The sequence below is a fragment of the Sphingobium phenoxybenzoativorans genome (genome assembly GCF_001757355.1).
Classification (GTDB): domain Bacteria; phylum Pseudomonadota; class Alphaproteobacteria; order Sphingomonadales; family Sphingomonadaceae; genus Sphingobium; species Sphingobium phenoxybenzoativorans.
In genome coordinates, this window is the sequence record NZ_MINO01000016.1 from 1 (window position 1) to 57,443 (window position 57,443).

The window sequence follows — 57,443 nt, forward strand, 5'->3', positions numbered from 1 at the left end:
GCAGGGAGGCAGACTGGGGGCTTGGCGGAGGGCCGGGGAAGGAGGCGGGGCGGCGCGGCGCGGCGGCTCCTGCACAGCGCGCCCGCGCATGACGCCAGGGAGCTGCATGCCGCGCAAGGGGCGGGGGCGGACCTGCTGTTCGTCTCGCCGGTCTTTCCGACTCGCTCGCATCCCGGCGCACCGGCATTGGGCCGCGTCCGCTTCGCCCTGCTCGCCCGTCAGGCGCGCATTCCCGTCATTGCGTTAGGCGGCATGAACCGGCCGCGCGCCGCTTCGCTCAGATCGTCCGGAATATGGGGATGGGCGGCGATCGATGCGCTAACCCGGTAGAGAGGCGGATCAGAATTTGAAGATCGTGCCCAGATAGACGGCCTGATTGTCCTGCCGGTCATCCGTCAGCGGGGCAAGCCGCGCAGCCGGGCCGCCGCGATAGCGGATGCCTGCGGTGACGTTCAGGTTGCGGGTCAGCGAATAGGAGCTGCCCAGATCGACCGAATAGGTCTTGTCCCCGGCAAGCGTCGCCGGAGTCGCGCTCATGTCGCGCTTGGTGTCGACCAGGACATTGGTGCTGAACCGGGTCTTTTTCTGCTGCTCAAGCGCGAAGCCCTTGGCGCCGCTGCTCAATGTTTCCACAGCGACCGGATCAAGCTGCTTGCGGCCCATGCTGTCGGGCAGGGCGAACTTGCGCCAGCCGCGCGACACGTCCAGGTTGAACGCGACCGGCGTGATGCCGACGGCGGGCAGGGTGCGGGCGACATTGACGCCGCCCTTTTCGCCCGCGCGGACCAGCACGGTGATCGACCGGCGGCCGCTCATCGACCCGCTGGTCGGCGTGAAGCGGAAGCTCAGATGATTGCCGCTCAGCGCCGCCTTGGCATAGGCGGCGGCAAGGCGCGGGTCCTTGGTGGTCGGCGTGAAGGAGGAAATGCTGCCCAGCGACACCAGCGAAACGGGGTTGTCGGCGCGCATGGAAAGCAGGCTGGAGACCGAGCCGATAGCCGGGGAGAGGGCAAGGCCGAGCGCCGCGAAAGCCGCGCCACCCAATGCCATATATGTCGCCGTCCTGCCCATAGCTCTAAAAACCGAGTCTCGTCCCTGGATTCTCTTTGGGTTGGCCTTATCACCAACGCGCGGCGATTGGCTAGTGCATGGAATCGCTTTCGGGTTGGATTGTTGCATCCATCACACAGAAAATTATCGTTTATGTTGGGCGCGGAACTGGAAAGATCGCGCAGCCGGGGTGGGGATAAGGCTGGGCCGGGCTGGCGACAGGCCGATAACGGAGACGACTCCTCCGCCAAACGCGGGCTTGCCGATTGACGCGGGACCACTATAGATGCCCGTTCTGCCCCAAAAGCATCAAGGATGCGTCATGTCCCGCCGGTTCCTTTCCCGTTTCGCCATCGCCGCACTTGCCGTTGCCGCTGTCCTGCCTCTGGGCGCCTGCGGGTCCAAGCGCGAGCGGCCCAAGGCCGACTTCGCCGCGTCGAAGGTCACGCAGATCGGCGTGAACAGCTATCTGTGGCGCGCGACGCTCGAAACCCTTTCCTTCATGCCGCTGGTGCAGACCGATTCCAACGGCGGCGTCATCGTCACTGACTGGTACGCCAATCCGAACTCGCCCGGTGAGCGGATGAAGCTGACCGTCTCGATTCTCGATCAGGACCTGCGCGCGGATGCGCTCGCCGTCGCGGCCAGCCGTCAGGTGAACCAGAACGGCCAGTGGGTCGACGCCCCGGTTCAGGCCGCCACCGTGCAGAAGCTTGAGGAAATCATCCTGTCCAAGGCGCGCGACCTGCGCCGCTCGGCCATCGGCGCCGGTTGATCTGGAGGCGGCGACCGCGCCGCCCGCCCATATTGGAGTAACGCATGCAAAGCCGCTTCAACCCGCTTGAGGCCGATGCCCGCTGGCAGAAGGTCTGGGACGAGAAGCAGAGTTTCCGGGCATCCGACGACAGCGGCAAGCCCCGGTCCTATGTGCTGGAGATGTTCCCCTATCCGTCGGGGCGCATCCATATCGGCCATGTCCGCAACTATTCGATGGGCGATGTCCTCGCGCGCTTCCGCCGGATGACGGGGCATGAAGTGCTGCACCCGATGGGCTGGGACGCCTTCGGCATGCCCGCCGAAAATGCGGCGATGGAAAAGAAGGTGCATCCGGGCGACTGGACCCGCTCCAACATCGCCTCCATGCGCGCGCAGCTCAAGAAGCTTGGCTTCGCGCTCGACTGGAGCCGCGAACTGGCCACCTGCGAACCCGATTATTACGGGCAGGAACAGGCACTGTTCCTCGACCTCTATGCTGCGGGCCTCGTCTATCGCAAGGAAAGCGCGGTCAACTGGGACCCGGTCGACATGACCGTGCTCGCCAATGAGCAGGTGATCGACGGCAAGGGCTGGCGCTCCGGCGCGCCGGTCGAAAAGCGCAAGCTCAGCCAATGGTTCCTCAAGATCACCGACTTCGCCGACGAACTGCTGGACGGCCTTTCGACCCTGGACCAGTGGCCCGACAAAGTGAAGCTGATGCAGGAAAACTGGATCGGCAAGTCGATGGGCCTGCAGTTCAGCTTTGCCGTGGAGGGTCCCTCGACTGCGCTCGGGACGAACGGGGCAGGGGACACTAACCAACATCCGTTCGTGTCGAGCGAAGTCGAGACACTGATCGCGCAACGGCTGGAAGTATTCTCCACCCGCCCCGACACCATTTTCGGTGCCAGCTTCGCCGCGATCGCCGCCGATCATCCGATCGCGCTGGCGCTGGCGAAGGATAACGCCGCGCTTGCCGCCTTCGCCGACGAATGCCGCCAGACCGGCACCGCCGCCGCAGAGGTGGAAACGCAGGAGAAGAAGGGTTTCGACACCGGCCTGTCAGTCGTCCACCCCTTCGACCCAAACTGGAAGCTGCCGCTGTTCGTCGCCAATTTCGTGCTGATGGATTATGGTACCGGCGCTGTCATGGGCGTGCCCGCGCACGACCAGCGCGACCTTGATTTCGCCCGCAAATATATGCTGCCCGCCGAGCGCGTCGTCGCGGCTGATGGCGATGCGGACAAGCCGATCCATGACGAGGCCTATACCGGCCCCGGCAAACTCGTGAACTCGCGCTTCCTCGACGGCATGACCGTCGAACAGGCCAAGGCCGAGGTGATCAAGCGCGCCGAGGCGGAAGGCTGGGGGCAGGGCACCACCGTCTGGCGGCTGCGCGACTGGGGCGTCTCGCGCCAGCGTTACTGGGGCACGCCGATCCCGATCATCCATTGCGATACATGCGGCCCGGTTGGCGTGCCGAAGGCGCAACTGCCGGTCGTGCTGCCGGAGGACATCAGCTTCGACATTCCCGGCAACCCGCTGGACCGGCATCCCACCTGGAAGCATGTCGACTGCCCATCCTGCGGCAAGCCCGCCCGGCGCGAGACCGACACACTCGACACCTTCGTCGATTCAAGCTGGTACTTCATCCGCTTCGCCAGCCAGCCGTCGGACAAGCCGTTCGACCGCGCAACGGTCGAAAAATGGATGCCGGTCGGCCAGTATATCGGCGGCGTCGAACATGCGATCCTGCATCTCCTCTACGCCCGCTTCTGGACCCGCGCCTTGAAGCATATAGGCATGCTGGACATCGCCGAGCCCTTCACCGGCCTGTTCACGCAGGGCATGGTGACGCATGAGACCTACAAGGCGGGCGATGGAAGCTGGCTCTCGCCGCAGGAAGTGAAGAAGACCGGCGACGACTGGATTCATATCGAAAGCGGCCAGCCGGTCACCGCCGGCCGTGTCGAGAAGATGTCCAAGTCGAAGAAGAATGTCGTCGATCCCGATGACATCATCGACCAGTATGGCGCGGATGCGGTGCGCTGGTTCATGCTGTCCGACTCTCCGCCGGAACGCGACCTGCCCTGGACCGAAAGCGGCATCGAAGGGTCGTGGCGCTTCGTCAACCGCCTGTGGCGTCTGTTCGGTCAGATGGATGCAGCGGCGACTGGCGACGACAAGGCGGTCGACCGCAAGCTGCACCAAACGATCGACGGCGTCGCCCGCGACATCGAGGCACTGGCCTTCAACAAGGCGGTCGCGAAGATTTACGAGCTGACCAACACGGTGGAGAAGGCCGCGCCGTCCGCGTCGCGCTCCGCCGCCATCCGCACGCTTGCCCTGCTGGTCGCGCCGATGACGCCGCATCTGGCCGAGGAAGCGTGGGAATTGATGGGACAGGAAGGCCTGATCGCCGACGCTGCATGGCCCGCCGTTGATCCGGCGCTGCTGGTCGAGGATGAAGTGACCGTCGCCGTGCAGGTGATGGGCAAATTGCGCGACACCATCACCGTGCCAAAGGGGACTGCGAAGGACCAGTTGGAGGCGCTGGCGCTCGCCGCCCCGAATGTGCTTCGCACGTTGGATGGCGCGACACCGAAGAAAGTGATTGTGGTCCCGGATCGATTGGTCAATCTGGTCCTATGACGCGCCGTAACACCCTCGCTTTCACCATCGCCTTTGCGGCGCTGTTGTCGGGCTGCGGCCTGCGCCCCGTCTACAGCAATGGCAGCAACGGCGCGGTGGCGAAGGCGATCGGGCATGTCGAGGTCGCCCCGATAGAGGGCAAGGCCGGATGGCTGGTGCGCAATGCGCTCAATGACAAATTGGCGGCGATCAATGGCGGAACGGGTCCGGCCTATCGCCTGGTCATAAAGCTGGATGACAATATTCAAGGCTTCGGCGTCCGCACCGACGACACGATCACCCGCGAACGCCGCACCCTGCGCGCGCGATACCAGTTGATCGACGGCGCCACCGGAACGCAGGTTCTGGACGACACCGCCGGGTCCGATGTCGGCATCGATGTGGTCAGCAGCGAATATGCGACCATCGCCGCGGAGGATACCGGGCTGGAGCGCTTGTCGCAGACCATCGCTGATCAGATCATCTCGCGCCTCGCCCTGTTCGCGATGCAGGACAGCAAGCGGGCCGCGCCCGCCGCGCCATGAAGGCGAACCGCAGCCAGGCCGAAAAGGCGCTGGATGCACCGGGCGGCGACATCCGCCTTTTCCTCCTCTACGGTCCCGATGAAGCGGGCAGCGCGGCGCTCGCCAAGCGGCTGGAGCGCGCCATGGGGCCGGACGCGGAGCGGATCGACCTCGACGGCGCGACGCTGAAGGCGGACCCCGCCCGGCTGGCGGATGAGGCCGCCTCTTTCTCCATGTTCGGCGACAAGCGCTGGATTCGCGTGATGCCCGTGGGCGACGAGGCGCTGCCCGCGTTCGAGGCGCTGCTGGAGGCGGAGCAGGCGGGTAATCCCGTGGTCGCGCTCGGCGGCCCGCTGAAGGCCACGGCCAAGATCGTCAAGCTGGCGCAGGACAGCAGGGCGGCGATGGCCTGCATCAGCTATGTGCCGGACGGCCGCGACGCGGACCAGATCGCCATCGCCATCGCCCGCGACGGCGGCCTGCGCCTGCCGCCGGAGCTTGCCCGGCGGATCAGCGAGATTTCGGGCGGCGACCGGGCGCTGATGGCGGGCGAGATCGAAAAGCTCATCCTCTATCTGGACGCCGCGCCCGATCGCCCTGTCGAGGCGACGATGGAGGCGTTCAACGCCCTGTCAGCCAGTGCGCAGGAAGAAGATATGGGCGTGCTGGTCAACGCCGTGCTGGGCGGCGACCTGAAGGTCATGCGGCAGCAGCTTGCCGCGCTTGGCGCTGTCGGCACGAATATGGGCGCGGTCCTCCGCCCGCTGCAGAACCGCGCGATCCTGCTCGCTACGATCCGGGGGGAATATGACCGGTCCGGCCGTCTGGACGCTGCCGTGGAGTCGGCCGGAAAGGCGGTATTTTGGAAGGACAAGTCGGCGGTGCAGCGGCAGGTGAAGCTGTGGGACGCGCCCGGCATCGCCCGCGCCATCCGCCGCCTCAGCGCCGCAGAGCGTGCCAGCCGCTCCAGCCGCAATGCGGGCGACGTGCTGGTGACGCACGAACTGCTCGCCATCGCGCGGCAGGCGGCACGGGAAAGATAAAGCGCAAACGTCTAGTCATCAGGCGCTGCGGCATTGCGCGCCGGGAGAGTATCGAGACAGGATTCGTGCGCGGGCGCATCGCAGGGGGATCGACCGCCGCTTCGGACCGTTCATGCAGATTGCACGCCCGACCTTCCCCACCGCACATGGCTGAGAACGCCTGAAAGGTGCCCGCCATCGCCCCGCCATCCGCCTTTATCAACGCCATCGGGACCGCCGTTCCCGGACATGACATCCACGCCGCCTTCATCGACTGGGCGGCTGGCCGTCTGGCGGAGGAGCGCGACCGGAAACTGTTTGCCCGCATGGCGGCGCGCAGCGGCATCGGCCATCGCTGGTCGGTCCTCGCGCCCACGGCCGATGGGGGGTCGCCCATCGAACCGGGCGGCTTCTATGCGGGCGATTGGCCCGGCACGGCAGCGCGCATGCAGATGTATGAGGCGCTTGCGCCCGATCTCGCGGGACTGGCGGCGGAGGCGCTGGCCGCCAAAGCACCGCTCGACGGCATCACCCATCTCGTCGTGGCGAGCTGCACCGGCTTCGTCGCGCCGGGCATCGATCAGATCCTTGCGGAACGTCTGTCCCTCGGTCCGTCGGTGGAAAGGCTGCTCGTCGGCTATATGGGCTGTTACGCCGCCGTCGCCGCGCTGCGCAGCGCGCGCCATATCGTCCGCTCCGAACCGGAGGCGCGCGTGCTCGTCATCTGTGTGGAGCTGTCCTCGCTCCATCTGCAGGCCGTCGATGCCATCGAGCCATTACTCGCCCTGCTTCAGTTCGGCGACGGCGCGGCCGCCGCGCTGGTGACGGGCGAGGCATCCGGTCTTGCGATCGGCCAGCCCTTCGCTACTACCCTGCCGGACAGCGCAGGTCTCATCCGATGGGAAATCGGCGATCATGGCTTCGCCATGCATCTTTCCGGCGAAGTGCCCGGCGCGATCATGGCGGCGCTGGGCGATGCGCACACTCGCGCCACCCTGTTCCCGACGCCGCCCGAAGATGTCGACGCCTGGGCGGTGCATGCAGGCGGCCGGTCCATCCTCGATGCCGTCGAACATGGCCTCGGCCTCTGCCCCGATGCGCTGGCGGATAGCCGCGCAATCCTCGACGCCTTCGGTAACATGTCCTCCGCCACCCTCATGTTCGTGCTGGACCGCATGATGGCCGCGCCCCCGCGCCGGGGCATGGCGCTTGCCTTCGGCCCCGGCGTCGCGGCCGAGGGCTTCGCTTTTTCGGCGGCGTCATGATGCGAGACCTGTCCATCCGCGCGCAAGAGGAGGAGCAGATGGACGCCGCCGACCTGCCGCCCGCCGACTATGCGCAGGTGCTGGCGGGCCTAGCGCGGGTGAATGTCGCCACCCTGGCGATGCGGCCAACCCTGAATTTCCTCGCCCGCGCCGGGGCAGTGCGCGCGCCGTTCCGCCTGCTGGACGTGGGCTATGGCGACGGCGGCATGCTGCGCGCGATCTGGCGCTGGGCGCAGAAACATGGCGTCGCCTGCACCCTCACCGGCATCGATCTCAATCCCAAGAGCGAGGCGGTGGCGAAGGCGCGGCACCCGGCCGGAGCGGCGATTATATATCGCACCGGCGACTATCGGGCGCTCTCGGACGAACCGTGGGATTTCATCGTGTCGAGCCTCGTCACCCATCATATGGATGATGGCGAACGGCGGGATTTCCTGCTCTTTCAGGAGCGTTATGCCCGGCGCGGCTGGTTCGTGAACGACCTGCACCGCCACGCCTTTGCCTATCATGGCTTTCCGCTGCTTGCCCGGATGCTCTGCGTGCACCGGATCGTCCGGCAGGATGGCCAGCTTTCTATCGCGCGCAGCTTCCGTCCGCCGGAGTGGCGGGCGATGCTGGACAACACCGGCCTTGCCGAAGTCGCTCAGGTCCGCCGCATCTTTCCCTTCCGGCTGTGCGTAGAGCGCCGCCGCTGATCGCCGGCGGCGGCCCCGCCGGGGCGGCGGCGGCCATCGCCCTGGCGCGCGCGGGCGTCAGAGCGACTGTGCTGGAAAGGGGCGACGGGACGGGAGACGCCATTTGCGGCGGGTTTCTCAGTTGGGCGACATTAGATCGCCTCGGTCATCTGGGCATCGACGCGCCCGCGCTGGGCGGACATGCCGTCAGCCGTCTTGCGCTGTTCCTGGGCGGTCGCGAACATGTCCTGACCCTGCCCGGAACCGCGCTTGGCCTCTCCCGGCGGCGGCTGGATGCGGCATTGCTCGCCAGAGCGGAGACGCAGGGCGCGGAAGTGCGGCGGGGCGTCGCCATCCGCTCGGCGGAGGGCAGGGCGCTCACGTTGGTCAGCGGAGAGCGATTGTCCTGCGAAACCCTGTTCCTCGCGACCGGCAAGCATGACCTGCGCGGCCTTGCCCGGCCCAAGGATGCAGCGTCACCCGACCCGGAACTCGGATTGCGCTGCCGCCTGCCGCCCTCGTCGCAAAGCGCCCGTCTGATCGCGGACCGGATCGAGCTGCACCTGTTCGATCGGGGCTATCTGGGCCTTGTGCTGCAGGAGGATGGGTCGGCCAATGCCTGCCTCGCTATCCGCAAAAGCCGTCTGGCGGAGGCGGGGGGCGATCCCGCGACGCTGATGACCCAGCTTGCCGATGCCGCGCCCGCGCTGGCGGATCGCCTTGCCGGTTTCGATGCCGGGACGCGCTTCGACGCGATCGGCCATGTGCCCTATGGCTGGCGCGCCCGGTCGAGTGGACCCGGCATATTCCGGCTCGGCGATCAGGCCGCCGTCATTCCTTCCCTTGCGGGTGAGGGGATCGGCATAGCTCTGGCCAGCGCGGATCTGGCCATCCGCCATTGGCTTTCGCAGGGACCGGAGGGGGCGGCGGCATATCAGCGCCAGTTTGCGCGCGCGGCCCGCCGTCCGCTGGCGATGGCCGGGCTGCTGAAGGCGCTGGCCGGGCGTCCCGCCCTCGCCGCACTGCCCGCCGCATTGATCGCGTCAGTGCCCGGAGCCGCAGCGCTGATGGCGCGGCTCACCCGGATCTGACCCTTATTGCTTCTCCAGCGCGGGCATGAACTGGCCATAGCCGCCGCGCAGGAACAGCAGCGGGTGGACGTCCCGTTCCGTCGACATGGCGTTCACTTCGCCCAGCACGATGAAATGGTCGCCCGCCTCATGCACCTGATGCAGCGAGCAATCGATCCAGGCGACAACATCGTCGATGATCGGCTGGCCGTCATCGGACAGGCGGTGGCTGATATCCTCGAACTTGTCCTCGGCCTTGGACGCAAAGCGGCGGCACACCCATTCCTGATCGTCCGCCAGCACATTGACGCAGAATTTGCCGGTCTTTTCGATCTTCGGCCAACTGCTCGATCCCTTGTCCGGGAAAAAGGCCACCAGCGGCGGGTTGAGCGATACCGATGTGAAGGACCCGACCGCCATGCCGATCCGCTTGCCATCTTCCTGTACGGCGGTGACGACGCATACGCCGGTTGGATAATGGCCCAGAATGTGCCGGAACTCTTGCGGGGAAATCGACATGCAGGTCCTCTGATGCGGCTGTTATTATGTATGCGGCTGCATCAAATATGTTCGATACGCAAGTGAGAAGGGCGCAACGCTGCCTTTACAAAAGGGCGCAGATCGCCGTTCCGCCAATGTCCCGGTCCGGTACAGCGTTGATACTATAGTGGTTTTGGAAAGCTTTTTGCGCGATGGCGGCCGGGGGACTTGGTGCGGCGCAGGATGGTCGGGACATGAATATCGCCACGGGTCTCAAGCTTGGATTGCCGTTGCTGATGGCTGCGGGCCTCTGGGGCGTGAACGCGCTTTCCGCTGACGCGCCGGTGGCGACTCCGGCGAAGGCGGTGCAATCCCCGCGCGCCGCGCCCGTCCAGAAAATCGCCGCGCCGGTCAAGCCGGGCGGGGCCGCCGCCACGGCCGCGGATAATGATCCCCTTGTCGTGAAACGCATCCTGCCGATCACCGGTCCGTTCCGTCACGGCGATTATGTCTGGGATGACAAGGGCGTGCCCGCAGGTCCCATCGTCATCACGGTCGATCTGGCGGCGCAGACGCTGTCCGTGTTTCGCGGCGGCTATGAGATTGGCGCGGCGGTCATCCTCTATGGCGCGGACAATATGATGACCCCGCTCGGCACCTTCCCGATCACGCAGAAGGACGCCGATCACTGGTCCAACCTCTATGACGCGCCCATGCCCTATATGCTGCGCCTCACCGATGATGGCGTCGCCATCCACGGCAGCGACGTGGAGCTTGGCTCGGCGACGCATGGCTGCATCGGCGTGCCGACCAAATTCGCCGCGCTCCTGTTTGCGCAGGCGAAGCTTGGCGACCGGGTGATCGTCACCAACGGCAAGATGATGGACACGGGCGGCCTGAAACCAGCGGCCTGAAACCAGCGGCGTAATACGCCTACAGTCCGGACCGTTCAGGCAGACGTGCTACTGCGACCCGAAGGGCGGCGAAGTCAACGCAGGAGCCCAGTTCCGACCTAGCAGCCAGTCTCCTGCTTTCGCCGGAGCACGCCGCGTTTCAAACAGGTCAGGACGAACCTACCGCGCCAGCAACCCGCGCGCCTGCCCGGCCAGTTCCGCCAGCATCGCGACATTCGGGGCCGCCGCCTGCTTCGCCCGCTTGATGAGCGCACGGAACTGCGTGATCCGGGGCGTCTGCCGCTCCAGCCAGCTATCGATATAGGCGCTGACGTCCGTGCCGCGCGTTCCGGCGAGAAAGTCCAGCCGCACCTGCTGCATGTCCCGCGCCACGCCGGAAATCAGCAGGCGCTCCCACGGATCGCTCGGCTCCATGCGCGCGGCGGCGGACTGCACCCAGTCAATGCCCACCGCCTCGCCCAGCCGGGTGAAGGCGCGGGTGATGTCGATCTCGTCGACCTTCAGCTTCAGCGCCAGATTGGCGAGGCCGATCGCCCCGTCCATCTTGAACAGCGTCACTGACCGTTCGACCAGTTCGGCGGGCGCGCCAAGCGCTGTCAAATCATCGATGATGAAGCGGCTGCGGCGCAACGCCTCGTCGGTCAGCAGCGAATCGACCTGCGACGCCAGCTTCCCGACGCCCGGCGCCAGCGCGGCGACGCCCGCCTGCGGCAATGTGCCGGTGGGCAGGCTGCGCAGCATGTCGGCGATCTGCGCGCGCATGCCGGTCGCGATATGGCCGAACAGCGCCAGCCGCGCGCCTTCGGACATCGCCGTCGCATCGATATCGTCCCACAGCTTCCGCACGCCATAGAGCCTTTCGGCGATGACGAATGCGCTGGTCAGGTCGGACAGCGAACAACCTTCTTCCTCGGCCAGTTCGAACGGGTGGATCAGGCCGAGCCGGTTGATGATGCGGTTCGCCAGCTTCGTGGCGATGATCTCGCTCCGCAACTGGTGGTGGGCGATGGCGTCGGCTTCGCTGGCCTGCATGGCTGGCGGGAAGGCCTGGGCCAGTTCACCGCCCATGCTTTCGTCGGCGCCGATCTCGCTCTGCTCGATCGCGTCCTGCAAGGCGAGCTTGGCGGTGGACAGCAGCACCGCGAGTTCCGGCCGGGTCAGCCCCTTGCCGTCCTGCCCGCGCCGCAACAGTTGCTCGTTGGTGCCCAGCCCCTCGACCACACGATCCAGACGGCCATGCTCCTCGAACGTCTCCATCAGGCGGACATAGCTGGCCAGGTCAGTCGCGCCGCCGGACTCGGCGATGGACAGGCCCAGCGCCTGCAACCGGTTATCCTCCAGCACCAGTTCCGCCACCGCATCGGTCATGCTGACCAGCAATGCGTTGCGATCCTCGAAGCTCAGGCGGCCCTCAGTCATCTCCTTGTTCAGCGCGATCTTGATGTTCACTTCATTGTCGGAACAATCGACGCCCGCGCTATTGTCGATGAAGTCGGTGTTGATCCGGCCGCCGTCCAGCGCGAAGGCGATGCGCCCCGCCTGCGTCACGCCCAGGTTGGCGCCTTCGCCCACCACCTTGACCTTCAGATCCTCCGCATTGACGCGCAGCCGGTCATTGGCCGGGTCGCCGACATCGCCGTGGCTCTGCGCCGCCGCCTTCACATAGGTGCCGATGCCGCCGAACCACAGCAGATCGTTGGGCGACTTCAATATGGCGGAAATGACCGCGGCAGGCTCCATCTCCGTCTCGCTCGTGCCCAGTATCGCCTGGATTTCCGGCGTCAGGGTGATGCTTTTCAGGCTGCGAGGGAATACGCCGCCGCCCTTGGAGATCAGCTTCTTGTCATAATCGTCCCAGCTTGAGCGGGGCAGGGCGAACATGCGGCTGCGCTCCTTCCACGCCGCCGCCGTGTCGGGATCGGGGTCGAAGAAGATGTGGCGATGGTCGAACGCCGCCACCAGCTTGATCGCCTTGCTCAGCAGCATGCCGTTGCCGAACACGTCGCCCGACATGTCGCCGCACCCGACGACGCGCACCGGCTCCTTCTGTACGTCGATGCCCATTTCGGCGAAGTGCCGCTGGACGGAAATCCACGCGCCCTTGGCGGTGATGCCCATCGCCTTGTGGTCGTACCCGTTCGATCCGCCGGATGCGAAGGCGTCACCCAGCCAGAATTTCCGATCGAGCGCGATGGCGTTGGCGACGTCGGAGAAGGTCGCCGTGCCCTTGTCGGCGGCCACGACGAAATAGGGGTCGTCGCCGTCGCGAATGACGATATGGGCGGGATGCTTGACCTTGCCCGACACCAGATTGTCCGTGACCGACAGCAGCGCGCGGATGAATATGCGATAGCTTTCCGTGCCCTCGGCCATCCAACCGTCGCGGTCGACCTGCGGGTTGGGCAAATGTTTGGGATAGAAACCGCCTTTCGCGCCGGTCGGCACGATCACCGCGTTCTTCACCCGCTGCGCCTTCATCAGTCCCAAGACTTCGGTACGGAAATCGTCGCGCCGGTCGGACCAGCGCAGGCCGCCGCGCGCCACTGGCCCGGCGCGCAGGTGGATGCCCTCGACGCGCGGGGAATAGACCCAGATTTCGCGCCAGGGCAGCGGCGCGGGCAGGCCGGGGACCTTTGCGCTGTCCAGCTTGAACGCCAGCGCCTCGCGCCCCGCAGGCACGAAGAAATTGGTGCGCAGCGTCGCGGTGATGACGGCGCGGAACAGGCGCAGGATGCGATCCTCGTCGATCGCGGTGACCTTCTCCAGCCCCTCATTGATCGTCTCGCTGGCCTCGACGGCAAGCTTCTCGCCGTCCGTCACGCCGGAATCGTGCAGCGCGGAGAATAAAGACACCAGCGCATGGGTGATCCCGCGCTCGCGCCGCAGCGTGTCGGCGACGGTGTTCATGCCGTAGGTCAGGCCGGTCTGGCGCAGATAGCGGAACAGCGCGCGGAACAGGATCACCGCCTGCGGGTCCAGCCCGGCAGTGACGATCAGTTCGTTGAACCGGTCGTTCTCCGCCGCCCCTTCCAGCACCTGCGCAACGGCCTCCCGCACGATGTCGGCGCGCGCGATCACCGCCGCCGCGTCGCCGCCGCCCTGCAGGTCCAGGACGAAGCGCTGGATATAGCCCTGCGCTCCGCCCTCGACCGGGGTGGTGATTTCGTCGATCGCGCGGAAGCCGAAATTCTCGAACGTAGGCACGGCCTCGGACAGCGCGACCGGTTCGGAGCTGTAGAGCTTCAGGCGCAGGCGGGCCGCGCCATCTTCCGCATTGCGATACAGCCTGACGCTGCGATCATTCCCGCCCGCCAGGCGATACAGTTCGGAGATATCCAGCGCCGCTTCTTCCGGGCCTGCGCCGTTGCGGTAATTGGCGGGCAGGGCGTTGGCGTAGCGCTGGGCGAGGGCGGCTGCGCGCCCCGGTTCCTCGATGGTGGCCAGCGCGGCCTCCACGGCGGGGACCCATCCGCGCACCATTTCCTTCAACTGGCGGTCGAGCGCCTCGTCATCCGGCACGACGCCTCCGTCGCGCAGGTCCAGCGTGATGCGCAGGAGGGCCAGGCCGCCTTCCTCCAGCGCGATCGACCAGCTCAGCACCGTGGCGTTCGCGGCCTGCGCCAGCATGTGCTGCACGCTGATGCGGCGGGCGGTCGTTACTTCATCGCGCGGCAGCCAGACAAAGGCATAGAGGTGCCGGGCCAGCGCATCCGTCGCCAGCGCCAGTTTCGGGCGCGGCCGGTCGGCCAGCGACATGAAGGTCAGCGTCAGCCGCTCCAGCGCCTCGCGGTCGAAACCGATCAGCACATCGTGGGGCAGGGCGGTCAATGCGTGGACCAGCGCCTTGCCCGCATGGCCGGCGGGGTCGAACCCGGTCTTTTCCATCAGCGCCAGCAGGGCGGAGCGCAGCACGGGAATCTTGTCCGGCGCGGCGGACAGCGCCTGGCTGGTCCACATACCGGCATGGATCGACAGGGCCGTGATCTCCTTGCCCTCGCGCACCGGCAGGATGATCAGATCGACCAGCACGCTGCGATGGATGCGGGACAGCCGGTTTGACTTGATGATCAGCGGCACCCGGCCGCCCTTTTCGAACCAGTCGAACGCGGCCTCGATCGTCGCCTTGGCCAGCAATTCCTCGCCGGGCAGGGTGCAGATGCCCGCCTTGCCCTCCGCCTTGCCGTCGCGGCGGCGGATTTCATGGCCGGTCTGGGTCAGGTTCTTGGTCAGGAACCAGCGCAGCAGTGCGGCGCTTTCCTGATCCTGCAGCGCATCGGCGTCGGTGCGCATCGCTTCCTGCAGCTTGGGCCAGTCGGCCACGGCGGCGCGGACATGCGCCAGCGTCTTGGTCAGGTCCTGCTCCAGCGCACGGCGGGTTTTCGCGTCCGCCCGCTCGGCCTCGATATAGATCATCGACTCGCGGCGCGCGCCCGGCGCGTCGGCCTCCAATATCGCGGTCAATGCGCCGTCCGCGTCGCGCTCGACCGACAGGACGGGGTGGATCAGGCGGTATATGGTGATGTTGGCGGCGGCCAGCGTATTGGCGATCGAATCCACCAGAAACGGCATGTCGTCATTGATCAGCGCAATCCGCATGAAGCGTTCGCGCGCGCCTTCGCCCAGGGTTTGCAGCGCGATCGTCGGGGCGCCGGGTTTCCGCACGGCGGCGGTGTCGGAAAGGAAGGCGGCGGCGCGTTCCGTCGCGCCTTCGTCGAAACCTTCGATTTCTTCGGGGAGCGCACCCTGCGCCAGTGCGACGCGCAGCGCGTCCCTCACGGTTGCCACACCGGGTTCCGCCAGCATCGTCATTGCCTCACCTCGTTTTCGTTCGGCCTGTTGCGGCTCTCTATAGCCCCGCTCACTGGCGAGGCTCAACCTCTTTCTGGAAAGAAAGTTTCATTCTGCTGCAATAAAATAATAGCGTGCGACGATGGCGGACATCGGCGCGGGACATCAGGCGGTGGCGGCGATCACCTGCTGCGTCAGCTTCGCGCCGTCCGGCAACGCCGCGACGATGCTGACGGTGCCGTCGGCCTCCCGCCGCGCGACGACGACGGCCAGCCCGTCCGCATCGACGGGCAGCGCCGCGGGCGCGATGGCGGGCGCGACACGCAGCTTCGCGCGCGCCTCGATCGCCGGATCGGCCTTTGCCGCCGGTTCGGGGCGGCGCGATGCGCGCACGTCGCGCACCAGACCCTTGATGCCGCCAATATAGGCTTCCAGATGGTCGGCCAGGCTTCCGGCCGGCATCATCATGCCCTGCGCATAATCCAGAATCGTTGCATATTCAGTGACGCGCGTCTTGTCGTAATCCACACCAAAAATCAGCTTGATCACCGCCGTCATCGGGCTGCGCGCCTGCACCGCAATGCCGGCATCCTCCAGCATCTCGGCATAATCTTCCGGCGCGTCGCGGGTGGCGAGCGCGAAATCATGGGCAAGGCCGATGGCGCGATACAGGGCGGACCGGGTGCGCGCGTCGCTGTTGCCGGCCTCTTGCGCGAAATCGCGGGCCAGCGCCAGACGGTCGGCCAGGCCGGCATCATCGTCCAGGCTGTCGATCCGCTCATCACCGAATTCGGCCATGCGCGACGATTCGCCGGACGGGCCATCCGCCCATATGGGCCGGGTGCCGATCGACTGCGGCGCGCTGCGCAATGCCTGGTCGACTTCCTCGACCAGCGCGTCGGTCAGGTCGCGGCTGGCCATCTCTTTCCAGTTGATGACGCCGTAGATGAAATCGATCGTATCCCCATCGGAGGAGAAAGGCATCAATATGCCGCGATAGACGATTTCCGCCCCGCGCTGGTTGATGAACTCCGCCTCGAATCCGATCGGCGCGGCATTGGCCAGGATCTGCAGATAATGGTCAGTGAGTCGCGACAGCAGCGAGCGTGAGGGCACTTCGCTGATATGGTCGATATGCCCTTCAATCTCGCATTCGCGCCGCAGCGCGCCGCCCAGATAGGCAACGGCCGGGTCGTCCACGCCCACGGTGAAGTCCAGCAATACGCTGTGCGGCCCGAAATCCTCGATATCCGACGGATTCAGGTCCTCGATCGACGGCAATGCCCGGTCGCCAAGCAGCGAAGCCCAATAATTATAGGCGCGCACATGCATGCGGCGCTCGTCGCTGCCGATCTCCGGCGGCGCTTCGATCGCCGGATCCTCGACGGCGTAATCGACCTCATCATGGTCGTTGGCGATGTCGCGTCCCCGCAGAGTATCCATGTCCCGCCTTGTCCCAACTGGCTGCTTTGATGGCTTTCGGGCCGATGAATGGCATGGCGATGGTAAACATGTCGTAAATATGTGGCCGGGCCGGGCGGGCGGAGGGCATCGGCCGGGCCGCCGTTCAGGGTCATGGCCAGGGTCCTGTCCAAGGTCCTGTCTTGTCAGCGCCCGGATGTGCTGGTAAGCGCGCCGCTTCAGGCCCGGCCCACCCGGCCGGCCCGGCGCCGCTTTAGCTCAGTTGGTAGAGCATCGCATTCGTAATGCGGGGGTCACAGGTTCGAGTCCTGTAAGCGGCACCATTTTTTCGTTATAAATCAATAAGATGGTGCTCGGCGACTTTGATTTGCTGGGTATTATAAATGGTATTATAATACCCAGCTTCGTAACCTAAGTACCTGGGATTATTCATATTTCTGGATCTACTGAAGCCATAACCATCAGACGGGGCCTTAGCCTTTACAAACAGCCACTCGGCAAGGCCAAGGGCAGCCCAAACTGGTATGTCCGAGTCTACATGCCTATGAATGGCCGAAAGCTTCATACCAAAAGTGCAAAGACGTCCGATGTGAAGCTCGCCAGAAAGTTTGCCGAGGAATTCTACACCGAATGCTTCATCAAAAAGCAGGCACTCGAAGGGAAGCTACCTCGATCCATGCTTCCCCGTGCGACGCCTGAACGGAGGTTCGACAAGATAGTTGACCGGTGGCTAGCGGCTTTGGAAAAAGCTGCTGGGACAAATGAACAAGCCCGGAGAAGGTGGAAAGATTATTCCGGCGCAGCTTTAGGCGTTCATGGGTTTGCACGGTTTTTCGAAAAACGGATGTCGCTGAGATTACGACAGCCAAAATCAGAGCATTCATCCAGCATAGACACTCTACGTCAAAATATGGAGAGCTTGCTCCCACGACGATAAAGCGAAATCTCGTCGCTTTGAATGTGTCACTGAAATTTGCTTACGAGCAGCAACTCCTTTCGTCAGTGCCGCTCATGCCAAAAGTCAGAACCGAAGATCGACCTCGGGCTTGGTTCGAGTATGAGGAGTACCGGCGGCTACATATGGCGGCCCGAAACAAAGCAAGGGCGGCTAAGCAGAAGGGTGATGTGAAAAAGGCCGATCATCTAACCGAGCTATCCGATTTCATCATTTTCATGGTGCATTCGTTCCTACGGCCGAGCGAATGGAAATCGCTGCAACACAAGCATGTGAAGATGATTGAACACGGCAATAATCCGCATTTAGAACTCACCGTGCGAGGAAAAACAGGCCTCCGCAAATCGATCACAATGCAGTCGGCTGTGGACGTCTACAAACGGATCATTGGACGATCGGGCAAAGAGCCGAACGACTTTTTGTTTATGCCCTTGTATTCCAATCGAAAAACGGCAGCGACTCGTATGGCCCGCAGCTTTATGGATTTGCTGGAAGAGCTCGATATCAAGATTGATGCTAATGGTGAGAAGAGAACGACCTACAGTCTTCGGCATTCCGCTTTAATGTTCAGATTCAAATTTGGTGAGAAGCCTGACTTACTTGCTTTGGCTAAAAATGCAGGAACGAGCATCGACCAGTTGGAACGGTTTTACCTTCGAAGAGTCAATCCGGGGGACAAGATTGCAAATCTCCAAAATATCTCAAGAGTTTGAAGCGATTTAATAAGGTCAAATTTTTCGTTGTTAGAGGGTTTCGAGCTAGGATAGCGAATTCCGCCGCTATATATGCGGCTGGGTTTAACTATCTGGTTTGATTGACATTTCGGGTAAAACACAGTCCGTCTTGATCCAACGGGGCTTAAGTCTTTACAAGCAACCGGTGAGTAATCGGCGAGGTAGCCCCAACTGGTATGCCCGTGTTTATCTGCCAATGGATGGCCGATCGATTCACACGAAAAGCACGAAGACAACAGACGAGAAGCTTGCTCGCCGTTTAGCGCTAGAGTTCTACGGAGAATGTCTTGTCCAGAAAGGTGTTCGGGATGGGACGCTCCCGTTAGCTAAGGAAGCAGTCCGAAAGTCGAACCTGCGCTTCGATAGGATCGTGGATCGATGGCTTAATAAGTTGGAAGCGGAGGCGGGAGATGATCCGAGACGGGTCCGCCATTGGAAGGATTGTCGATCAACCGCTTTAGGAAAGACCGGGTTTGCCAAATATTTTGGCAAGGATGACGTAAACACCATCACACCAAATCGAATTGATCAGTTCATACTGTTCAAAAAAGCAAACAGCTCGGCGGAGAATTTAAAGCCGACGACGGTCAAAAGAAATATCGTTCTCTTGAACGTCGTACTGAAATTTGCTCACGCTGATCGATTGCTCACTTTTCTGCCGACAATGCCGAAGGTGCGGACCAAAGATAATCCGAGGCCTTGGTTTGAGCACGCCGAATATCAGCGCCTCCACAATGCTGCTCGGGACAAAGCGAAGGCAGCCAAAAATATCGGCGATTCGGAAGCTGCTGATTACTGGGACGAGTTGTCAGATTTTATCATTTTCATGGTCGGCTCTTTTCTTCGGCCCGGAGAATGGCCAGAACTCAAACATAAGCATGTGAAAATTGTCACTAGCGACCCACCGTATCTCGAACTGGACGTTATCAAGAGTAAGACGACCCAGCGAAAATCGGTGACTATGCAAACAGCTTTGTCGGCGTACAAGCGGATCGTGAAACGGAATAAGCGGTCGCCAGAAGCCTACGTTTTTAAGCCAACATATCTCAACCGCCAAACTGCGAGAGAACGAATGGCTGACGCTTTCGAGGCATTGCTGGATGATCTAGGGATGAAGGAAGATGTCTACGGAAGGAAACGCTCGACCTATAGCTTGCGCCATACCTCCCTCATGCTCCGCTTTATAAAAGGCGATAACGTCGACATTCTGGCGCTAGCAAAGAATGCCGGCACCAGTGTTGATCAGCTCGAACGATTTTATCTCAATCGGATCAACGTGGCAGATAAGATTGTCAGTATTCAAAGTCTGCGTAGAGGGGCTGCTAGGCGATACTAAGGCAAACCGCCTTGTCCGTTCGTTCCTCACTTGGATTTAGTTATGAGCAAGAAAGTTTCAAAACAAACTGGCTGCATCTTTTGCAATGGCGGTCCACTGAGCAAGGAGCATATTTGGGCGAAATGGGCTCACCAAATCATACCGAGCTCGCCCTTTTCGACGATAAAGAGTGTTTCCGGAGATATAATCTCTGAAGCGAAGAAAATAAATAAAGATCAACGCAGGCAAGGCGGCACGAAAAACATTACCACCGGCCGAATTTGCATGAAATGTAACAGTGGATGGATGTCCCGCCTTGAGAACGAAATTAAAAACACATTTTCTCCACTAATTCAGGGCCATCCAGTTAAACTGGAACGACATGACCTATCAAAAATATTCCGATACGTATGCGTTAAAGTTTGTGTGATCGATTCTAGAGATAAGCTACCAGCACTTGATAAAAATTTTGTGCAGGCAATCTATAGTGAAACTGACGCTCCCGGTCGCATACAAATATATTTGTCAAAGACCGAAACAAGTGATTGGGGAAGCGGCCTGAAATCTTATTCGACAGGGTATAAACCTGCCAGCGACGAACGGATAACCATAGCAAGCTATACCTGGGGATTGGGTAAGCTACTGATTCACATCCTATACTGTTCTTCTAAAAAGATTGAAGTCGAAGTGTGCCATCCAGGTCTGATAAATATACTAGCTCAGATTACTTCAAAAAAGGAATTGAATTGGCCTCCATCCTATGTGTTCACAGCAAACGATGCCGATTATGTTGCCCAAAGTCTAGCCATCTTGCACCGAGCCGGCTTTCCCGTGTAAGCTAAATCTTCTCAAGTATTCTATTGATTGAAGCTTAAGTGTGCTATGAATTACCAAGAGATAGCAATTATAGTTCAGTCGGCCTTCTTGGCTTTCAGTCGTTGTCGGGCTTTGTGAGCAAGTTTTGCTTGGCGCGCTAGATTTTGTGATAATCTGGACTGGCTATTGCTTTTCGCTATGTGCTTTCTCCGGCCACGTTCATTTGGGTAAGCCGACAGAAACTGCTTGAGCGGCTCATCTCGCCAAGCCTCTAGATGCAGCCGATTGACTAGCTGAGGAATCACACTTTCTGCCATCTTAGCAAATGCCCCGAAAGCATCACCAGGATAAGCATTGACGTGCAAAAAAACCTTTTCGCCTTCTATTCCGACGGTTTCTTGGACTTGAAAAGCAATATTTCCTTCTTCGGTTTTGCCTAAAAGTCTGCCGTGAGCGACAGTGTTCCGACATCGGATGATATCCCGATAGTGATCATTGCCGAAGCACTCGTCATATAGCTTAATCGCTATTTCCCCCTGTGACACCGCAAAGGATCTTGTTGCAGCCAAGCGTTGGGAAGTTGACGCTCTGCCAAGAAGAAATATAGCTTGAGCATGGGTTATTTTCGCCAAGCTACACAAATATCCAGTAACAATATCCTCTATTTCGGCACATGCCCTTATTAAACGGCCGATATTAAGCAATTCGCTATCAGACAGTGTATGGGGGGCTAGCTTCGATCCAACGGTGCTATAAATACCAACCAATAAAACCCCCATTTTAAATGCGTCTGTCACTGCCCAATCGGGCTGACATCTATGTTGTTTCCATTCAATATTTTCGTAGCCCTAAGCACGCTCTAACCGGGAAATTTCGAACATATCGCCTACCATTGTCGTCCGGTGTCGAGACAACGCCATCCTGCTCCATCATGACCATAAGTTCATAAGCTTCAAGATATGAAATCTGGAGCTCACGGTGAAGACGATTTGTCGACCCGTTGCCTGATTTGATCACGCTAACAACGGCGGATTCATACTTGGTCAGATCGATATCACGATCTCCAAAATGCCATGCCGGACACCTTATTAAAGTACCGCTTTATAACGGCTTAGAGCATGGAAAAGCTAGGAATAATCTGCATTTTCTGTTCAGTTCTATCTATTGTCATGGACAGAAGGTTTGCAGAAAGTGAACGTCGATGCATTGTTTGAGTGGATAGCCGAATATCTAGAAATGGACCCCGACCATTGGAACAAGGAGAAGGGAGAATTTCAATGGGGAACTGATCTTTGCAGGTTCAGGAAGACAGTTGATTACATTTCGATCGAAGTGGCAAATGCCGAGCATAAGGTTGATCGTTTCGATTTCCAGCCTTGGTTAAAAGATTGAACTCATCGCTAAGTTGCTCGAGCCGGCGATATCGGCCACCAAGCACCGGCACACGAAATAAATGAGGGGTCTAAAGAGCTGCGGCATGACGATAAATCGGACGCCGCCTAAGAGCGATGCCTATTATCGCAAACCCAAAGATCATAGTCAGCCATGTGGAAGGTTCGGGGACGGCAGAAACGGAAAAATTGCTGATAGCGACTCTACCCATAGCTCCACTGGCAATCCCGTCCGAAAATGAAAAAAATCCTTCTCCCGATGAGGATATATCGAGGTCGAAGTTCACATATTCGTTTAAATTCAATTGGTTAAAGATGTTCAAGCTACTGGAAACGTCAACGCCTGATTGTGTGAAATCAGCGTCGAACCCCCCAAAATGAATGCCGTCTTGATAAAATACATTGCCGCCGCCATCCATATTTTCAAATCCATTTTCTTTACCGAAGCCCCAATATTTATTGGTGATCTTTTTCGTGACATCATTGATCGTTACGTACGATTGAAACGGGTCTACGTTATTCGGGCTGTAATAATTCTCGTAATATTTGCTGACGAAGGTTTTGCCATCGGTCGAGCTCGCATAAGGTTGCGCATGCTGGTAATATATGAAGGTGAAAACAGCTTTCAGGCCATCTAGCGATTCCTCGGTCGCAAAGATTGATCCATTATTTATGCTGTCAAAGATGGTTCCAGTGAAGGTGGCTTTCGCCTTAAGTTTATAGGATGCTGGGTCTTGGGCCGCCAAAGCAGGCACCGCACCCACTAGCGCCATTACCGCAATAACCCCTCGAACCCACTGAAGCATAAATCCCCCATCCCGTTAACAATCCTTACCTACTCGGCAAGATCGGTTCGTAGAAAGGGGAAAGAGACGAGAATGGATCTATATCTGCGGAGTTGGTCCTCGGGCACACGGTCCTACGCTCCTCGCATATATTCCATCAGACTTCTCATCACATTTTCAGTTTCTGATTGTCTTGCAGCATTGGTAAAAAGTTTGAATTCAATCTGGTCTAGAGTTGCGATGTAGAAGCATCACGTCCAACCGTCGAAAGATCTGGCCGTCTTATTTTTCTTTTGCTCGGCAAGTATCATCGCATTCTTAGCGATGCTTGATTTCATAGCCTTTTTATAACTATCATACCGCAAATGCCGCTCATCGTGTTTTGCTCGAAGTAGGGCCTCACCGGCCCGTTTAACAATTCCCCGCTTGTTGACGACGCCTAGCGGCAGGGCCACGAGGCCGTTCACACTAGTGCTAGGTCCCCGGATTAACCTTGCCAACACGACCACTAAATCTCCCTCGCTTCCAGCGTCGTCACAATCAATGTCAATAATTGTAGTATTCGGTTCTGGGGTGCCCAAGCCTTGTTGGATAAACTCGAGGTCAAGAGCCGGATCTACAGGGTTGATAGATTTAAGCCGTTTTGACCCGTTCACGCCGCCATTCGCTGAAAGCCACGCAACAAACGCATTCTGCGAGGCTTCAACCCCTTGCTTTTTTGCTCTCTTCAATGCGGACAGCCATTGGCATTTTGTTACCTTGTGCTCTTTATCGAAACCCAGGAGGAGGGTGAGGAAAAGTTCTGCAGCAGTCTTTCGTGCAGGAGCCCATCTTTTGATGCCATGCGCAACTCTCATGTTTTCAACAGCCATAACAAGTGTAGCCTTGAAATGCTTCGAAGAGTCAAAAGAGTCAGAAGACTGATAAATTTGTCCCAGCATCGCCCACAGCTTTTTGGTAGCACTGCCAGCGGCACTAGCCCATTCAGAGTATAGATCACGGAGTTTTTCGATGATATCTGACGGAGGCTCTTGCTCAACAACCGTTAACGATTTTGAAATCGGTATTTCGGAAGCAACTGCGCCCTGCAGCATATTTTCGAGAGGAAAATTGTTCATAGTTTGTCTCCATATCTTACGGAGACTCTCTATTAGTACCAATTCTAAAGAAAACTACAGATATCATTTCTGAATTAAATAATCGGATACCATATTGAATTTGCAATATTAAACGCAATGCTCTCATCAAGAGGTGCCCAAATCCGTGATATTATTATCACTATTTACGAGTCTCAAGATTCAATGACTGAGCCAATCAAGTTGAGCTGCCTGCCGCATCGTGGTTTAAGAGTTGCCTAAAGGCACATCCCTACGGGCTGTTGCTTGCTATCTCATTTCAATCTCAATCTGCTTCATCGAAACGAAGATTGATTAGATATGACTTCTGCTAAGCCTTGAAACATGAACGATCAACGCTTGCAGGAGAGGACAAACCCGATTTTGGCAGGGGACATATAAGAACGTCCAGCGAGCTGAGCCTTGCTGTCAGTTACAAGGTCACGGGATCATCGGTTTTTAGAAGCTGACGCAGTTCAGCAAGAGGGAATCCCAGCCCTCCTTCAAAGCATAATAAGCAAAATCGCCTTGACGCTCTTCGATCTTCACATCGGTCATTGACCATGAAGAAGTGGCCCAACTGTTCCGTATAGTTTGTTGGAAAATTTCTAGAGGAATCCAGTCCGGCCTGCGAAACATCATGTTCAAGTGATAACGCATATGTCGAGGGCCGGACTGAAAGCCATTGGAAAATGATGGGGGGTCAGAGCGTCGGGCAACTGCTTGCCCATTCCCATCGCCTTCCAGAGTGACGGCAACTGGCAGTAATTTATGGTGACGGCGCCAATCATTTTTGCCCTTGCAGGCGATAGTGAGCCTTTTCAAAAATTGCTCTACTGCCGCTTCGTATCGATAAGGGTTTCCTCGCTCCCAGTATTTCCCGTTCCCGGAAAAATGACCGATACTCTGCTTTATGGTGGCGGTAACGACAATGTCGGGACGTAGTTCGGAATTAATCCAGGCGGCGGCTTCGGCTTGGGTGAGTTTTCTCATGATGTTTGGTCCTCGTTATCACGAGGTATTTAGTTGGATTGCGAGCCTCAAATCGCTCACTATGGCAAAAAAATCCCTTCGTTATGAAATTATAGTTTTATAACGAACCGCAGTTTTCCGCGAGTTTCCGCAAGTCTTGGAGTAGAGCTAGGAACCCCTTCGTTATGAAACTAATATATAGATATGATTTAATAATCCTAGAGACATGCCATTCTACAGCGACAAGCCAAGACGCTTAGCCAAGCCCAAATCAAGGCCATGCTGACATATCTAAGTCAGACGAAGCACCCAGTACGCAATTGCCTCATCTTTCTGTTTTCCCTACGGGCAGGGTTGAGGGCGAAAGAGATAGCGCACATTACATGGGCAATGGTGACAGATGCAGAAGGTGAAGTTTCGGACTGCATCCGCCTCACTGATATAGCCAGCAAAGGCCGGAGTGGAGGCGTTGTGCCCCTCGCTCAAGATTTGAAAAGTGCACTGCTCCAGCATCGAGCATCGGTTCAAACTTTTAACCCAGCGGATCGGATCATCAGGACAACCCGAACAAGACAGGTTTCCGCTCAAGTGATCGTGAACGCATTTGCTCGATGGTATAGAGAACTCGGATTTTTAGGCTGCTCAAGCCATTCGGGGCGACGGACTTTCATAACCCGTGCAGCCAGGAATATTGGCAGGTTTGGGGGGAGCATTCGAGATGTGCAGGCATTAGCCCGTCATCAATCGTTAGCTATGACACAACGCTATATCGAGATAGATGCTAATGCGATGAGGAAAGTAGTTGACGCTTAACAACTCTGTTCGAGAATTCGGAGCGTCAGCGAATCTCAATTCCTAGAGCGGAGAAATTGTCTTGCGGGTGGGAACCGATGACCACTGTTTCTAGTGCCTCGACAAATTTACCGATGGTTTCGTTCTCAAGAGAAAGATTGAGCACTCCTCCTCGCAGGACTTTTTCGTAGACCCCATCTGTGAGAAACAAAAGGCGATCACCCGGTAAGATGTTGGTAGTGAACTGATAGATCTCATATTCGCCCTTTGGCGAAAGAGCTGATGTTAGGACGTTCCGACGATGATAGCGTCGGGCTTGATAATCTGACAAAATTCCTCGTCGACGTAATTCCTCCACTTCTGTCTGATCTTGCGTTAGATTTTTTAATCCTGGACCTCGAATATGGTAGATTCGAGTGTCTCCTACATGCCCGATTTCTACCTTGAAGTTTTGGATGGTGACCAAAGAAAGTGTAGTTGCCATCTTGGAAAGTTGAGGCTGATGCGATGAAACCCTTTGTAGTTCAGCAACGATGTCAGAAAATAGCTTCTGGAAGTCGGCGGAATCACCAGAGAATTCTGCCGAGCACCGTATAGCGATTTCAGCCGCCTCTCCTCCCCCAGATGCCCCACCAACGCCATCAGCAATCGCAGCTACCATCGCCCCATTACCAGCAATTATGGGTGGCAAGATTCGATCTTGATTAGCAGTCCTAGGCCCTAATCCGGAAAAGGATGCCTGATCGAATTTCATTAGAGAAAGAGCGCTTGGAGGGCCGGATGCAAGTCCTCAACCTGGGCTTTGATGCCGGCCGCTAACCAGCCGAATTCTCGCTGAAAGTCGATTTTGAGAACCTCCAATTCTACAGCGATCCTTTGCCCTAATGCCTCGTCCCGATGTTTTCCGGCCATATTCATGAATTTTCGCTCAACAAACCATCGGTTATGATTGGTGCCAAGCAATAGCATTGCAATAGCGGTCTGCGCCTTCAATCCAATATCGCCGAGGTCGTAAAAAATCTGACCCTTCGATGCAAGTACGTCGCAGTAATCAAAGTCAAATTTTCCATCCCTGCAATGGTCAGCAAAAAACTTGCCCATCGCTGATAGTAGGCCCGCATCTTCCTCAGCAAGCTGAACAATATGTTCACGCCGAATCACTCGAAAAATATTTCGGACAACCTGTTCGTTTTGAAGATTGTCGTCCAAAAATCCAAAAATGTGATCCCAGTCATCCGAAGAGGGTAAATTTTCTTCGTCGGCTAAAAGCTTGACAAGCTTCTCTTCTTCATCGGAATCGAACTGAAAAACGAACGAATTTAATGCAGAGAATAATGCCTCCCGAAGTTCCGCAACATCCTTATATCTGCGGTGAGCGTTCCGCTTCGTACATTTTTCCACCACCGGCCCGACATCACCAGGTACAGTCAGTTCATCGTGTGGTAATCGTTTTGGGTTCGTAGCGAAAATATCATGGAGAATTGCACCGAACGAATAAATGTCGGAGCGTGCACTTGCTCGATGGAAATTCCCTGCGCATTCCGGGGCTTGATAGAGTGGTGTTCCCCCCGCAGCTCCAGATGGAGTTAGAGTGGAGCTAGCGTCTTCCCCGACAGCAATAAGCCCAAAATCAGAAAGAGCGTAAGTTGGCTCACCATCTTCATCCAAAAACTTGAGAACATTGTGTGGTTTTAAATCTCGGTGGAAGTATCCCCTACCGTGGATCTCTTCTAGTCCACTAAGAATATGAAAAAGAGCTACACTCGGGTTTCCGCCGAGACGTCGGTCGATTTGTAGCTCGTCGTGAAGGCTTTGCTCGGCCAGTGGCATTACAAACCAAGGAGGATCGGCCGCCAAATCGCATGCTAAGATAGGAACAACATTCTCATGAGCGATAGCGCTTTGATACTTTATCTCACGTTCAAAACGGCGCTTCATTTGCGCTGAATCTAGAGCGGGTGGTATCGATAATGTCTTACGAGCATAGCGACATTGAGCACCGTCAACGACTTCATGGACTATGCCAAAGCCGCCCCGGCCTCGCTCCTGCACTTCAACGTAGGCCATTCGGCGCAATCTCTCATCATCTACTAACCCGATTATTTTTTTGGCTTAGCTCTATGCAGCGGCTATTGCCAGCGTCGCCGAAACGAAGACCCACATGGCCAAATTGGCAGGTGATTAAGTGCGCTAACGAAAGATAGCTTTTCATCCGCATGCCTTATCGGTGACCGCCGCCAAGACAGTTTGCATTAGCTTTTCAGGGCCAATACCAATTGCTTGACTGATCTGAACAAATTCCAAGATGTCTAGACGGCGCTCAAGCAGTTCAATCTTGTTCACAAAAGAAGGTGGCTTCCCTAGCCGCCGAGCCAGTTCACGTTGAGAGATCTTCTGTGCAATCCGGGCAGCTTTGATAGCGTCTATTGCCGCTCGATAGTCGGGAGAAACAACCCATTCCCGTTGCATCGGCTAGCCCTGCTTGAACCCAAGCCGAACCTCATATAGCGCTCATGCACTGTCCCCATTTTGGGGACGTTAGTTCCGAGCAAAAATCGGAATGTTATGTGGGGGAAAGCTCATGCGGTTCATCGTAAACCTTCTTCGCATCCTCATTTATGCGTCGTGCGCCTCGATCATCGTCCTACTGACGATCTTCGCTGCTTTCATCGTCGACGGGGGAATTATCGACACTCCGTTAGGAGCGCTGGGAAACTTCGTCATTGTGTATGTCGCAATTCTGACGGTGGTGGGCCTCAGCTCGATCGCTTTGTTCATCTCACTTCATGATCGTCATGCCGAGATCGTTGTTCAGCTTAAGCAGATAGCGAATGCTCTCTCAAATTTTGATCGCACGAGGGGGACTAGCGATGTGGAGTAAGCACAATCTGCAAGGGCTAAGCTTCGTTTTGGCCTGCATCGGAATAGGTCTTGTCATATTCATTCTTTCTCGACGGCCATCGGAGCCGCCCGACGTCGGGACAGCAAACATGCCAATCATTGCCAACGCTAACGTTGATGCTGATATCGCATACAATAATGACATACCCGATGATTCCGGCTCGCAGATGCTCAATGGCAATTTATCAGAGCCTCCGTCGCCAGATACTTATCTCGGCCTCAGCTTCGATAGAGGCATTTCCGAAGTGCAGGATAGATGGACGAAAAATGTTTCGAGGTCTCAAGGCCAATGCGAATTTGCCGTTGGTGAGCGGTCAATCTTCCAGGGAGCTTGCATTATATCACATGACGACCTTGGGAACTTCGCTCTCTATGACCTAGTTGGCCGCAAAGATGCTGTCTTCATTTCCCCTACCGACAATGCAGTGCAGGGCTACTGGACAAAAAACATTCACGCTTGGCAGAGTGCGAGTTTTGCCTCTCTCGATAGCCTCGCCCCTCAAGGAGACTGCTGGGCATCGGACGAAATTAAAGTTTGTGCGACAGAAGCTGGTGATGATGAAAAGCCCTAGCTATTATAAATTATATTATAAAATCAATATATCTTTAATGTTATCAATGGCGAATTCGCATTCGTAATGCGGGGGTCACAGGTTCGAGTCCTGTAAGCGGCACCATTTTTCCAAAAGCCAGATACCTAGGCGGATGATCGTCCATCGTGGCGGCTGTTCTGTTCGACTCGCGGAGCAATGTGCCGCGGCGGCGCCACCTAAGCATGGAAATGCCCGGTCTCTGAGGGTCCGGCACCCCTCCTGCGCCCCTGCGCGCCATGGCTCCCGCCTTGCATTCTTCGCCGCAAGCGCCGTCAGGCGTCTGCCGCCTCCGCGCCGCGGCCGGTCCTTCCTCTAGCGCTCGCTAAATTCTATCCGGTCGGCGGCCGCCCCGGCCATCATGAAGCCGATGGGGCGCTCCGCCTCCTCCTGCAGATGGCCGATCAGGCTCGCCGTCCGGGCGAGCAGGGAAATGCCCTTGAGAGCCGCCAGCGGAAAGCCGACGTCCAGCATCACCGCCGGGATCGCGCCATTGACGTTGATCGGCAGCGAACGGCCCAGAATGTCCGGCAGGACGTCCCGGACGGCGTAGAGCATGGCGATATGCGGTCCCTCGACGCCATGCTCGCGCGCCAGCGCCAGCAAGCGGTTCGCGCGCGGGTCGCCCGCGGAATGTTCGGGATGGCCCATGCCCGGTATCGCCTGCCGGTTGACCCGGAGCGCCGCCACGCCCGCCCGCGCCGCCTCTGCGCTGGAAAGGCCGTCCCGCTCCATCGTTGCGATCTGGCTGGCCAGGAATTTCCCGGCGGTCTCCGCGCTGCCCAGGACGACCGATCCGCACCCCAGCAGACCGGCGGCCACCGCCCCCTGAAAAGCCTCCGGCGCGGCGGCGATCGTCATGCGCGCCACGGCGACGCTGGGTACCAGGCCATGTTCGGCGATGGCGCACAGCACGGCATTGGCGAAGAATTCCTGCGTCTCCGTCGGCGCCTGGCCGGTTACCAGCATCCAGAAATAATGGGTGAAGTCGAGCTGCCCGATCACCTCGCTCGCCAGGTCCATCCCGCGCACGGTGATGCTGGCCGCGTCGGACTTTGTGATGGAGGTATAAGCATTATCCTGTTTGCCGATGCGCATGGCGCGGTCCTTTTTCGATAATCGAAGTTGATTTCATTATGCGAATTTTCTAGAAAGCGTGTCAAGTTACTCCGGGAGAAAGAAAGTGGCGCGACCTCTGGCCAATATGAAGGTGCTTGAAATGGGTACTTTCATTACCGGACCGGCCGCCGGCATGCTGCTGGCGGATCTGGGGGCGGACGTCATAAAGGTTGAGCAGCCGGTCACCGGCGATCCCTTTCGCGCTTATAAGGGCGGTCTCTACAGCCCGCATTATCAGACCTATAATCGCAACAAGCGCAGCATCACGCTCGACACGCGCAATGCCGCCGACCTTGCCGTCCTTGACGCGCTGGTGGCGGATGCCGACGTCTTTATACAGAATTTCCGCCCCGGCGTGGCGGCAAAGCTGGGCGTTGACGCGGATAGGCTCCGGGCGCTCAACCCCCGGCTGGTCTATGCGTCGATCTCCGGCTTCGGCCCCGAAGGCCCCGACCGCGACCGTCCGGCGTTCGACACCGTGGCACAGGCGGCCAGTGGTTTCCTGCGGCTGCTCGTCAATCCGGCCAATCCGCGCGTGGTGGGACCGGCGATCGCGGACGCCATGACCGGCTTCTACACGGCATTGGGCATCGTCGCGGCGCTCAGCGAACGGCATGAAACGGGGCGCGGCCGGCTGGTTGAAACGTCGATGTTCGAATCGATGTGCCATTTCAACCTGGACGATTTCACGCATCTTTTCTCCGCCGGTCAGATCATGGGGCCTTGGAGCCGGCCGCATGTTTCGCAATCCTATGTGTTCGAATGCAGCGACGGAAAATGGCTGGCCCTTCACATGTCGTCGCCCGTGAAATTCTGGGAAAATCTGACGGATGCGGTGGGCAGGCCGGACATGCTTTCCCTCCCTGAATTCAAGGGCAGGGATGAACGCATCGCCAATTATGAAAATGTGGTCGCCCTGCTCGCGCCGCTGTTCAAGCAAAAGACGCGCGACCAATGGTGTGAGGAACTGACGCGGCGCGAAGTGCCCCATTCGTCCATGCGCACGTCGGAGGAGGCGGCCCATTCTCCCCAGGCGGAGGCGCTGGGTCTGGTGGTGGAAGACGCAAATGGACCCCAAGGTCCATTTCGGACTATACGCTTCCCGGTCAGCTTTGACGGTGAACGGACGACGGATATTGTCGCGCCGCCATTGCTCGGCGCAGACAATGACGAAATCGTAGCACCGCTGCGAAAGAACAGCCGGGACCTCCATGACGAACAAGGCCGACAAAGACCCTGAATATCTTTCCACGCTGGAGCGCGGACTAAGGGTCCTAAGAGCCTTCGACGAACATAATCCGGAAATGCGGCTGAGCGAGGTCGCCGCCAAGGCCGATCTCAGCCCTGCGGTTGCCCGGCGTTGCCTCAATACATTGGTATCGCTTGGATATGTCGGCCAATATGGCCGCAATTTCCTGTTGAAGCCGGAGGTGCTGGCCTTCGGCTCCGCCTTCATGTCGTCGATGAATATTGAGCAGGTGGTGTCGCCTTCGCTTCAGAAACTGCGCGATGACATGGGCGACAGCGCGTCCATGGCGGTGATTGCGGGGAACGACATCCTCTATCTCGCCCATGTGTCCACGCGCAGGCAGATTCGCCTGGGCGCATCCGTCGGCACCCGCTTTCCCCTCCACGCCACGTCGATGGGCAAGGCGATCCTGGCGTTCCGGCCCGACGCCGATATTGAGGATTTTCTCGCCCGGGCGGACCTGAAGGCGTTCACGCCGAACACGATCACCCGGCCGGAGGCGCTGCGCGAACGGCTCATGCAGGTGCGGTCGCAGGGCTATGATTCGACGTGCGAGGAACTGGACATGGGCATCGTCTCGCTCGCCGTTCCGATCTTCGACGCCAGCCATGTCTCGATCGCCGCCATCAACTGTTCGACCACGACGGGCCGGACCAATCAGCAGGAGATGATCGCCACGCGGCTCAATGGTTTGCGGGCCGCCGCAAACGAGATTCAGCAGGCGCTGCGACGATGGCCCGCGCTGCTCCACGCGGTGGGAGATTATCTATAGTTTTTTCGATTATCGAATTTGACTTCGCATTTCGAAAGTAATATAGACCCTCTCAATCAGATAATGATTGGGAGAGGGGCATGCTTGCTGTGGCACGTAAGGGCTTGGCGTTTCTTCTGGCGTGTAGCGCGCTGACGCCTGCCTGGGCGCAAGAGAACGCGAAGGAAGGTGTGGACGATATCGTCGTGACGGCGTTGCGGCGGGACGCGAACCTTCAGGATACGCCCGCGGCCGTGACGGCGTTTACGTCGCAGGCCATTGAGAATGCCGGGATCGACCGGGCGGCCGACTTCGTCAATCTGACGGCCAATGTGAACCTTGTGGAGACCCAGAATGCTGGAAACGCATTCGTGATCATCCGGGGCATCACCCAGGCGCGCAACAGCGAACCCTCGGTCGCGGTCGTCATAGACGGCGTGCAGCAGGTGAACCCCGCAGCCTTCAACCAGGAGCTGTTCGACATCGACCAGATCGAGGTGTTGAAGGGGCCGCAGGGCGGGCTTTACGGCCGCAACGCGATCGGCGGCGCCATCATCATCAACACCAAGCAGCCGAGCGACCAGTTTGAGGGCAAGGTGAAGCTTGGCGTGGACAATGGCTTTGGCTGGCAGGCGCGGGCCGGGATCAGCGGGCCGTTGTCGGAAAATGTGAAATTCCGCATCTCCGGCTCCTATGTCGACACCAACGGCTATCTCAGGAACAGCTTTCTCCGCGAGAAGGCCGATCCCTACAAGGACGCCGCCATTCGCGGCAATCTGCTGATCGATGCGGGCGGCGGCCTGGCCGTCGATCTGCGCGCTTCCTATGCGCGGCTTGAGGCGCAGGCGCTCTATTTCAACATCGTTTCGGACGTGAACGACACCAGCCTGCCCATTCGGGTCAATAATGCGGGGCAGAATGATCGTGACCTGATGAATATCGCCGCCAAGATCAGCTACGACACCGACAATTTCTCCGTCACGTCGATTACATCCTACGACACGGTGAAGGAGGTTCTGACCGGCGACGCATTCAACTTCCTGCCGATCCAGGAATCGCTGTTCTTCCAACTCCTGGGCTTCGACCTCAACCAGAGCCAGTATCTGAACGTCAAGGCGTTCAGCCAGGAGCTGCGCTTCCAGTCGCCGTCCAGCAGCAAGCTGTTCTGGATGTTCGGCGGCTATCTCATCGACACCAACCGGTTCATCTCGACCGGCAATATGGTGGACACGGGCAATGGCGTCTTTCCCGTCTACCGCACGCCAAGCACCAATCCGCTGAACCCGCAGGCGACCTTCCTGTCGGACAAGCAGGACAATTTCGCCTGGGCGCTGTTCGCCAATATGGGGTACGACATTCTGGAGCCGCTGCGCATCGATGCGTCGCTGCGGTACGATCATGACAAGCGGCGCAACACCACGCTGACGCCGACGGCTTTCCTGCCCAACGTCCCCGGCGCGCCGCAGGGCGCAACCGGCGACGTCCGCCGCGAGACGTTCAGCGACTGGCAGCCGAAGGTGACGCTCACCTACAAACCCGCCGACGATGTGACGCTCTATGGCGGCTATAGCCGGGGCTTCCGGTCCGGCGGGTTCAACCAGACCGGCGTTGGCGCGGTGGCGGCGGCCAACGGCATTGTCGGCGTCGGCGACGTGTTCAGGGAGGAGACGGCCGACACGTTCGAGGTCGGCTTCAAGACGCGCTTTGCCGACCGCAAGATCACGTTCAACGGCGCGGTCTATTCCACCGTGTCGAAGAACAGCTATTTCTTCGTGTTCCTGGCGGCCAACTCGACGCAGAATCTGGGCAATATTCCCAAGACGCGGCTCAAGGGCTTTGAGCTGGAGCTGAATGCGCGCCCGATGCCCGCCGTCGAGCTCAATGCCGCCGTCGGCTATACGTGGAGCGACATAAAGCAGTTCCCCGATCCCACCGTGATCGGGAATGAAGCGCCGCTGATCTCGCGCTACACCTATAATCTCGGCGCGCAGTTCACGCCCGATCTCGGCGGCGATCTGGAGGGGCTGTTCCGGGTCGACTATCGCCGCACCGGCAAGACCTGGTGGGAACCCTATAACACCACCGTCCGCAAGCCGGTCGATCTGGTCGATGTGCGCGCCGGCATAAAGACGGATGCCTGGAGCATCACGGGCTACGCCACCAACCTGTTCGACAAGAAATATAATGCGGAATTTTCGCCGGGCGGCTTCGTCTTCAAGGCGCGGCCGCGGGTCTATGGGCTGGAAGCGACCTACACATTCTAAGGAGCGGCAATGGCGAGAATATTGGTTCTCTATTATTCCAGCTACGGTCATGTCGAAACAATGGCGGAGGCGATTGCCGAGGGGGCGGGCGGCGTCGCGGGATGCGAATGCGTGGTGAAGCGGGTGCCCGAACTTGTGCCCGGCGACGTCGCGGCCGCATCGGGGATGAAGACCGATCAGTCGGCCCCCGTCGCGACCGTCGATGAATTGCCTTCCTATGACGCGATCATCTTCGGCACGCCCACGCGCTTTGGCAATATGGCGGCGCAGATGCGCAATTTCCTCGATCAGACCGGCGGCCTCTGGTTCATGCGCGCGCTCGTGGGAAAGATAGGCAGCGTGTTCGCCGCCACCGCAAGCCAGCATGGCGGGCAGGAAACGACGATCACCTCCTTCCACACCACCTTGCTGCATCATGGCATGGTCATCGTCGGACTGCCCTACAGCTTTGAGGGCAATACGGAGATGGGCGAGATCAGCGGCGGCACGCCCTATGGCGCGACGACGCTTGCGGGCGCTGACGGCAGCAGGATGCCCAGCGCGAATGAGCTTGCAGGAGCGCGTTTCCAGGGACAGCATGTCGCGGAAATCGCCAGGAAGATGTTTGGCTGATCCGGCCCGCGGATCGACGACACCCGAAGGACCCGAACGATGACCTCACCTTTGGCCAACCGATTGCATCACACCGCCTATGTCGTGAAGGACCTGGAGGCGACACGGCATTTCTACGAGGACATATTGGGTTTCCCGCTGGTCGCGACATGGTGTGAGCAGGAGGCGCTGTTCGGCTCCGTCCGCACCTATTGCCATTGCTTCTTCGGGTTGCGGGATGGCAGCGCGCTTGCATTCTTCCAGTTCGCCGATCCCAAGGATCAGGCGGAGTTCGGGCCTGACCTGCCCTCCAGCCCGTTCCGGCACATCGCCCTCAATGTCGATGCGGAGGCGCAGGCGGAGCTGGAGCAGCGGATCGCCGCCGCCGGCTTCGCGCCGCCGCGGACCTATGTGCTGGAGCATGGCTATTGCCGGTCCGTTTATGTCGTCGATCCCGACGAGATGATCCTGGAATTTACGCTCGATGCGGGACATGCGGACAAAATCAACGCCCTGCGCGCCAGCGACGCGCATGATGAGCTGAAGCGTTGGCTGGCGGGCGACCATCGGCCCAATAATGACGTGCGGCCCGACCATCTCGCCGCCGCGCATTAAGGGGCACCTGACTGTCCATGAGCTATGATCGTTTTCTGACCACGCATGTCGGCTCCCTGCCGCGCGAGGACGACCTGGTGGAGCGGATGTTCGCGCAGGAGGACGGCCAGTCCGTCGATGCCGCCGCTCTGGCGGCGCGGATCGAGCAGGCCGTGCATTTCGTCGTGACCAAGCAGGCGGAGGCCGGGATCGACGTCATCAATGATGGCGAACAATCCAAACCCAGCTACGCCACCTATATCAAGGACAGGCTGAACGGCTTCGGCGGCACCGGCAATTCCTATGTGTTCCAGGATCTGGAGGAGTTTCCCGCGGCCAAGGCGCGGATCGTCGCCGACCCCGGCCGCAAGCATCGCAAGACCCCGGCGTGCAATGCGCCGATCAGCGTCAAGGACATGACCGCCGTCGAAAAGGATGCGGCGACGCTCACCACGGCCCTTGCGCCGCATAAGGGGAAACAGGCGTTCATGAGCGCGGCGTCGCCGGGCGTCACCGCGCTGTTCTTCCGCAACGAATATTATGACAGCGACGAGGCATATCTGTTCGCCCTCGCCGACGGGATGCGCCACGAATATGAGGCTATCGCCGCAGCGGGCATCATCCTGCAGATCGATTGTCCCGATCTCGCCATGGGCCGCCATACCCAGTTCCGCGAGCTGAGCCTGTCGCAGTTCCGCGACCGCATCATGCTGAATGTAGAGGCGATCAACCGCGCGACCGCCAATATCCCGGAAAACCAACTGCGCATGCATATGTGCTGGGGCAATTATCCCGGTCCCCATCATTGCGACGTGCCGTTCCGCGACGTCATCGATCTCGTCTGGCGGGCGCGCCCGCACGCGATCCAGTTTGAGGCGGCAAATCCGCGCCACGCGCATGAATTTGCGATGTTTGAGGATGTGAAGCTTCCTGAGGGCAAGATGCTCATTCCCGGCGTCATCGAATGCCAGTCCAGCTATCTGGAACATCCCGAACTGGTGGCGCAGCGGATCGGCCGTTACGCGCATCTTGTCGGGCGGGATAATGTGATGGCCGGCATCGACTGCGGCTTTTCCATCCATGTCGGGTCGGGCGGCGTGCCCCACGAAATCGTCTGGGCGAAGCTTGCGACCCTGGCCGAAGGCGCGGCGATAGCATCCCGCCGCTTCTGGCCCTGATCAATCCTTGGCCGGAGGGCGCTGGGTTTGACGACTTTCATCCTGGTGCATGGCGCATGGCATGGCGGCTGGTGCTTTGACCGGGTTGCGGCGCTGCTCAGGGACGCCGGGCATGACGTGCTGGCGCCCGACCTGCCGGGCATGGGCGGATCGGAGGAGGAACTGGCGCGCGTCACCCTGCAGGGATGGGCGGATTTCGTGGCTGACCTGTGCCGCGCCGCGCCCTCGCAACCTGTCGTGCTTGCCGGGCACAGCCGCGGCGGGATCGTGATCAGCCAGGCGGCGGAGGCCGCGCCGGAGGCGGTCGGGGCGCTGGTCTATATCTGCGCGATGATGCTGCCGGACGGCATGTCCCGCGCGTCATTCCGGGCATCCGAACCGGCCAACGCCGCCTATGACGGCTTCGTGTCGCCCACGGCCGGCGGTCATGGCAGCCTGATCACCGGCGAGGCCCCGGAAACGCTGTTCGCGCAGCGCTCGCCTCCGGACGCAGCCGCCGCCGCGATGTCCAGGCTGGTCGCCGAACCGGAGGGACCGCGCCTGACCGCGCTGTCGCTTTCGCCCGGCCGCTGGGGTTCGATCCCGCGCACCTATGTCGAATGCACCGATGATCGCGTCATTCCCCTGGCCAGCCAGCGCCGCATGCAGGCGCTTTGCCCCGGCACCCGCCGCCTGACGCTGGCGGCGGATCATTCCCCTTTCCTGTCGCGGCCGCACGAGCTTGCCGCCTGCCTGATCGCCTCGACCCCGGAGACGCCCGGAGGCGCACCGGCCTAGGCCATGTCCGCGGCCGCAGGGGTGTCTCATTCCACCGCATCACTAATCCTTCATTAACCCCCGCAATTTAGGGTGTTTTGGAAAACATCCATCGGGGTCCGGCGTGAGCATTGCACAGACGGTAATGAAGGCGGCGAAGCTGTCGGGCGATCTTGGCCTGCGCACGCTCGATCTTCAGGCCGACATTTCAGAATTGGCGGAGCGCGTCGCCGAACAGGCGGGCACGATCGAGACGATCGGCGGCGAGGCGATCCGGCTTGCGCATGAGGGCGACAGCGTCGCGGGCGCGGCGCATGAAGCGCGGCAGCAGGCCACCGCCGCCCGCTCCGTGATCGAGGATTCCAGCCGCCAGCTTTCGGAGGCGACGGTCAATGTCGTCGACCTGATCGAACAGGTCAGCCGCATCCACGCCAGTCTCGGCAGCTTCAACGATGCGCTGAACACCGTCGCCCATGTCACCGGCGTCATCAGCGGCATCGCCAGCCAGACCAACCTGCTTGCGCTCAACGCCACGATAGAGGCGGCTCGCGCGGGCGACGCCGGGCGCGGCTTTGCCGTGGTCGCCAGCGAGGTCAAGAAACTGGCGCAGGAAACCGCCGCCGCGACCCAGACGATCGAGGAATCCATCCGCGTCCTGACCGGCGAGGCGGGCGGCATGCTCAAACGTGTCGGCCATGGCGTCGAAACCGCGAAATCCGCGCATCAGGGGACCAAGGATATAGAGGCGCTGGTCGGCCGCCTTGGCGCGCTGATGCAGGGGTTGACGGAAAACAGCGATTCCGTCGCGGACAGCATAGGCTCCATGGTGGCGTCGGTGGGGCAGATCAGGTCCGGCCTTGGCGATCTGGCGGACACATCGGCCGACAATGCGACGGGGCTTCTGCGCCTGTCCGATCGCGTGACCAGCGTCAGCGACGACACCAATATCCTGCTGCAATATCTGGCCGAGAGCGGCGTCGATATCCCGGATTCACCCTATATCCGCTTCGGGCTGACCGCGGCGGAGCAAGTGTCCCGCCATCTGGAAAGCGCGCTCGACGCCGGGCTGATCAGCGAAGCGCAGATGTTCCAGGACAGCTATGCGCCGGTTCCGGGCAGCGACCCGGAAATCTTCACCCATCCGATCCAGCCCTATATTACGGAGGCCGCCCGTCCGTTCCAGGAGGAGGCGCGCGCGCTCCCCGGCTTTTTCGGCATGACCTTCACCGACCGCAATTCCTTCGGCGCGGTCGCGATGCCGGAACGCTCGCAGCCGCAGCGCAAGGGCGACCCCATCTGGAATGCGGAATATGCGCGCGTCGGCCTGATCTTCGATTTCCCCGATACGCGCGAACAGTGTCAGATCACGCAGCCCTTCTCGCTCAAGGCGTACCGGCGCAAGGTCGCGGGCGGCGGCGTCGTCCTTTTGAAACAGGTCATCGCCTCCATCCATGTGCGCGGCCGTCACTGGGGCGTGCTGCAACTCGCCTACGCCAATCAGGGCTGATCCCTCCGGCCCTGATCCCACCGGCCCTGATCCCACCGGCCCTGACTCCTCCGGCCCCGCCCTATCCGGGCGACGGCGGGCTTGCCGCTCAGCCATTTGACACTATTTCCACCGCTGCATTGCGGAGTGGATATGGCGCGCCTTCTGATCGGAACACTCAAGGGAGCGGGGACAGCATTGCTGTTCCTGATCATCGCCTTCTGCCTGATCCTCACTATCGCGCCGCCCTTTCTCGACGTCCGCTATTATGCGGGACCGGTGAGCGGCCATTATGACGGAGACCGCTTCGCCAACCCGGACGGCGCGATCCAGCCGCCCGGCGGGGGAGACCGTCTGCGCAGCGGTTCGCCCATGCGCTGGCTGCTCGGTCCCGGCGCGCGTCCCGAATGGCCGCAAAGCGTCGCCATCGGCACGGATCGCCCGCCTGCCCGCGTCACGGCGCCGGGCGCGATGCGCGCCGTCTGGGTCGGCCATGCGACCATGCTTGTCCAGACGCAGGGCCTCAACATCCTGACTGATCCCATATGGTCGGACTATGCCACGCCCTTTCCGCCGGTCGGGCCGAAACGGGTGATGAAGCCCGGCATCGATTTCGCCGCCCTCCCCCGGATCGACCTGATCCTGATCAGCCACAATCATTATGATCATCTCGACCTGCCGACGCTGAAACGGCTCTGGGCGCGGGACCGGCCGCTGGTCGTCACCGGGCTTGGCAATGACAGCCTGCTGCGCGCCAACGGCATTGCGGCGCAGGCGCGCGACTGGGGCGGCGTTGTGCCCGTGCGTCCGGGGATCTCCGTGCATGTGACGCGCAGCCATCACTGGTCGACGCGCTGGGGGACGGACCGCTCCCGCGCGCTCTGGTCCAGCTTCGTCGTCACCCTGCCCGGCGGCAATATCTTTTTTGCGGGGGACACGGGCGCGGGCGACATGAAATGGCCGGCGGAGGCGGCCCGGCTCGGTCCCGTCCGCCTCGCCATCCTCCCCATCGGATCGTTCCGTTTCCAGCCCGGCGAGATGGCGATAGACGCGCATATCGGCCCCCGCGAAGCGGTGCAGGCGTTTGAGGGGCTGGGGGCCACAACGGCGATCCCCATCCATTGGGGCACGTTCCGCCTGTCCTATGAGGGGTGGGACACGCCGCCCCGGATGCTTGACCTGTTCCGCCGCTGCGCCGGGATTCCCCGACGCGCCTTCGCACCGGTTCGCGCGGGGCAAGCGGTGGACGTGCCGCCCTATGCCGCGCCGGTCAGGGGACGGCCGGAGGCCAGCCCGGCGCAATGCCGCGACGGATCGCCCGAACTCAATGCATTGAAATGATGCAAAGTCCGGCGTGCCGGGCATGTCCTGACTAGATGAATCTACTCTGGTGCGGAAACACAGCGTGCTCCTACGCAAGCAGGAGCCCAGTCCCAATGTCTGAACTGGACTCCTGCCTTCGCAGGAGCACATCATGCTAAGCAGGATAAATTTACGCTACGCCCCGGACTTCATCACCCCGGCGCGCATTCCCCCGTGCGCTTGCCCGCCAGCGTATAGCTGGTGCTCAGCGCCGTGTTGCCGCCCACCGTCTTTGCCATGTTCACGGTGAAGGCGATGCTGTCGGCCTTGTAATTGCCCTCGATCTGCAATTCGGACGTTCCGGCCCCGGCCTTGCAGGCCATCGACCCGACGAAGCGGCCGCCATTCATGTAGGTTTCCTTATATTTGCAGTCGGTGCCGTCATCCCCCGCCAGCGCGGTCGGATCGGCCTTGCCATCGGCCGCCACGGGCAGGCAGACGGATGTCTCGCTCTTGGTGCCGATCTTGGCGGTGTCCTCCGGCGTCGCGGTGGTCGAACTCTTATAGTCGGTGAAGGTGCGGGTCATGGCCCACTGCCCGCCTTTCAATGTGATCGGGGCATCCTCGGCGGCCTCCGGGGGCGCCTCCGCGCTGCACGCCGCCAGAAGTGCAGCCGTCATCAATAACGAAACCGTCGTTCCACGCATTGCCCTCTCCTTCTTTTATGTGCGGGACAGACGATCTACCTCCTCGACGCTGAGTTCAAGCCCGAAGATGCTTGCCAAAATGGTGCGATAATCTGCGGCGTCTTGGATCGGGCGGCTCTCCGTGACGCCCGCCCGGTGCAGGGATAGCTGCCTGTCGGTCAGGGCGGCGAATCCGTCGGGCAGGATCAGGCTGACGATCTGCATCGTCAGGAAGCGCGTGCCGGGCCGGGTGGAGGTCCAGTGGTTGGACAGCTCCAGGTCGATCCCCTCGACCGGCGCGGTGGTGAAGCTATATTGCGGCTGCCAGTCGCGCGTATCCTGGCTGCGGCCGTCCGTCGCGCCCGGATCGCCCGCCCGCTCCAGCATCCAGCCCCCGTCCCGCCGCACCAGCCGGTGCGCGGTGCCGTCCGCCATCTGGCTGGTCGCGCCATCCTCCAGCGGCATGGGCGGGGAGAAGCTGCCGCCGAACCCGGCGTCCGCGATCCATTCCCGCCCGCCGATCGTCACCAGGTTGAATGTGTGGGTCAGCGGCGGCATGCCGTCGGCCATCAGCCACACCCGCGCCAGCAGCGGCCGGGCGTCAAACCCCGCCGCCCGCAAGGCGCGCAGGAAAAGCTGGTTCTGCTCGAAACAATATCCGCCGCGCCGCCGCGTCACCAGCTTGTCGAACACAATGGCGGGGTCGATGCTGATCCCCCGGCCCAGCGGAATATCCAGATTCTCGAACGGTATGGCCAGCCGGTGCGCCCGCTGCATCGCCGCCAGTCCCGCCGCATCCGGCGCGGGCGCGGCATCCATGCCGATCCGGGCGAGATAGGCGGGAAGGTCCATGATCAGAGAATATCCTTCTATGGGGAGGGCCAGTGCTCCTGCGAAAGCAGGAGCCCAGTTCCAAGCTCTGAGCTGGGCTCCTGCTTTCGCAGGAGCACTCCTCTTTATCGGCTAACCAGAATAGCCCCGGCTACGCCTATTCCCCGCCCGCGGGACAGTCGCCGATCCGTTTGCCGCTGCTCTTCATCTTCATCGTCATGCCCATGCCGTTCGCCATGCCAGTGGAATTGACGTCGATCGCGATCGCATAATGATCGGGCATATAGGTGCCCTTCATCGCCATCTTCATCTCCGCGCCGGGCTGCTGCGGAATCTGGCAGGTCGTTGCAGCCGTGATCGTGCCGCCCGCCATCTCCATATTGGAATAGGTGCATTTGGCGTCCTTCTGCGCCGCCAGGAAATCGGCGCTCGGCTTTTCCGCCTGCTCGGGCGTGATGCAATGTTTGAAGCTGGTCTTGTGGCCGATCATCGCCTTGGCCGCATCCGGCGCGCCCGCCGGCAGGCCGGTCATCTCCACATCGGTGATTTCCTGCGTCGCCTCCCACTGGCCCGCCTGCAGCTTCACGCTGCTCATTTCCTTCGCCACATCCTCGGCGCTGATATTGCCGCCCTTTTCCGGTGATTTGCCGCAGGCGGTCAGGGTGAGGACCGCGACGGCGGCGGACATGAGGAAAGCAGCTTTCATGGGGCGATTCTCCTGACTGCGCGCCGACATTGCGAACGCGCTTCTGCGCCTCCATATCAATGCGGCATGGCGATTCAAATCCGAACCACATTGGCCGAACCAGAAACGGGCGAGGATTTTGTCCCGCACCGTCCCGCGCGCCCGGAAAAGGGGGAGGGCGGCCGTCCGTTCAAGATCGTGTCGGATTACGAACCGGCCGGCGACCAGCCTGCCGCGATCGAGGAACTGGTGCAGACCGCGCTTGGCGGGGAGCGGGATCAGGTGCTGCTCGGTGTCACCGGCTCCGGCAAGACCTTCACAATGGCGAAGGTGATCGAGGCGCTGCAGCGGCCCGCGCTCATCCTCGCCCCCAACAAGATCCTCGCCGCCCAGCTCTATGGCGAGTTCAAGAGCTTCTTCCCCGAAAACGCGGTCGAATATTTCGTCAGCTATTATGACTATTACCAGCCCGAAGCCTATGTGCCCCGGTCGGACACCTATATTGAGAAGGAAAGCTCGGTAAATGAGAGCATCGACCGGATGCGCCACTCGGCCACCCGCGCCCTGCTCGAACGCGACGATGTGATCATCGTCGCTTCCGTCTCCTGTCTCTATGGTATCGGCTCGGTCGAAACTTACTCGGCCATGACCTTCTCGATGAAGAAGGGCGGGGTGGAGGATCAGCGGGAGATCATCCGCAAGCTCGTTGCGCTCCAGTATAAGCGCAACGACGCCGGCTTTGCGCGCGGCAATTTCCGGGTGAAGGGCGACAATCTGGAGGTGTTCCCCAGCCACTATGAGGACACCGCCTGGCGCATCAGCTTCTTCGGCGACGAGATCGAGGAAATCGCCGAGTTCGATCCGCTGACCGGCAAGAAGGTCGCGACCCTCGACTATGTGAAGGTCTTTCCCAACAGCCACCACGTCACCCCCGGCCCGACGCTCAAGCAGGCGATGGAGGCCATCCGGCACGAACTGGCGGAGCGGCTGAAGGAATTGCAGGCGGAGGGCAAGCTGCTGGAGGCGCAGCGGCTGGAACAGCGCACCAATTTCGACCTGGAGATGATCGCGGCGACCGGCTCCTGCGCGGGGATCGAGAATTATTCCCGCTTCCTCACCGGCCGCCTGCCGGGCGAGCCGCCGCCGACCCTGTTCGAATATCTGCCCGAAAATGCGTTGCTCTTCGTCGACGAAAGCCATCAGACCGTGCCGCAGATCGGCGCGATGGCGCGCGGCGACCACCGGCGCAAGATCACGCTCGCCGAATATGGCTTCCGCTTGCCGAGCTGCATCGACAACCGTCCGCTGCGCTTCAACGAATGGGACGTGATGCGGCCGCAGACGGTCAGCGTCTCCGCCACGCCCGGCAAGTGGGAAATGGACCAGACCGGCGGCGTGTTCAGCGAGCAGGTGATCCGCCCCACCGGCCTCATCGACCCGCCGGTCGAGATCAAGCCGGTCGAGGATCAGGTCGACGACCTCATCAACGAGGCGCGCAAGACGGCGGCTGCGGGATACCGCACCCTCGTCACCACCCTGACCAAGCGCATGGCGGAGGACCTCACCGAATTCATGCATGAGGCGGGGCTGAAGGTCCGTTACATGCACAGCGACGTAGAGACGCTGGAGCGTATCGAGCTGATCCGCGATCTGCGGCTGGGCGTTTATGATGTGCTGGTCGGCATCAACCTGCTGCGTGAGGGGCTGGACATCCCCGAATGCGGCCTCGTCGGCATCCTCGACGCGGACAAGGAGGGGTTCCTGCGTTCCGAAACCTCGCTGATCCAGACGATCGGCCGCGCCGCGCGCAATGTCGACGGCCGCGTGATCCTCTATGCCGACCGTGTCACCGGCAGCATGGAGCGCGCCCTCAACGAAACCGGCCGCCGCCGCGAAAAGCAGGAGGCATACAACGCCGAACACGGCATCACGCCGACGACGATCAAGCGCAACATCGGCGACATCATCGCGGACGTCTCCAACAAGGACAGCGTGCTCGTCGAAACCGGCGACGAAAACCGCCCGCACATGGTCGGCCACAACCTGCGCGCCTATATCGAGGACCTCGAAAAGAAAATGCGCGCCGCCGCCGCCGACCTGGAATTCGAGGAAGCCGGCCGCCTCCGCGACGAAATCCGCAAGCTGGAAGCGGAGGAACTGGGACTGCCACAGGACCAGCAGGTCGCCGCGCCAAGGGGCCGGGCGCATGAGGGCAAGCCGGGCACGCGGAAGCTGCGGTACGGGAAGGTGCAGAAGAAGTTCGGGCGGTAAGGCTCGTCTGTTCAGGGCTTCAGTTCAAACGCGCCGTCGGAGATCGGCGGATAGATGACTGGCTTATCCCCATAACGCGCATTCAACGCGGCTTCGCGGCGGTCTTCATCGAAATCCTCTACATCGACCTCGTCGGGATATCTGAATGACACCTCGAATTTGCCGTTCTTGACTTCATATTCCATTACGGACCAGCGCATCTTTTTCTCGTTCGAGGGCTCGGCATGCCACGCGTCCCAGAGAAGTTTGGACAGCAAGCGCGACGGTCGGTAATAGCGAACGATGTTGCCCTCATCTTTGAAAACATTGGGGCTGTCCCATCGGTCGCCGATTTCTGCGTATAAATAGACGCCATCGGGATCGCCTCCAACAATCTCGGCTAATTCCAAGCCTATGTCGTTCATGAGGGGACCCAGGACATCGAATTTATCTTCCACTTTTTGGCTCCTTCGCTTCGTTCGGGAAGTTTCGATTTTTTTCTTTTCCGTCGATGCTCCATGTGATTGCAATTTCATAAGGTCGTCTTGACGCGCCTTTATAGTGCGGTTCGATGGCGACGGAGACCTTCTGTCCTTCCCGTAAAGCCTTCGCCCATACGTCTTCCATGGAGCGATAGGCTCCTCGGTTGAAGTTGGCATCCTGGGCGAAATGGTTGAAGCTGTCGCTGGGGCCGTTGAAGCGGGCAGCAATGAAATGGCCGCCATCGTCGCTGCGACGGCGATCGGGATGTCCGGCTTGTGCTTGGTTGCGACGTGATCGCGCCGCCATCGGCCCCATCGACAACTGGCCAAAAATCTTTCTCGGCCGCACAATGGCATCGATGTGAAAATCATAGCCATTTTTCGTCTCCTTTCTCCAGTTCGAATCGAGGATCTGGCTCTGCAAGGATGGCGGATTGGCTGGATCTGGCGGCAGCTTCCCGCCATGCGTGTCCATGTAATTTGACAGGGCAAGAAACTTGGCCCGGGCAGTGCGACCGGCATCCAGATAGGATTGATGCGGTAGTTTTATCCGCTGCCCGATCACCAGTGGTCTATTGATCGGATGCTTATTCAACCATGAAAGATCATATGCCGTCAGCCCTCTTCGTTGGCGGGCAATTCGCACCAGCGAATCCCCAGGCCGAACGACATAGATGGAATGGTTTTTCGGATGATCCGCCCGAAGGTGGCTGCGATCTGGAACCCAGTCCTTATCTGGGCGTGCCCAATCCGACCTCGTCACTTTCCCGTCGACATTGACCTTTGCCGAGCTGCCCGCCGGAAAATATTTCCCCTGTCCGGCGAAGGTGAAGCGACCATTCTCCTCGTCATGCCAGGGATTATATTTAACCTCTATATGGCTGGCATCGACCCTGCGACCGGTGCGCAGATAAATGCTGAACGCCGTAGGAGAAGTCCTGCGGCCCGACCCCTGATCTTGCATGATATGTCCCCCGTAGCTGGGCTATCCTCGCAATAAGAACAAATCAAGAACAAATATATCGATATCGGATCAATCGCGCTGACTGGTCCTGTTCACACCGCCACGACATCCTGATTGACGTCATGCTGCACATGCGAGATTGCTTGCGCATGCCGCATTCTTTATCCCTCGTCCGCCTCCTTCTTCTGCTTGCCTTCCTTCTGCCGCTCCCCGCACCCGCCGCCCCGCCACCCCCGCAAAAGCGGCTCGTCATCGTCGACGATGACATGATCGGCTTCAACGGTGTGCCGCTGCTCCTGCTGCAGGCGCCCGATGTGCAGGTGCTGGGCATCACCACCACCAGCGGATCGGTATGGCGCGACACGGCGACGGCTTATGCGCTGCGCACGCTGGAGATATTGGGGCGCGCTGATGTCCCCGTCCTCCCCGGTGCGGTGCTGCCGCTGCTCAACAGCGCGGAGGCGACAAAGCGGTGGGAGGGGCTTTATGGCCGCCTCGTATTCAAGGGGCCGTGGACCGACTATTGGCCGGACGGCACCATTCAGGATCATCCCGGCGCGAACGACCCGGCCCATGTGCCGGACCTGCCGATGGGCAACCCCAAAACCAGGCCGGGTAAGGAGATCGCCGCCGCCTTCCTCGTCCGCATGGTGCGCGAACATCCGGGGCAGATCACCCTGTTCGCCACTGGCCCCATGACCAACATCGCGATTGCACAGAGCCTCGACCCGACCTTCGCCGCCAATGTGAAGGAGATCGTCTATATGGGCGGCAGTCTGCTTCCGCATCAGGTGCTGGACGGCCCCTCCGCAGAGCAGTTCGCCCGCGAATTCGTCAACTCCCCCCGGCGGGAGTTCAACATCCGCTGGGACCCGGAGGCCGCCAAGATCGTCGCCCACACGCCGTGGCGCAAGATGACGATGATTCCGGTCGATCCCTCCACCGGCACGCAATGGACGCGGGAATTTCTCGACAGCCTCGCGGCCGCCAATACCCCGCTCACCGGCATGATGCGGACCGCGCTCCCTCCCGGCTTTCCCATGTGGGATGAGGTCGCCGCGATGGTCTGGCTCGCGCCGGACATCGTGACGAAGGCGGAAACGCTCTACATCGATTTCGAGACCAGCCAGACGGCGTCCTATGGCGATACCCTGTCCTGGACGGAAGCGTATCGCCCGCATCTGGGCGAACGGGCGCAGCGGGTGATCCTCTCGGTCGACCGGGCGAAGATGGAGGCGGCGATGCGCGCCCTCTACATGCGGCCGACGGATAAATAGCGGGCGATTTGCCAATGGCGCGCTTTGACCGCAGCTTCCGGGAAGCCGCCGGACACCCTCGCCTTTAGCATCGCCTTCATTGCCGAAGGACGCTGCCGAAGGAGAAGAAGCGCATGCCATATCGACCCCGCCGCCGCGATGCGGGTTTGCCGCCGCTATTGCTCATCATCCTGTGGATCAGCGTGATGCCCTTGCCCTTCATCCCGCACGGAACGCCGCTCGCATGATCGACCTGTCCGACCTCGATCGCTACGGCGCCGCCATCCTCCCCGCGTTGCTCAGCCCGCAGCAATGCGCCGACGCCATTGCCCTGTGGGATGCCGCTCCCGCGACCTTCCGCAAGGATGTGAACATGGCCCGGCACGGCTATGGGCGCGGCCATTACCGCTATTTCGCCTATCCGCTGCCTGATCCCATCACGGACCTGCGCGAACGCCTCTACGCGGCGCTTGCGCCGGTCGCGAACCGCTGGGCGGAGGCGCTGGGCCAGCCGGATATCTATCCCGCCGCCCATGCCGATTTCCTCGCTCGCGGCCATCTCACCGGGCAGGACAAGGCGACGCCGCTGCTGCTCCGCTACGAAACCGGCGACTGGAACGCGCTGCATCAGGATGTCTATGGCTCGCACATCTTCCCGCTTCAGGCCGCGATCCTGCTCTCCCGCCCCGGCGAGGATTTCACCGGCGGCGAGTTCATCCTCAGCGAACAGCGCCCCCGCATGCAGTCCCGCCCCGAAGTGGTGCCGCTCACCCAGGGTGACGCCGTGGTCTTTCCGGTTCGCGAACGCCCGGTGCAAGGGACGCGCGGCATCCACCGCGTCCAGATGCGCCACGGCGTCAGCCGCCTGCGCAGCGGTACGCGCTTCACCCTCGGCATCATCTTCCACGATGCCGCGTCCTGATTAGCCAGATACACAGCGTGCTCCTGCGAAAGCAGGAGCCCAGTCCCGCCCTCTGAACTGGGCTCCTGCTTTCGCAGGAGCACGCGCTCTCAAAAGGCCGATTGCACTCCCATCCTCTGCCCATTTCGACCAGCGTCGGCCCGCATCGACCGGCGTCGGCGGCGCGCCTTGAGGCATGCCCCGCCCGCGCGCATGCTCCGCGCGCAACAAGACGCTGCCACAAGCCAAGGGGAATGCCGCCATGCGCCGTTCGATTCTCGCCGCCCTGATGGGCGCAACGCTCAGCCTGTCCGCCGCCAGCCTTCCGGCCTTCGCCAAGGCGCCCGACTTCGCCGCCGCCGTCGCTGACAAGGGCCGCCCGGCCGACGCCATCGCCCTCGACGAAAGCCGCAAACCGGCCGAAATCCTCGCTTTCTTGGGTCTCAAATCCGGCGACAAGGCAGCCGACATCATGACCGGCTCCGGCTATTGGGCGGAAATCATGGCGAACGCCGTGGGCAAGAAGGGCAAAGTCACTGCCTTTGAACCCTCGCAATTTTACGCCAGTCCGGAGGAAATGAAGGTGTGGGACGCGCTCGGCAAGCGCCGGCCGGACATCAGCTTCGTCCGCTACCCGTTCGAGGCGTTCAGCGCGAAGCCGGACAGCTTCGACTTTACGATCATCAACCTCTCCTACCACGACCTCTACTGGGAATCGGAGAAATATAAGATACCCCGCACTGATCCGGCGGCCTTCGTAAAGACGCTCTACGCCGCGACCAAGCCCGGCGGTATCGTCGGCATCATCGACCATGCCGGCCTGCGCGGCGACACCCGAAAGACGGTGGATACGGTGCACCGCATCGACCCCGCGCAGGTGAAGGCGGACTTCACCGCCGCCGGTTTCGTGCTGGAGGCGGAAAGCCCGATCCTCGCCAATCCGGCCGACGATCACAGCAAGTTGGTGTTCGACCCCGCGATTCGCGGCAAGACGGACCGGTTCGTCTATCGTTTCAGGAAACCGAAGTGAGGTAAATTTGGCTTAGCTCCAGCGATTCCCCCATCCGTTCGTCCTGAGTAGCCACTGAGCGAAGTCGAAGTGGCGTATCGAAGGATTGGGACTTGGCGCATATGCTTCGATAATGAACAGGTGAACATGCCCCCGGCATGTTCAGGATCGTCCGGGGGACGATCCGACCTGATCATCCTTCGCCAAGCTCAGTCCCTACTCAGCACGAACGGAGTGTGAGGGAGGGAGACTGCACATCTACGCCCCAACCCCACGCCTCATCGTGGTAAACGGCGCATTCACCATTATTCAACCACTGTCGGGCAGGATCGACTCCGAAAACCCCTGATCCTGTTGGCATTGGCCTGTTGTTATTTGGGACGGGAGCCTTATCTTGGGCGCTGAAAGCGAGCGAAAGCGATAGATGAACGACGACAAGGAACCGCAGGGCAATCCCTGGATCAAGAGTGCGATGATTTGGGCAGGCGTCATCATCGCCCTGCTGCTGTTCGTGTCGATGTTCGACAACCGCTCGACCACGGCTGGCGGCGCGGCCATCGCCTATTCCGATTTCCGGCAGAAGATTCAGGATGGCCAGGTGAAGGAAGTGGCCGTCGCGCCCGACCGCATCACCGGCACCCTGTCGAATGATCAGAAGTTTCAGACGGTCCCCGTCACTGACCCGAACCTGACGACGCTGCTTGACGATTATGGCGTCAAATATAGCGGCCAGGCGGAGGAGCAGCCGAGCTTCTGGATGATCCTCATCTATCAGTCGCTACCGTTCCTGCTGATCCTGGGCATCGCCTTCTTCGTCCTGCGCCAGATGCAGAAGGGCGGCAGTTCCGGCGCGATGGGCTTCGGCAAGTCGAAAGCCAAGCTGCTGACCGAAAAGCATGGCCGCGTCACCTTCGATGACGTCGCCGGCATCGACGAAGCGCGCGAGGAGCTTCAGGAAATCGTCGAGTTCCTGAAGGACCCGACCAAATTCGCGCGCCTTGGCGGCAAGATTCCCAAGGGCGCTCTGCTGGTCGGTTCGCCCGGCACCGGCAAGACCCTGCTCGCCCGCGCGATCGCGGGTGAGGCGGGCGTGCCCTTCTTCACCATTTCCGGTTCGGACTTCGTCGAAATGTTCGTCGGCGTCGGCGCAAGCCGTGTCCGCGACATGTTCGAGCAGGCGAAGAAGAATGCGCCCTGCATCGTGTTCATCGACGAAATCGACGCGGTCGGCCGCCATCGCGGCGCAGGCCTCGGCAACGGCAATGACGAGCGCGAGCAGACGCTGAACCAGCTTCTGGTCGAAATGGACGGTTTTGAGGCCAATGAGGGCATCATAATCGTCGCCGCGACCAACCGTCCCGACGTGCTTGACCCCGCGCTGCTGCGTCCGGGCCGCTTCGACCGTCAGGTCGTCGTGCCTCGCCCGGATATCGAAGGCCGCGAGAAGATCCTCGCCGTGCACATGAAGAAGGTGCCGCTGGCCCCCGACGTCGACGCCCGCACCATTGCGCGCGGCACGCCCGGCTTCTCCGGCGCGGACCTCGCCAACCTCGTCAATGAGGCCGCGCTGATGGCCGCCCGCCGCGGCAAGCGCCTGGTCGCGATGGACGAGTTCGAGGCCGCCAAGGACAAGGTGATGATGGGCGCGGAACGCCGTTCCATGGTCATGACCGACGATGAGAAGAAGATGACCGCCTATCATGAGGCGGGTCACGCCATCGTCGCGATCCACGAGCCTGCGTCGGACCCGATCCACAAGGCGACGATCATCCCGCGCGGCCGCGCGCTTGGCATGGTCATGCGCCTGCCGGAACGCGACAATTACAGCTACCACCGTGACAAGATGTACGCGAACCTCGCCGTCTCCATGGGCGGCCGCGTCGCGGAGGAAGTGATCTTCGGCTATGACAAGGTGTCGTCCGGCGCGTCCAGCGACATCCAGTACGCCACCCGCCTCGCCCGCGACATGGTCACCCAGTGGGGCATGTCCGACAAGCTTGGCCCGCTCCAATATGAGGAGCAGCAGGGCGAGACTTTCCTCGGCTATTCGCAGAGCCAGCGCGTGCACATGTCGAACGAGACGGCGCAGGCGATCGATCACGAAATCCGCACGATCGTCGAAACCGGCTACAACCGCGCCAAGGAACTGCTCAAGAAGCATGAGGATGAGCTGCACCTGCTCGCCAACGCGATGCTGGAATATGAAACGCTGAGCGGCGAGGAAATCCGCAAGCTGCTGGAAGATGGCGAGATCACCCGCGACGACGGCACGAAGATCAAGCCCAGCAACGTGCCCGCGGCCGGCTCCTCCATCCCCAAGACCCGCCGCCGCAAGGGACCCTTCGGCGAACCGGCGGGGCAGGGGGCGTAACCCGCAGTCTCCCGGTTATGGAATGCGAAGGGGCCTCTGGAAACGGAGGCCCTTTTTCGTTCGAGTCTAGGACCCAACTCCGTTCGCCCTGGGGCGCTTAAAACGCAGCGTGCTCCTGCGAAAGCAGGAGCCCAGGCCCACGCTCCGAACTGGGCTCCTGCTTTCGCAGGAGCACGCCGACCCATAAAATGGGCAGTCCTAGCCTACCTCCCGCTCCGCCCCGTTCACCCTCTCCGTTCGTGTCGAGCGAAGTCGAGACACGGTCGCACAGCGTTTTGCCTCAAGGTTGCGCAGAGGCTTCTCGACTACGCTCGAAGCGAACGGGATGGCGGAATGCGGGCTTCGTCGGACCGTCACCCCTCCCGCTCCGCAAACGCCTTCCGCGCCGCCTCGATCTGCGCATGATAGGTTTCCGCCCATATCCACACGCCGCAGAACGCCGCGCCCAGCGTCCGGCCCAGCTCCGTCAGGCTATATTCCACCCGTGGCGGCACCACCGGATAGACGGTCCGCGCGACGAGGCCATCCCGCTCCATCTGCCGCACCGTCTTAGTCAGCATTTTCTGGCTGATGTCGCCGACATGCCGGCCAAGCTGGGTGAAGCGCAGCGTGCCATGATCCTCCAGCGCCTCCAGGATCAGCATCGTCCATTTGTCCGCGACCCGGCCGATAATCTCATCGACCAGCGCGCCGACGACCGGGTCGGTTTCCATGGGCGGCGGATGCGCGCGCCGCGCCTCGATCATGGGGTCCGGCTGGGCCTTCTTCATCCTACAGTATCCATGTGGTAAGTATCGAACTTTCGGGTGCCTACTTTCCAAAGGAGAGTGTCATATTTATCTGGGAATCACAACAGCGATCAGAAAGGTTCGAACGATGCAGATTTCCGGCAACACCATACTCATCACCGGCGGCGGCTCCGGCATTGGCCAAGCGCTGGCGGAAAAATTCCATGCCGCGGGCAATCAGGTGATCATCGCGGGCCGCAACGCCGCTAATCTGGACGCGGTGACCGCGGCCAATCCCGGCATGGCCTCCATGACCTTCGACGTGGGCGACGCCGCCTCCATTACGGCTTTCGCCGCGCAGCTCGTCGCCGCCTATCCTGCGGTCAATGTCATCATCAACAATGCGGGCATCATGCAGATCGAGGATATATTGCAGGCGCCCGCCAACCTAGCCACTACGGAGGCGACGGTCGCGACCAACCTGCTCGGCCCGATCCGCCTGACCAGCGCCCTGCTGCCGCATCTCCTGAAGCAACCGGCCGCCACCGTGATGATGGTCACGTCCGGCCTCGCTTTCGTGCCGATGGTCGCGACGCCGACCTACAGCGCCACCAAATCGGCGATCCACGCCTATGCGATGGCCCTGCGCGAACAGTTGAAGGGAACATCGACCGAAGTGGTGGAGATCATCCCGCCCTATGTCCAGACGTCCCTGACCGGCGATCACCAGGCCAATGATCCGGCCGCCATGCCGCTCACTGACTTCATCGATGAGGTGATGGCGATCCTTGCGTCCGACGCAAAGGTCCGGGAAGTGATCGTCGAACGCTGCAAGCCGCTCCGCTTCGCCGCCCAGCAAGGGAATTTCGATCAGATATTCGCCACGCTCAACGCCCCCCGCTGATCCGGGGCGGCGCGCGCCGCGAATAATCTTGCCGGAATAGTGGTTAATCGCCGTCCGTACGTTATGCTTACGTCACCGAATATATTTGGGGCGTTTCCGTCTGCGATATTCCTTTCGCAACCGCCCCGGCAGGCTTGAACCGGCATATTGAGGGGAAGCGACATGACCACCGCGCAGATTGATCGTGAAAGCAGGCAGGAACTCGAAAGCCGCGGCTATTCCCGGCGGCAGATAGGGCGCATCGCCGCGCTTCTGGGCGCGGGCGCGGTCATGACGCAGGTGGCCCGCCCCGCCTTCGCCCAGCAGTCGGCAAAGGCGATGGTCGGTGCGGTGCGCATCGGCTCCAACGAATGCTGGACCGGCCCTTTCCCCGCTGGCGTGGAGGCGGCCGCGAAGATCGCCGCCGTCGGCAACTGGTATGAGCCGGACGACGAACATGCCAAGCTGACCGCCGCCGTCGCGCAGGTGGAGGGCGTTCCGGCCGAATGCGTCATGGCCTGGCCGGGGTCGAGCGATCCGCTCAACCGCTCCGTCATCACCTTCTGCTCGCCGGAGCGCGGCCTGGTGACCGCCAACCCGACCTATGAACAAAGCTGGGCCACCGCCGCATGGCTGGGGGTAAAGCCCGATCGCGTGCCGCTGACCAAGGATTACCGCCACGATGTGAAGGCGATGCTGGCCGCCAATCCGAAGGCGGGCCTCTATTATATCTGCTCGCCCAACAACCCGACCGGCACGCTGACGCCGATCGAGGACATCGAATGGCTGATCGCCAACAAGCCCGCGGACTCGGTCGTCCTCGTCGACGAAGCCTATATCCACTTCGCCGGCACGCCCAGCGCCGCAAAGCTGGCGGGCACCCGCAACGACGTGATCGTCATGCGGACCTTCTCCAAACTGTTCGGCATGGCGGGCATGCGCCTTGGCCTCACCATCGCGCACCCCGATCTCTACAAGAAGATGATGCGCTATGACGGGCAGCAGGTCAGCTTCATGCTGCCGATGACAGCGGTCGCCTGCGGCACCGCCAGCCTGGTCCTCGCCGACCAGATCGCCGCCCGCCGCGACCAGATGAACGCCGTGCGCGAGGAAACCTTCGCCCACCTGAAAAAACGGAAAATCCCCTACATCCCCTCGCACGCGAACATGTTCATGGTCGATTGGGGCAAGGGCAAGAACCCGAAGGACATGCAGGCCAAATTCGGCGCGGAAGGCATCCAGATCGGCCGCTCCTGGGACGCCTATCCCACGATGAGCCGCGTCACCGTGGGATCTGCGGAGGACATGCAGAAGTTCCGGGTGGCGCTGGACAAGATTTTGATGGGGTGAGGACAGAAGCGCGCAGCCCCGCTATAGAACGGGGCTGCGTTCAACAGCGCTATGGGATCATGGCAATGTGATCCCGTACCGTCCATATTCTCTGTCAATACTCGGCTTTATGCGCCGGGCGATGGCAACGTCCTTGACGGATTCCGCATCCCTGTGAAGCATTTTCAGCACCGCAGCGCGCAGGAACCGGCTGTTGGCTTTTCCGGGCGAAGCAGCAAGTACAGCGTCAAGATCCGCCAACGCCTCGTTATATCGTCCGGAGCGATACCAAACCAGGGCTCGGCTATCGAGCGGACCGGTAGTATCGCTGCTCAGCTCTATCGCGCTGGTGCAGTCTTTCAGGGCAGTGTCCAGCATCACCGAATGCGTCGCCTTTATCCAGCATCGGCCATTCATGAGCGATGGTGAACCGGGTTTCTCCGCAATCAATATATCATAGAGTTTGATGGCCTCATGCACGTCGCCGAAATCGCCTATCAGGTTTGCCTTGGCCTCGCGAAAAGATGATCGGGTCTCGCCACCCAGCGCAATGCGTTGATCAAGCAGGGCAACGCCGCGGTCCAGATTGCCGAGTTCCGCCTCAAAATAGCTTACTCTTCCGATAGTTTCGCCTGATGCGGGGTCGAGAGCGCGCGCGGCCTCGGCGTCCGCCAATGCGCCTTTAACATCGCCCAGTTCGTAGGAAATGAACGCCCGCTGCAGGTATGAGCTTACGGAAGGGGCTATAGCTATCGCTCGCCCCATATCGGCAAGCGCGCCGCGCCGGTCTCCCGTTCCATTCAGAAATGCCGCCCGGCTGGTATAGCCTGTTGCCTCTTCGGGATCATCCTTGATCACCTTGTCGAAGACTGCCCGAATAGCCTTGACCTGTGTCGAGGCCGCCATTTCACTGGCTGTCAGGGTCCAGCGGCGGGCAGTGTCCACAGGTGCGACAAGACGAGGTGATCGCGCCTTGGCTGTGGCAACCGCGTCGCGTTCGGCGGGAATTTGCTTCGCCGCGATTTCTCCTCCCAGCGAATCGAAGCGCTCATCCAGCGTGACGATCCCACCGTCCATTTGCATCGAGCGGCTGAGATTGAATCCGGCCAGCCTTTCCTTCAGATTTGTTTCACCGTCTATTGCAAAGCCCCGGCCGTTGTCGGGCAGTTTCAGCCGCAGCCGGTATCGCATCCCTTGCGGTGGATTGACGGCGACCGGAATCTCCGCCCAACTGGGCTTGCTGCGATCCGGCGCAAAATCGAAGCCGCTCAGTGCGTACGCCACAGCGCGCTTGCGCCGCCGATCTTCCGTCGTCCAAGGCGTAGTGACGACGCCGTTGGCGCGCAATGTTACATCTCCACTCGCGCTGTCGGGCGTTATGGTGGCGTTCGTATATTGCCCCTCGCCGATAAACTGTTGCAGGAATTGTCGGACTGCTTCGCCCTGCTCCTTTTCGCCAAGTTGGGTTTTCGCCAATGCCATCGCCGCTGCTTGGGGGCCATGCACGATGAGTGTGGCATGGAACGCGCTTGGCAATTCCACGCTCGCGCTTTCGTCCGCATCAACGGAAAGATCGATCAACGGTCGCGCATTGGCGTGCGTCTCAATGTTCATAAGGTCTGCGCCTGCAAGGCGCACCGGCAGGACATATTGGAACGGCGGCGTATCACGGATATCGGCCATACGGGACCCGCTGCCTGTGCCGTCGAGCCAGAATGTTTCTCCGTCGATCACGGCGCGGACGAAAATATGATTGAACGCACCCGCGCTGGGCAGCCGTTCCGGGACAAAATCGCTCAGGCCGACATTGGCCAACACGGGTTCGGCCTCGATATTCATGGCGTGCAACATGGCGATCAGCAGCAGCGTCTTTGCCTTGCAATCGCCGTACCTTAGCTCCCAGGTCCGTGTCGGCTTTTGCGGGATATAGTTCCCGCCATCCATGCCGATCGCCAGATACCGGATTTTGTCCTGGACCAGTTGCAATGCGCGCTGAGCCCGGCCGATAGGCGTGGCCTCGGACGCCATGATCGCTGCAACCTCAGCGGCGACGGGACTTCCGGGCAAGATCGCATGTTCGGTCCGGTAGAGCGTTGCCATGGTTTTGGAAACGTCCGCCCAATCTGAAAAGGTCGCTAATTCGATTAAAGGCGAACGGCGAAATCGGCTTGGCGCATCTTCGGGCATTTCGGGTTGCTTGGGCGCAGGTAGCGACAGGGTCATTTCGGTATATGCCCCCTTGCGGACAGGCACGCCCTTGACCCCGTCAGCGATAATTTTCCAGCGAGGGGCGGCATTTGTCGGCCATGAAAAACGCATACGCGCAAATCCAACGCGTGCTGGCTGTGCTATGATGGGCATGATGTCCTGCACGCGACCGGCAAGCGCATCATCTTTGGCCGTAACAGTGGCGCGAAGTTGAAGCACGTCGCCTACCTGCAGCCCTTCGACCGCTATGGTGGCCGTCAATATTCCTGTAAGTTCGCGCTGTTCCAGCGCTTGTTCACGACGAAGAACAGTAAATTTCTGACCATTGGCAATCAGGTCGATTTTCTCTGCTCCGCGAAGAATTGATAGCTCGTGGATCAGAAGATCACCCTTATCAGGCGCCCATGGGATTGTCAGCGTTGCCGCCTGCGCCAGTATCTCTGGCGTAGAAATCCGGGTCGCTTGATCGACATAGGACCAGAGGCGCCCGTCTTCGATGCGATGCTGAAAGTCCAGAATGAGAAGGGGAGGCGAATCTGACGTATTAGGCGGCATTACGGCAGGAAGGACCCATGCAGGGGCCGGCTGATAAAGCGGCGTATCACTCG

The 57,443-nt window shown here is 60.5% G+C and carries 52 protein-coding genes and 1 tRNA gene (1 of these 53 running past the window's edge); 33 read left to right on the forward strand and 20 right to left on the reverse strand.

The annotated features are described in order from the left end of the window. The coding region (locus BHQ40_RS10320; RefSeq protein ID WP_139139264.1) for a thiamine phosphate synthase at positions 1-330 on the forward strand (330 nt) is incomplete at its 5' end. 9 nt (positions 331-339) lie between these two features. Here the strand turns inward: BHQ40_RS10320 and BHQ40_RS10325 are convergent. Further along, positions 340-1,050 (reverse strand): hypothetical protein, encoded by a 711-nt coding sequence (locus tag BHQ40_RS10325; protein ID WP_246524789.1) that lies wholly within the window; start codon positions 1,048-1,050, stop codon positions 340-342. A gap of 322 nt (positions 1,051-1,372) precedes the next feature. Between BHQ40_RS10325 and BHQ40_RS10330 the strand changes: the two genes are divergently transcribed. The 7 genes from BHQ40_RS10330 to BHQ40_RS10360 all read left to right on the forward strand — a co-directional run bounded on the left by BHQ40_RS10330 (position 1,373) and on the right by BHQ40_RS10360 (position 9,013). Next, on the forward strand, positions 1,373-1,825 hold the full coding sequence (locus BHQ40_RS10330) for a DUF3576 domain-containing protein (protein ID WP_070155577.1): 453 nt from the start codon (positions 1,373-1,375) through the stop codon (positions 1,823-1,825). Positions 1,826-1,869: 44 nt separating this feature from the next. Beyond that, the gene (gene leuS, locus BHQ40_RS10335; RefSeq protein ID WP_070155579.1) at positions 1,870-4,458 is read left to right on the forward strand and encodes a leucine--tRNA ligase; all 2,589 of its coding nucleotides are present in this window, start codon (positions 1,870-1,872) and stop codon (positions 4,456-4,458) included. Further along, positions 4,455-4,982 (forward strand): LPS assembly lipoprotein LptE, encoded by a 528-nt coding sequence (gene lptE, locus BHQ40_RS10340; protein WP_070155581.1) that lies wholly within the window; start codon positions 4,455-4,457, stop codon positions 4,980-4,982. Before leuS ends, lptE begins: the two co-directional genes overlap by 4 nt. Next, the gene (gene holA / locus BHQ40_RS10345; RefSeq protein WP_070155583.1) at positions 4,979-6,004 is read left to right on the forward strand and encodes a DNA polymerase III subunit delta; all 1,026 of its coding nucleotides are present in this window, start codon (positions 4,979-4,981) and stop codon (positions 6,002-6,004) included. The genes lptE and holA overlap by 4 nt, the downstream gene beginning before the upstream one ends. A 176-nt stretch (positions 6,005-6,180) precedes the next feature. Beyond that, positions 6,181-7,248, forward strand: a complete 1,068-nt coding sequence (locus tag BHQ40_RS10350) for a type III polyketide synthase (RefSeq protein WP_070155694.1) — start codon at positions 6,181-6,183, stop codon at positions 7,246-7,248. Continuing rightward, complete coding sequence (locus BHQ40_RS10355) at positions 7,248-7,943, forward strand: methyltransferase domain-containing protein (protein ID WP_070155697.1); 696 nt, start codon at positions 7,248-7,250, stop codon at positions 7,941-7,943. Before BHQ40_RS10350 ends, BHQ40_RS10355 begins: the two co-directional genes overlap by 1 nt. Then, entirely contained in the window at positions 7,922-9,013 is a 1,092-nt protein-coding gene (locus BHQ40_RS10360; RefSeq protein ID WP_070155700.1) for an NAD(P)/FAD-dependent oxidoreductase, read from the forward strand. The genes BHQ40_RS10355 and BHQ40_RS10360 overlap by 22 nt, the downstream gene beginning before the upstream one ends. 3 nt (positions 9,014-9,016) lie before the next feature. Here the strand turns inward: BHQ40_RS10360 and BHQ40_RS10365 are convergent, their stop codons facing one another. Continuing rightward, positions 9,017-9,511, reverse strand: a complete 495-nt coding sequence (locus BHQ40_RS10365; protein ID WP_070155589.1) for a flavin reductase family protein — start codon at positions 9,509-9,511, stop codon at positions 9,017-9,019. Positions 9,512-9,726: 215 nt separating this feature from the next. Between BHQ40_RS10365 and BHQ40_RS10370 the strand changes: the two genes are divergently transcribed. After that, a complete protein-coding gene (locus BHQ40_RS10370) occupies positions 9,727-10,386 on the forward strand; it encodes a L,D-transpeptidase family protein (RefSeq protein WP_070155702.1) in 660 nt (219 codons plus the stop codon). 159 nt (positions 10,387-10,545) lie between these two features. Here BHQ40_RS10370 and BHQ40_RS10375 read toward each other — a convergent pair whose 3' ends face one another. Continuing rightward, the gene (locus BHQ40_RS10375; protein WP_070155592.1) at positions 10,546-15,195 is read right to left on the reverse strand and encodes an NAD-glutamate dehydrogenase; all 4,650 of its coding nucleotides are present in this window, start codon (positions 15,193-15,195) and stop codon (positions 10,546-10,548) included. Positions 15,196-15,339: 144 nt separating this feature from the next. After that, complete coding sequence (locus BHQ40_RS10380; protein ID WP_070155594.1) at positions 15,340-16,617, reverse strand: PAS domain-containing protein; 1,278 nt, start codon at positions 16,615-16,617, stop codon at positions 15,340-15,342. 226 nt (positions 16,618-16,843) lie between these two features. On the opposite strand from BHQ40_RS10380, the gene BHQ40_RS10385 reads away from it, so the two are divergent. From BHQ40_RS10385 to BHQ40_RS25665, 4 genes are all read left to right on the forward strand, one after another. Continuing rightward, a tRNA-Thr gene (locus BHQ40_RS10385) sits at positions 16,844-16,919 on the forward strand. Positions 16,920-17,676: 757 nt separating this feature from the next. Continuing rightward, entirely contained in the window at positions 17,677-18,264 is a 588-nt protein-coding gene (locus BHQ40_RS10390) for a hypothetical protein (protein ID WP_070155596.1), read from the forward strand. A 391-nt stretch (positions 18,265-18,655) separates the two neighbouring features. Continuing rightward, positions 18,656-19,621, forward strand: coding sequence for a site-specific integrase (locus tag BHQ40_RS10395; RefSeq protein ID WP_139139265.1), 966 nt, complete (start codon positions 18,656-18,658; stop codon positions 19,619-19,621). A gap of 42 nt (positions 19,622-19,663) precedes the next feature. Beyond that, entirely contained in the window at positions 19,664-20,437 is a 774-nt protein-coding gene (locus BHQ40_RS25665) for a hypothetical protein (RefSeq protein WP_139139266.1), read from the forward strand. A gap of 74 nt (positions 20,438-20,511) precedes the next feature. Here BHQ40_RS25665 and BHQ40_RS25670 read toward each other — a convergent pair whose 3' ends face one another. Both BHQ40_RS25670 and BHQ40_RS26940 read right to left on the reverse strand, forming a co-directional pair. Continuing rightward, entirely contained in the window at positions 20,512-21,213 is a 702-nt protein-coding gene (locus BHQ40_RS25670; protein ID WP_139139267.1) for a hypothetical protein, read from the reverse strand. Positions 21,214-21,247: 34 nt separating this feature from the next. Then, positions 21,248-21,505, reverse strand: coding sequence for a DNA translocase FtsK (locus BHQ40_RS26940; RefSeq protein WP_083276831.1), 258 nt, complete (start codon positions 21,503-21,505; stop codon positions 21,248-21,250). A gap of 102 nt (positions 21,506-21,607) precedes the next feature. Between BHQ40_RS26940 and BHQ40_RS10400 the strand changes: the two genes are divergently transcribed. Then, positions 21,608-21,808, forward strand: a complete 201-nt coding sequence (locus BHQ40_RS10400; RefSeq protein ID WP_139139268.1) for a hypothetical protein — start codon at positions 21,608-21,610, stop codon at positions 21,806-21,808. 70 nt (positions 21,809-21,878) lie between these two features. Here the strand turns inward: BHQ40_RS10400 and BHQ40_RS10405 are convergent, their stop codons facing one another. From BHQ40_RS10405 to BHQ40_RS25675, 3 genes are all read right to left on the reverse strand, one after another. Then, positions 21,879-22,613 carry a PEPxxWA-CTERM sorting domain-containing protein gene (locus BHQ40_RS10405; protein WP_083276832.1) on the reverse strand — a complete coding sequence of 245 codons (735 nt, stop codon included), beginning with the start codon at positions 22,611-22,613 and terminating at the stop codon, positions 21,879-21,881. Between the two features lie 230 nt (positions 22,614-22,843). Beyond that, positions 22,844-23,710, reverse strand: a complete 867-nt coding sequence (locus BHQ40_RS10410) for a hypothetical protein (protein ID WP_070155603.1) — start codon at positions 23,708-23,710, stop codon at positions 22,844-22,846. A gap of 456 nt (positions 23,711-24,166) precedes the next feature. Continuing rightward, positions 24,167-24,700, reverse strand: coding sequence for a hypothetical protein (locus BHQ40_RS25675; protein ID WP_139139269.1), 534 nt, complete (start codon positions 24,698-24,700; stop codon positions 24,167-24,169). Positions 24,701-24,910: 210 nt separating this feature from the next. Here BHQ40_RS25675 and BHQ40_RS25005 point away from each other — a divergent pair, with 210 nt between their 5' ends. Further along, the gene (locus BHQ40_RS25005; RefSeq protein WP_139139270.1) at positions 24,911-25,492 is read left to right on the forward strand and encodes a tyrosine-type recombinase/integrase; all 582 of its coding nucleotides are present in this window, start codon (positions 24,911-24,913) and stop codon (positions 25,490-25,492) included. Positions 25,493-25,517: 25 nt separating this feature from the next. On the opposite strand, the gene BHQ40_RS25010 is transcribed toward BHQ40_RS25005, so the two are convergent. From BHQ40_RS25010 to BHQ40_RS10420, 3 genes are all read right to left on the reverse strand, one after another. Beyond that, positions 25,518-26,225 carry a PP2C family protein-serine/threonine phosphatase gene (locus tag BHQ40_RS25010; protein WP_083276834.1) on the reverse strand — a complete coding sequence of 236 codons (708 nt, stop codon included), beginning with the start codon at positions 26,223-26,225 and terminating at the stop codon, positions 25,518-25,520. After that, positions 26,225-27,538 (reverse strand): serine/threonine-protein kinase, encoded by a 1,314-nt coding sequence (locus BHQ40_RS25015; RefSeq protein WP_083276835.1) that lies wholly within the window; start codon positions 27,536-27,538, stop codon positions 26,225-26,227. The genes BHQ40_RS25010 and BHQ40_RS25015 overlap by 1 nt, the downstream gene beginning before the upstream one ends. Before the next feature lie 141 nt (positions 27,539-27,679). Further along, entirely contained in the window at positions 27,680-27,940 is a 261-nt protein-coding gene (locus tag BHQ40_RS10420; RefSeq protein WP_070155606.1) for a helix-turn-helix domain-containing protein, read from the reverse strand. A 112-nt stretch (positions 27,941-28,052) separates the two neighbouring features. Between BHQ40_RS10420 and BHQ40_RS10425 the strand changes: the two genes are divergently transcribed. Together BHQ40_RS10425 and BHQ40_RS10430 are read left to right on the forward strand one after the other, a co-directional pair. After that, positions 28,053-28,352 (forward strand): hypothetical protein, encoded by a 300-nt coding sequence (locus BHQ40_RS10425; RefSeq protein ID WP_070155608.1) that lies wholly within the window; start codon positions 28,053-28,055, stop codon positions 28,350-28,352. Between the two features lie 109 nt (positions 28,353-28,461). Then, a complete protein-coding gene (locus BHQ40_RS10430) occupies positions 28,462-28,944 on the forward strand; it encodes a hypothetical protein (protein WP_070155610.1) in 483 nt (160 codons plus the stop codon). 333 nt (positions 28,945-29,277) lie between these two features. On the opposite strand, the gene BHQ40_RS10440 is transcribed toward BHQ40_RS10430, so the two are convergent. Then, a complete protein-coding gene (locus BHQ40_RS10440) occupies positions 29,278-30,060 on the reverse strand; it encodes a citryl-CoA lyase (protein WP_070155612.1) in 783 nt (260 codons plus the stop codon). A gap of 85 nt (positions 30,061-30,145) precedes the next feature. On the opposite strand from BHQ40_RS10440, the gene BHQ40_RS10445 reads away from it, so the two are divergent. The 9 genes from BHQ40_RS10445 to BHQ40_RS10485 all read left to right on the forward strand — a co-directional run bounded on the left by BHQ40_RS10445 (position 30,146) and on the right by BHQ40_RS10485 (position 40,291). Continuing rightward, positions 30,146-31,321, forward strand: a complete 1,176-nt coding sequence (locus BHQ40_RS10445; protein WP_070155614.1) for a CaiB/BaiF CoA transferase family protein — start codon at positions 30,146-30,148, stop codon at positions 31,319-31,321. After that, positions 31,293-32,102 carry an IclR family transcriptional regulator domain-containing protein gene (locus BHQ40_RS10450; protein WP_070155616.1) on the forward strand — a complete coding sequence of 270 codons (810 nt, stop codon included), beginning with the start codon at positions 31,293-31,295 and terminating at the stop codon, positions 32,100-32,102. The genes BHQ40_RS10445 and BHQ40_RS10450 overlap by 29 nt, the downstream gene beginning before the upstream one ends. Positions 32,103-32,182: 80 nt before the next feature. Next, complete coding sequence (locus BHQ40_RS10455) at positions 32,183-34,345, forward strand: TonB-dependent receptor (RefSeq protein ID WP_070155618.1); 2,163 nt, start codon at positions 32,183-32,185, stop codon at positions 34,343-34,345. A gap of 9 nt (positions 34,346-34,354) precedes the next feature. Further along, positions 34,355-34,957: an NAD(P)H:quinone oxidoreductase gene (wrbA, locus tag BHQ40_RS10460; RefSeq protein WP_070155620.1), complete on the forward strand. Its 603-nt coding sequence runs from the start codon at positions 34,355-34,357 to the stop codon at positions 34,955-34,957. Between the two features lie 39 nt (positions 34,958-34,996). Next, positions 34,997-35,551, forward strand: a complete 555-nt coding sequence (locus tag BHQ40_RS10465) for a VOC family protein (RefSeq protein WP_070155622.1) — start codon at positions 34,997-34,999, stop codon at positions 35,549-35,551. Positions 35,552-35,568: 17 nt separating this feature from the next. Then, complete coding sequence (locus tag BHQ40_RS10470) at positions 35,569-36,708, forward strand: cobalamin-independent methionine synthase II family protein (RefSeq protein WP_070155625.1); 1,140 nt, start codon at positions 35,569-35,571, stop codon at positions 36,706-36,708. Between the two features lie 27 nt (positions 36,709-36,735). Beyond that, positions 36,736-37,485, forward strand: a complete 750-nt coding sequence (locus BHQ40_RS10475) for an alpha/beta fold hydrolase (RefSeq protein WP_070155627.1) — start codon at positions 36,736-36,738, stop codon at positions 37,483-37,485. A 124-nt stretch (positions 37,486-37,609) separates the two neighbouring features. Beyond that, positions 37,610-38,971, forward strand: coding sequence for a methyl-accepting chemotaxis protein (locus BHQ40_RS10480; RefSeq protein WP_070155629.1), 1,362 nt, complete (start codon positions 37,610-37,612; stop codon positions 38,969-38,971). Between the two features lie 132 nt (positions 38,972-39,103). Further along, positions 39,104-40,291, forward strand: coding sequence for an MBL fold metallo-hydrolase (locus tag BHQ40_RS10485; protein WP_070155631.1), 1,188 nt, complete (start codon positions 39,104-39,106; stop codon positions 40,289-40,291). Positions 40,292-40,464: 173 nt separating this feature from the next. Here BHQ40_RS10485 and BHQ40_RS10490 read toward each other — a convergent pair whose 3' ends face one another. From BHQ40_RS10490 to BHQ40_RS10500, 3 genes are all read right to left on the reverse strand, one after another. Beyond that, on the reverse strand, positions 40,465-40,959 hold the full coding sequence (locus BHQ40_RS10490) for a DUF3617 domain-containing protein (protein ID WP_070155633.1): 495 nt from the start codon (positions 40,957-40,959) through the stop codon (positions 40,465-40,467). Positions 40,960-40,974: 15 nt separating this feature from the next. Further along, positions 40,975-41,790, reverse strand: coding sequence for an arylamine N-acetyltransferase family protein (locus tag BHQ40_RS10495; RefSeq protein WP_171905823.1), 816 nt, complete (start codon positions 41,788-41,790; stop codon positions 40,975-40,977). A 136-nt stretch (positions 41,791-41,926) separates the two neighbouring features. After that, complete coding sequence (locus tag BHQ40_RS10500; RefSeq protein WP_070155638.1) at positions 41,927-42,475, reverse strand: DUF3617 domain-containing protein; 549 nt, start codon at positions 42,473-42,475, stop codon at positions 41,927-41,929. A gap of 66 nt (positions 42,476-42,541) precedes the next feature. On the opposite strand from BHQ40_RS10500, the gene uvrB reads away from it, so the two are divergent. Then, entirely contained in the window at positions 42,542-44,725 is a 2,184-nt protein-coding gene (gene uvrB / locus BHQ40_RS10505) for an excinuclease ABC subunit UvrB (RefSeq protein ID WP_070155640.1), read from the forward strand. 11 nt (positions 44,726-44,736) lie between these two features. Here uvrB and BHQ40_RS10510 read toward each other — a convergent pair whose 3' ends face one another. Both BHQ40_RS10510 and BHQ40_RS10515 read right to left on the reverse strand, forming a co-directional pair. Further along, positions 44,737-45,129 (reverse strand): hypothetical protein, encoded by a 393-nt coding sequence (locus BHQ40_RS10510; RefSeq protein ID WP_070155704.1) that lies wholly within the window; start codon positions 45,127-45,129, stop codon positions 44,737-44,739. Positions 45,130-45,151: 22 nt separating this feature from the next. Next, positions 45,152-46,150 (reverse strand): DNA/RNA non-specific endonuclease, encoded by a 999-nt coding sequence (locus BHQ40_RS10515; RefSeq protein ID WP_070155642.1) that lies wholly within the window; start codon positions 46,148-46,150, stop codon positions 45,152-45,154. Between the two features lie 149 nt (positions 46,151-46,299). On the opposite strand from BHQ40_RS10515, the gene BHQ40_RS10520 reads away from it, so the two are divergent. The 4 genes from BHQ40_RS10520 (at position 46,300) to ftsH (ending at position 51,687) form a co-directional block, all read left to right on the forward strand. Further along, positions 46,300-47,427 carry a nucleoside hydrolase gene (locus BHQ40_RS10520; protein ID WP_070155644.1) on the forward strand — a complete coding sequence of 376 codons (1,128 nt, stop codon included), beginning with the start codon at positions 46,300-46,302 and terminating at the stop codon, positions 47,425-47,427. A gap of 223 nt (positions 47,428-47,650) precedes the next feature. Then, positions 47,651-48,328 carry a 2OG-Fe(II) oxygenase gene (locus BHQ40_RS10525; protein WP_070155646.1) on the forward strand — a complete coding sequence of 226 codons (678 nt, stop codon included), beginning with the start codon at positions 47,651-47,653 and terminating at the stop codon, positions 48,326-48,328. A 241-nt stretch (positions 48,329-48,569) separates the two neighbouring features. Then, entirely contained in the window at positions 48,570-49,337 is a 768-nt protein-coding gene (locus BHQ40_RS10530; protein ID WP_070155706.1) for a class I SAM-dependent methyltransferase, read from the forward strand. Positions 49,338-49,740: 403 nt separating this feature from the next. Continuing rightward, positions 49,741-51,687 carry an ATP-dependent zinc metalloprotease FtsH gene (ftsH, locus tag BHQ40_RS10535; RefSeq protein ID WP_070155648.1) on the forward strand — a complete coding sequence of 649 codons (1,947 nt, stop codon included), beginning with the start codon at positions 49,741-49,743 and terminating at the stop codon, positions 51,685-51,687. Between the two features lie 353 nt (positions 51,688-52,040). Here ftsH and BHQ40_RS10540 read toward each other — a convergent pair whose 3' ends face one another. After that, positions 52,041-52,457 carry a winged helix-turn-helix transcriptional regulator gene (locus tag BHQ40_RS10540; protein WP_070155650.1) on the reverse strand — a complete coding sequence of 139 codons (417 nt, stop codon included), beginning with the start codon at positions 52,455-52,457 and terminating at the stop codon, positions 52,041-52,043. A 106-nt stretch (positions 52,458-52,563) separates the two neighbouring features. On the opposite strand from BHQ40_RS10540, the gene BHQ40_RS10545 reads away from it, so the two are divergent. Then, positions 52,564-53,319: an SDR family oxidoreductase gene (locus BHQ40_RS10545; protein ID WP_070155652.1), complete on the forward strand. Its 756-nt coding sequence runs from the start codon at positions 52,564-52,566 to the stop codon at positions 53,317-53,319. Between the two features lie 162 nt (positions 53,320-53,481). Next, on the forward strand, positions 53,482-54,648 hold the full coding sequence (locus BHQ40_RS10550; RefSeq protein ID WP_070155655.1) for a pyridoxal phosphate-dependent aminotransferase: 1,167 nt from the start codon (positions 53,482-53,484) through the stop codon (positions 54,646-54,648). Positions 54,649-54,705: 57 nt separating this feature from the next. Here BHQ40_RS10550 and BHQ40_RS10555 read toward each other — a convergent pair whose 3' ends face one another. Next, positions 54,706-57,443, reverse strand: the 3' portion of a protein-coding gene (locus BHQ40_RS10555; protein WP_083276838.1) for a DUF3857 domain-containing protein. 166 nt of this gene lie beyond the right edge of the window; 2,738 of the gene's 2,904 nt are visible here — the last part of the coding sequence; the start codon falls outside the window, past its right edge — the gene reads right to left on this strand; its stop codon occupies positions 54,706-54,708.

What these genes read in the sequence shown, in the direction of transcription:
- BHQ40_RS10390 (WP_070155596.1), top strand. Translation starts at nt 17,677, where the DNA reads ATGGCGGCCCGAAACAAAGCAAGGGCGGCTAAGCAGAAGGGTGATGTG.
- BHQ40_RS10520 (WP_070155644.1), top strand. Translation starts at nt 46,300, where the DNA reads ATGCCGCATTCTTTATCCCTCGTCCGCCTCCTTCTTCTGCTTGCCTTC.
- BHQ40_RS10420 (WP_070155606.1), bottom strand. Translation starts at nt 27,940, where the DNA reads ATGCAACGGGAATGGGTTGTTTCTCCCGACTATCGAGCGGCAATAGAC.
- BHQ40_RS10455 (WP_070155618.1), top strand. Translation starts at nt 32,183, where the DNA reads ATGCTTGCTGTGGCACGTAAGGGCTTGGCGTTTCTTCTGGCGTGTAGC.
- BHQ40_RS10375 (WP_070155592.1), bottom strand. Translation starts at nt 15,195, where the DNA reads ATGACGATGCTGGCGGAACCCGGTGTGGCAACCGTGAGGGACGCGCTG.
- BHQ40_RS10510 (WP_070155704.1), bottom strand. Translation starts at nt 45,129, where the DNA reads ATGAACGACATAGGCTTGGAATTAGCCGAGATTGTTGGAGGCGATCCC.
- BHQ40_RS10425 (WP_070155608.1), top strand. Translation starts at nt 28,053, where the DNA reads ATGCGGTTCATCGTAAACCTTCTTCGCATCCTCATTTATGCGTCGTGC.
- BHQ40_RS10405 (WP_083276832.1), bottom strand. Translation starts at nt 22,613, where the DNA reads ATGCTTCAGTGGGTTCGAGGGGTTATTGCGGTAATGGCGCTAGTGGGT.
- BHQ40_RS10370 (WP_070155702.1), top strand. Translation starts at nt 9,727, where the DNA reads ATGAATATCGCCACGGGTCTCAAGCTTGGATTGCCGTTGCTGATGGCT.
- BHQ40_RS10530 (WP_070155706.1), top strand. Translation starts at nt 48,570, where the DNA reads ATGCGCCGTTCGATTCTCGCCGCCCTGATGGGCGCAACGCTCAGCCTG.
- BHQ40_RS25675 (WP_139139269.1), bottom strand. Translation starts at nt 24,700, where the DNA reads ATGAGAAAACTCACCCAAGCCGAAGCCGCCGCCTGGATTAATTCCGAA.
- ftsH (WP_070155648.1), top strand. Translation starts at nt 49,741, where the DNA reads ATGAACGACGACAAGGAACCGCAGGGCAATCCCTGGATCAAGAGTGCG.
- BHQ40_RS25015 (WP_083276835.1), bottom strand. Translation starts at nt 27,538, where the DNA reads ATGGCCTACGTTGAAGTGCAGGAGCGAGGCCGGGGCGGCTTTGGCATA.
- BHQ40_RS10485 (WP_070155631.1), top strand. Translation starts at nt 39,104, where the DNA reads ATGGCGCGCCTTCTGATCGGAACACTCAAGGGAGCGGGGACAGCATTG.
- BHQ40_RS25665 (WP_139139266.1), top strand. Translation starts at nt 19,664, where the DNA reads ATGAGCAAGAAAGTTTCAAAACAAACTGGCTGCATCTTTTGCAATGGC.
- BHQ40_RS10440 (WP_070155612.1), bottom strand. Translation starts at nt 30,060, where the DNA reads ATGCGCATCGGCAAACAGGATAATGCTTATACCTCCATCACAAAGTCC.
- leuS (WP_070155579.1), top strand. Translation starts at nt 1,870, where the DNA reads ATGCAAAGCCGCTTCAACCCGCTTGAGGCCGATGCCCGCTGGCAGAAG.
- BHQ40_RS10430 (WP_070155610.1), top strand. Translation starts at nt 28,462, where the DNA reads ATGCCAATCATTGCCAACGCTAACGTTGATGCTGATATCGCATACAAT.
- BHQ40_RS10550 (WP_070155655.1), top strand. Translation starts at nt 53,482, where the DNA reads ATGACCACCGCGCAGATTGATCGTGAAAGCAGGCAGGAACTCGAAAGC.
- BHQ40_RS25010 (WP_083276834.1), bottom strand. Translation starts at nt 26,225, where the DNA reads ATGAAATTCGATCAGGCATCCTTTTCCGGATTAGGGCCTAGGACTGCT.
- BHQ40_RS10465 (WP_070155622.1), top strand. Translation starts at nt 34,997, where the DNA reads ATGACCTCACCTTTGGCCAACCGATTGCATCACACCGCCTATGTCGTG.
- BHQ40_RS10355 (WP_070155697.1), top strand. Translation starts at nt 7,248, where the DNA reads ATGCGAGACCTGTCCATCCGCGCGCAAGAGGAGGAGCAGATGGACGCC.
- BHQ40_RS10325 (WP_246524789.1), bottom strand. Translation starts at nt 1,050, where the DNA reads ATGGCATTGGGTGGCGCGGCTTTCGCGGCGCTCGGCCTTGCCCTCTCC.
- BHQ40_RS10545 (WP_070155652.1), top strand. Translation starts at nt 52,564, where the DNA reads ATGCAGATTTCCGGCAACACCATACTCATCACCGGCGGCGGCTCCGGC.
- holA (WP_070155583.1), top strand. Translation starts at nt 4,979, where the DNA reads ATGAAGGCGAACCGCAGCCAGGCCGAAAAGGCGCTGGATGCACCGGGC.
- BHQ40_RS10540 (WP_070155650.1), bottom strand. Translation starts at nt 52,457, where the DNA reads ATGAAGAAGGCCCAGCCGGACCCCATGATCGAGGCGCGGCGCGCGCAT.
- BHQ40_RS10495 (WP_171905823.1), bottom strand. Translation starts at nt 41,790, where the DNA reads ATGGACCTTCCCGCCTATCTCGCCCGGATCGGCATGGATGCCGCGCCC.
- BHQ40_RS10515 (WP_070155642.1), bottom strand. Translation starts at nt 46,150, where the DNA reads ATGCAAGATCAGGGGTCGGGCCGCAGGACTTCTCCTACGGCGTTCAGC.
- BHQ40_RS10500 (WP_070155638.1), bottom strand. Translation starts at nt 42,475, where the DNA reads ATGAAAGCTGCTTTCCTCATGTCCGCCGCCGTCGCGGTCCTCACCCTG.
- lptE (WP_070155581.1), top strand. Translation starts at nt 4,455, where the DNA reads ATGACGCGCCGTAACACCCTCGCTTTCACCATCGCCTTTGCGGCGCTG.
- BHQ40_RS10330 (WP_070155577.1), top strand. Translation starts at nt 1,373, where the DNA reads ATGTCCCGCCGGTTCCTTTCCCGTTTCGCCATCGCCGCACTTGCCGTT.
- wrbA (WP_070155620.1), top strand. Translation starts at nt 34,355, where the DNA reads ATGGCGAGAATATTGGTTCTCTATTATTCCAGCTACGGTCATGTCGAA.
- BHQ40_RS10365 (WP_070155589.1), bottom strand. Translation starts at nt 9,511, where the DNA reads ATGTCGATTTCCCCGCAAGAGTTCCGGCACATTCTGGGCCATTATCCA.
- BHQ40_RS10470 (WP_070155625.1), top strand. Translation starts at nt 35,569, where the DNA reads ATGAGCTATGATCGTTTTCTGACCACGCATGTCGGCTCCCTGCCGCGC.
- BHQ40_RS10380 (WP_070155594.1), bottom strand. Translation starts at nt 16,617, where the DNA reads ATGGATACTCTGCGGGGACGCGACATCGCCAACGACCATGATGAGGTC.
- BHQ40_RS10480 (WP_070155629.1), top strand. Translation starts at nt 37,610, where the DNA reads ATGAAGGCGGCGAAGCTGTCGGGCGATCTTGGCCTGCGCACGCTCGAT.
- BHQ40_RS10525 (WP_070155646.1), top strand. Translation starts at nt 47,651, where the DNA reads ATGATCGACCTGTCCGACCTCGATCGCTACGGCGCCGCCATCCTCCCC.
- uvrB (WP_070155640.1), top strand. Translation starts at nt 42,542, where the DNA reads ATGGCGATTCAAATCCGAACCACATTGGCCGAACCAGAAACGGGCGAG.
- BHQ40_RS10450 (WP_070155616.1), top strand. Translation starts at nt 31,293, where the DNA reads ATGACGAACAAGGCCGACAAAGACCCTGAATATCTTTCCACGCTGGAG.
- BHQ40_RS10490 (WP_070155633.1), bottom strand. Translation starts at nt 40,959, where the DNA reads ATGCGTGGAACGACGGTTTCGTTATTGATGACGGCTGCACTTCTGGCG.
- BHQ40_RS10410 (WP_070155603.1), bottom strand. Translation starts at nt 23,710, where the DNA reads ATGAACAATTTTCCTCTCGAAAATATGCTGCAGGGCGCAGTTGCTTCC.